The following is a 55,366-nucleotide window of genomic DNA, read 5'->3' as shown; positions in this document are numbered from 1 at the left end:
CGAACTCGGCGAAGCGGTCGGCCCGCTCCCGCGGCGTCCATGGCTCCTGCCCGAGCGCGGTGGCGTCGAAGCCGGTGCCGCCCGCGCCGATACCGAGTGTGATCCGGCCTCCTGAGATGTCGTCGAGGGAGATCAGTTCCTTGGCGAGGGTGACCGGTTGCCGGAAGTTCGGCGAGGTCACCAGAGTTCCCAGCCGCATCCGGTCCGTCACGGCCGCGGCGGCGGTCAGCGTCGGCACGGCCCCGAACCATGGGCCGTCCCGGAAGCTGCGCCAGGACAGGTGGTCGTAGGTGTAGGCGGCGTGGAAGCCGAGTTGTTCGGCACGCGTCCATGCCGAACGGCCGCCCGCGTGCCAGCGGCGGTACGGAAGGATCACGGTGCTCAGACGCAGACTCATGGCCCCGAGCCTAGACACCCGCGGGTGTTTCACGTGAAACGGTCACCGCGAGCGGCCGGCGGTCATGGGCTGAAGTGGATCAGCGGGTCTCGGAAAACCGCAGGTACTCGAGTGGCACGGACTTCGTCAGCCACACACCGTTGGCGCTGACATGGAAGACATGGCCGTCACGGTGCATGGCGGCCGCGTCCACCGCGAGGACGACCGGGCGACTGCGGCGGGCGCCGACACGGGTCGCGGTCTCGCGGTCGGGCGAGAGATGCACGTCATGCCGGTCCATGGGCCGCAGCCCCTCGCTGCGGATCGCCTCCAGGCTGCGGGCCACGGTCCCGTGGTAGAGGTACGGCGGCGGCGTCGCGGCCGGCAGCCCGAGGTCGACGTCGATGGTGTGGCCCTGACTGGCGCGGATACGGCTGCCCTCGATCGCGAAGCGTCGCTTGTCGTTGGTGGCCACCACGTGGTCCAGTTCCTCGCGGGTGAACCGGAAGCCATGCGCGGCCGCCGCCGTGATCAGTGCGTCGATCTCGACCCAGCCGCTCTCGTCGAGCGTGAGCCCGAGCCTCTCGGGCTGGTGGCGAAGGTGCTTGGCGAGGTACTTCGACACCTTCACGGCGTGCTTTTCGTCCATGCCACCAGCGTGCCGGGAGAGACGTGGATCACGCAGGCCAATTCCGCCCGGGAGGTTTGATCCACAGCAAAGTGATGTTGTCCACAGGCAAGGGGCGCGAAGCTGTGGACAACTGGCCGCCGATTCAGGCGCGTTGGCCCGGATCCGCGGCACCCAGCGGCGGCTTCGCCCGCGCGAGCCGGCGCCGCGCCCGCGGGGTGAACCGGGACATCGCGCGCAGGAGACGGGCCTCTGGCGTCACCGGCACCACCGCCTCGTTGCGCACGACCGCGCGCAGGATCGCGTCGGCCACCTTCTCCGGCGGGTAGCCGCGCAGTCCGTACAGACGGGCCGCGCGCTGCCGGCGGCGCTTCTCCTCCTCCGCGTCGACGCCCGCGAAGTGCGCCGTGGACGTGATGGCGGTATCGACGAAGCCGGGGCAGACGGCCGTGACGCCGATCCCCTGCCCGGCCAGCTCCGCGCGCAGACACTCGCTCAGCATCAGCACCGCCGCCTTGGAGGTGCTGTACGCGGGCAGGTCCTTCGAGGGCTGGTACGCGGCCGCGGACGCGGTGTTGACGATGTGGCCGCCCTGTCCCCGTTCGGCCATCCGCTTCCCGAACAGCCGGCAGCCGTGGATCACTCCCCACAGATTGACGTCGAGGATCTTCCTCCAGTCCTCGGGGGTGTGGTCGAAGAACGAGCCGGACAGGCCGATGCCCGCGTTGTTCACCAGGACGTCCACCACGCCGTACTCGGAGTCGGCCTTTTCGGCCAGCTTCTCCATGGCCTGCTCGTCGGAGACGTCCACCGCCTCGGCCCAGGCGGCCGGCGCCCCGAGCAGCCGGGACTGCTCGGCGGTGTGGGCCGCGGCCTCGGCGTTCCGGTCGACGGCCACCACGCGGGCGCCCGCCCCGGCGAAGGCGAAAGCCGTGGCCCGTCCGATGCCGCTGCCCGCACCGGTGACCAGTACGAGCTGCCCGGCGAAGCGGTCGGTGTACCTGCCGGTGGCGGCCGGCCGCGGCTGCCCGCCCTCGGTGGCCGTGACGAACTCGGTGATCCAGGCCGCCAGCTGGTCGGGCCGGGTGCGCGGGACCCAGTGTCCGGCGGGGAGCGTGCGGCGCACCAGGTCGGGGGCCCACTGCTCCAGGTCGTCGTACAGGTACTCCGAGAGGAAGGCGTCCTCAAGGGGGGTGATGAGCTGCACCGGGGCGTGCGCGCGGGCGTCCGCCCGTGGTCTGCGCAGCCGCGCCCGCACGTTGTCCCGGTACAGCCAGGCGCCGTGCGCCGCGTCCCGGGGCAGCGACGCGGTCGGGTAGTCGTCGCCGGGGATCTTCTCGACGCGCCTCAGAATGCCGGGCCAGCGCTTGCCGAGCGGGCCGCGCCAGGCCAGCTCGGGCAGCTTGGGTGTGTGCAGCAGGTATACGTACCAGGACTTGGCGCCCTGGCCGAGGAGCTGGCCCACCCGGCGCGGGGTGGGGCGCCTGACGCGAGCGGCGATCCAGTGGCCGAAGTGGTCGAGGGACGGGCCGGACACCGACGTGAAGGAGGCGATCCGGCCCTCGGTGCGCCGAACGCTGACGAACTCCCAGGACTGCACCGAGCCCCAGTCGTGCCCCACCAGGTGCACTGGTCCACCGGGGCTGACCGCGTCCGCGACCGCCAGGAAGTCGTCGGTCAGCTTGTCGAGGGTGAAGCCCCCGCGCAGGGGCCGCGGCGCGGTGGAGCGGCCGTGGCCGCGGACGTCGTAGAGCACGACGTGGAAGCGGCCGGCGAGGCGCTCGGCGACCTCCGACCAGACCTCCTTGCTGTCCGGATAGCCGTGCACCAGGACGACCGTGGCCCGCCCGGCATCGCCCAGTTCGGCCACGCACAGCTCCACCCCGCCCGTGCGCACCCAGCGCTCCCGCGCGCCCTTCAGTGTCGTCACGTCTCCTCCGCCCGGGTCGGATCCGGCTGCCGTACGTGCCCGTGATGTGAACCCTGGCGACTCTGGCACTTGTTAGACCAGTCGTCAACAATGCGGTCCGGGAGTCGGCACTCCGCAGACCGCCCGGCCCCAGGGGCCCGACCCTTAAGGTCCCCGTACTACTCGAGGCGGACTCCAAGACGGCTCTGGGGTCTGACGACCGGCGTGGTCCGGATCACTACCGTCGAAGGCGTGACTGTGATCGCGACCGAAAGCCTGAGCAAGCGGTTCCCACGGGTGACCGCGCTTGACCGGCTCTCCGTGGACGTCGGACCAGGTGTGACTGGACTCGTCGGCGCCAACGGAGCCGGCAAGTCCACACTCATCAAGATCCTGCTGGGTCTGTCCCCCGCCACCGAGGGCCGCGCCGAGGTGCTCGGCCTCGACGTCGCCACCGAGGGCGCCGCCATCCGTGAGCGCGTCGGCTACATGCCGGAGCACGACTGCCTGCCGCCCGACGTCTCGGCCACCGAGTTCGTCGTCCACATGGCGCGCATGTCCGGCCTGCCCCCGACCGCCGCCCGCGAGCGCACCGCGGACACCCTGCGCCACGTCGGCCTGTACGAGGAGCGCTACCGCCCCATCGGCGGCTACTCCACCGGTATGAAGCAGCGCGTGAAGCTCGCCCAGGCCCTGGTGCACGATCCGCAGCTGGTCTTCCTCGACGAGCCGACCAACGGCCTCGACCCGGTCGGCCGCGACGACATGCTCGGCCTGATCCGCCGCATCCACACCGACTTCGGCATCTCCGTCCTGGTCACCTCCCACCTGCTGGGCGAACTGGAGCGCACCTGCGACCACGTCGTCGTCATCGACGGCGGCAAGCTCCTGCGCTCCAGCTCCACCACCGACTTCACCCAGACCACGACCACCCTCGCCATCGAGGTCACCGACAGCGACGAGCACCCGGACGGCACCCGCGCGGTGCGCGAGGCGCTCCACGCGCGCGGGGTGGAGACCCAGGACGGCACCGGCCTGCCGGGCGCGGGCCACGTCCTGCTGCTCACCGCCCAGGGCGAGGAAACGTACGACCTGGTGCGGGACGTGATCGTGGACCTCGGCCTCGGCCTGGTGCGCATGGAGCAGCGACGGCACCACATCTCGGAGGTCTTCCGGGACAGCGACGACCAGCACGACGTACAGCGGAAGGAGGCGGTCGGCCATGGCGGTTGAACACACCGCGGCAGCGCCCACGGGTGACCAGACCCGCATCCACAACATCGGCTACCGCAGCTACGACGGCCCCCGCCTCGGCCGCGCCTACGCCCGCCGCTCGCTGTACTCGCAGTCCCTGCGCGGCGCCTACGGCCTCGGCCGCTCGGTGAAGTCCAAGGTGCTGCCGATGCTGTTGTTCGTGGTGATGTGCGTGCCCGCGGCCATCATGGTCGCCGTCGCGGTCGCCACCAAGGCCAAGGACCTGCCCATCGAGTACACGCGCTACGCCATCGTCATGCAGGGCGTCATCAGCCTGTACGTCGCCTCGCAGGCACCTCAGTCCGTCTCGCGCGACCTGCGTTTCAAGACCGTGCCGCTGTACTTCTCACGCCCCATCGAGACCGCCGACTACGTGCGTGCCAAGTACGCGGCGCTGGCCTCCGCGCTGTTCGTCCTGACCGCCGCCCCGCTGCTCGTGCTCTACGTGGGCGCGCTGCTGGCCAAGATGGACTTCGCCGACCAGACCAAGGGATTCGCCGAGGGGGTCGTCTCCGTGGCACTGCTCTCACTGCTCTTCGCCGGCATCGGCCTCGTCATCGCCGCCGTCACCCCGCGCCGCGGCTTCGGCATCGCCGCGGTGATCGCCGTGCTGGTCATCTCCTACGGCGCCGTCTCCACCCTCCAGGCCATCGCGGAGGTCCGGAACAATTCCGGCGCCATCCCCTGGATCGGCCTGTTCTCACCGGTCACCCTCGTCGACGGCGTACAGACCGCCTTCCTGGGCGCGACCTCCTCGGCACCCGGCGGTACCGGCCCGGACAGCGGACAGGGCGTCTTCTACGTCCTCGTCGTCCTGGGCCTCATCGCCGTCGCATACGGCCTCCTGCTGCGCCGCTACAAGAAGGTGGGCCTGTGACGACCCTCAGCATCGACCACGTCTCGCGCTGGTTCGGCAACGTGGTCGCCGTCAACGACATCACCATGACGATCGGCCCCGGCGTCACCGGCCTGCTCGGCCCCAACGGTGCCGGAAAGTCCACGCTGATCAACATGATGGCCGGCTTCCTCGCCCCCTCCACCGGCACGGTCACCCTCGACGGGCAGCCGGTGTGGCGCAACGAGAAGATCTACCGGCACATCGGCATCGTCCCCGAGCGGGAGGCGATGTACGACTTCCTCACCGGCCGCGAGTTCGTCGTCGCCAACGCCGAACTGCACGGCCTGGGCGCCGAGGCCGCCCAGAAGGCGCTCGCCACCGTCGAGATGGAGTACGCCCAGGACCGGAAGATCTCCACCTACTCCAAGGGCATGCGCCAGCGGGTCAAGATGGCCTCCGCGCTGGTCCACGACCCCTCGCTGCTCCTGCTGGACGAGCCGTTCAACGGCATGGACCCGCGCCAGCGCATGCAACTGATGGATCTGCTGCGGCGCATGGGCGACGAGGGCCGCACCGTGCTGTTCTCCTCCCACATCCTGGAGGAGGTCGAACAGCTCGCCTGGCACATCGAGGTCGTCGTCGCCGGACGGCACGCGGCCAGCGGCGACTTCCGCAGGATCCGCCGCCTGATGACCGACCGGCCGCACCGCTACCTGGTGCGCTCCAGCGACGACCGGGCACTGGCGGCCGCGCTGATCGCCGACCCCTCGACGTCGGGCATCGAGGTCGACCTCGCCGAGGGCGCGCTGCGCATCCAGGCCGTCGACTTCGGCCGGTTCACGACCCTGCTGCCGCGGGTGGCCCGGGACCACGGTATCCGGCTGCACACGGTCTCGCCCTCCGACGAGTCCCTCGAGTCCGTCTTCTCGTACCTGGTCGCGGCGTAGGAGGCCGAAGATGTACGACCCCACAGTCGCCCGGCTCACCTACCGGGCCCTGCTCGGCCGCCGCCGGGCCCTCATCCTCGGCGCGCTGCCGCTGCTGCTGATCGTGATCGCCGCGGCCGTCCGCGCCCTCGCCGGAGCCGACGACCAGACGGCGGTGAACGTCCTGGGCGGGTTCGCGCTCGCCACCATGGTGCCGATCATCGGCGTCATCGCCGGGACCGGAGCGATCGGGCCGGAGATCGACGACGGCTCGGTGGTGTACCTGCTGTCGAAGCCGCTCAAGCGGCCGACGATCATCTTCACCAAGCTGATCGTGGCGATCGCGGTGACCATGGTCTTCTCCGCGGTGCCGACACTGGTCGCCGGGCTGATCCTCAACGGCAACGGGCAGCAGATCGCCGTCGCCTACACCGTGGCCGCGCTGGTCGCCTCCATCGCCTACGCGGCCCTTTTCCTCCTGCTGGGCACGGTCTCCCGGCACGCGGTGGTCTTCGGGCTCGTCTACGCGCTGGTCTGGGAGGCGTTGTTCGGCTCCCTGGTGCCCGGGGCGCGCACGCTGAGCGTCCAGCAGTGGGCGCTGGCCGTGGCGCACAAGGTCGCCGGCGGGGACATGGTCACCTCCGACGTCGGGCTGCCGACGGCGACCGTGCTGCTGGTGGTGGTGACCGTCCTGGCCACCTGGTACGCCGGGCAGAAACTGCGGTCGCTGACCCTCGCCGGCGAGGAGTGAGGCACCCGCTCGAGGCCGGGCGGTCCTGCCCGGCCTTGACGGAGGCTTCATCTCCACCCGGGCACACTGGGCAAAGTGGACGAAGCAGCAGGAGGGCGCGATGGCGGGCGAAGTGCCGGAGAGCGACGGCCGGGGGAGGACCGGGGACACGTGGGACGACGTCGTCCTGGACGCCGACTTCATACGGGCCGCCGGGACCGCCGAGCCGTCCGCCCGGGCGCGGATGCTTGCCGCGCGCTGGCGGCGCGAGGAGCCCGAGCCCCGGCCGTGGCGCTCCGACGAGCCGCCCGCCGGATGGTTCTTCAGCAAGGCGCGCCGACGTCGGTGGCGGCGGCGCTGACGAGGCGTGAGACGCCCGGTAATGGCGTGAGGGGCCCGGTAATTCGGTGGCGCCGAAGCCGTCGTAGCGGCACAGTGGTGGTGTCCACCGCGCCGGACCGAGTCGGCGCCACGTTCTGGGAGAGGAGCTGGGCGATGTCGATGCACGGCAGTACGCCGAGCTCCCGACAGGGCAGCCCGCGGCGGGCTCCGGAGTAACTACCGGCTCCGTCGAGCCCGCCCCGCACGGGGAGCTGCCCGGGGCGGCCGCTTCGAGCACGCGAATCCCTTCGCGTGGGCCGCCCACCCGGAGGATTGGCCGAGTGGCAAGGCACCGGCTTGGTTCAAGCCGCGGTCGGGGTCACCCCCGTGCACGTTCGATCCGTGCATCCTCCGCAGAGACCGAAGACTCAGCCCGCCAGCTTCTCCAGCAGCGCCGCGATGCCGTCCTCGTCGTTCGAGGCCGTCACCTCGTCGGCGACCGCCTTCAGTTCCTCGTGGGCGTTGGCCATCGCCACGCCCCGGGACGCCCAGGCGAACATCGGGACGTCGTTGGGCATGTCGCCGAAGGCGATGGCGTCCGCCGCCTTCAGACCCAGCCGCCGTGCGGCCAGTGAAAGCCCCGTCGCCTTCGACAGGCCCAGCGGCAGCAGCTCGACGATGCCCTCTCCGGCCATGGTGACCGAGACGAAACCGCCGGCGGTCCGGCGGGCCACGTCGGCCAGCTCGTCGTCCGTGAGGTCCGGGTGCTGGACGTAGATCTTGTTGAGGGGCGCGCTCCAGAGATACGCGACGTCCGTGAACGGCGTCGCCGGAAGCGGCCCCGCGACCGCGTAGCCGGGACCGACCAGCACCTCGCCGTCCAGCCCGTCGCGGCTGGCCGCCAGGTACAGCGGACCGACCTCCGCCTCGATCTTGGCCAGGGCCACCGCCGCCAGTTGCCGGTCCAGGGTCACCGAGGTCAGCAGGCGGTGCTCACCGGCGTCGTACACCTGGGCGCCCTGGCCGCAGACCGCGAGGCCCCGGTAGCCGAGGTCGTCGAGGACGTGCCGGGTCCAGGGCACCGCGCGGCCGGTGACGACGAGGTGCGCGGCACCCGCCGCGGTGGCCGCGGCGAGCGCCTGACGGGTGCGCCGCGAGACCGACCCGTCGGAGCGCAGGAGCGTCCCGTCGAGGTCGGTCGCGATCAGCTTGTAGGGGAACGGCCCGGCGGCGGGTCTCACTCGGCCACCGGTTCCAGGACCTCCCGGCCGCCGAGGTAGGGACGCAGCACTTCAGGCACCCGCACGGAGCCGTCGGCCTGCTGGTGGTTCTCCAGGATCGCGACGATGGTGCGCGGAACGGCGCACAGCGTGCCGTTGAGCGTCGCCAGCGGGCGGACCGTCTTGCCGTCACGGAAGCGGATCTGGAGCCGGCGGGACTGGAACTCGGTGCAGTCCGAGGTCGAGGTCAGCTCGCGGTACTTGCCCTGGGTCGGGACCCACGCCTCGCAGTCGAACTTGCGCGAGGCCGAGGCGCCCAGGTCGCCCGAGGCGACGTCGATCACGCGGAACGGCAGCTCCAGCGAGGTCAGCCACTGCTTCTCCCACTCCAGCAGCCGCCGGTGCTCCTCCTGCGACTCCTCGGGGGTGACGTAGGAGAACATCTCGACCTTGTCGAACTGGTGGACGCGGAAGATGCCCTTGGTGTCCTTGCCGTGCGAGCCGGCCTCGCGGCGGTAGCACGGCGAGAATCCGGCGTACCGCAGCGGGAGGCGCTCGGCGTCGATGATCTCGTCCATGTGGTACGCCGCCAGCGGCACCTCGGAGGTGCCCACCAGGTACAGGTCGTCCTTGTCGAGGTGGTAGACGTCCTGGGCCGCCTGGCCGAGGAAGCCCGTGCCCGCCATCGACTGGGGGCGGACCAGCGCGGGGGTCAGCATCGGCGTGAAGCCGGCCGCGGTGGCCTGGGCGATCGCCGCGTTCACCAGCGCCAGCTCCAGCAGGGCGCCGACACCCGTGAGGAAGTAGAAGCGCGAGCCGGAGACCTTCGCGCCGCGCTCCACGTCGATCGCGCCGAGGAGCCGGCCGAGCTCGAGGTGGTCCTTGGGCTCGAAGCCCTCGGCGGCGAAGTCGCGGATCGTGCCGTGCGTCTCCAGCGTGACGAAGTCCTCCTCGCCGCCGACGGGAACGTCGGGGTGGATGAGGTTGCCGAGCTGGAGCAGGAGCTCCTGGGTCTCGGCGTCGGCCGCGTCGCGCTCGGCGTCGGCGGTCTTGACGTCGGCGGCGAGCCCGCTCGCCCGCTTCAGGAGCTCGGCCTTCTCGTCACCGGAGGCCTTGGGGATGAGCTTGCCCAGCGCCTTCTGCTCGGCGCGCAGCTCGTCGAAGCGGACGCCGGACGACCTGCGCCGCTCGTCGGCAGACAGGAGGGCGTCGACGAGCGCGACGTCCTCTCCACGGGCACGCTGCGAGGCGCGCACACGGTCGGGGTCTTCACGGAGCAGACGAAGGTCAATCACGCGGTCAAGGCTACCGGTGCGACGTTCCACCCCACGACCCAGTATTCCGAACCGTTCCTTACGCACTGTTATGAGGGACTTGCCTCCCGTGTCAATAATGGGGCCCCGCCTCCCTGGAACGAGGCAGGTGGCGGGCGCCGCGTTGACCTGATTCCCTTGTGCGGAAGGGGACTTGGGGTCGAGTTGTCCACAGGAATCCACACCCTCCGGAGAGTTATCCACAGGCTGTGTGGAAGATCTGTGGATTTCGGAATTGATCACTCCGGAAGCGTTGCGCGGACGGAGGAATTCCCGTCTCGAAGCGCCCGGACGCCACTTTCGGGTGGAAAGGGGTCACCCCAAAAGACGAACCAAAGGAGACGAGTGGACGAAGGGTGACCTGTGGGGCCTCGACCGCTCTTGAGGGTCAAGGGGTGATTTGTCGACCGAGTCCCCGTTGGGTGTCGACTTGTCCCCAGGTCGAGGGGGCGGGGTGTGGATAACTTCTGTGGACAACCAACATCCGCAGGCAGCACCGGCCGGAAGCTGCAGAACCGGCTAGAAACGGCCGTCCTGGCAGCGTGCGACCCAGTCCGCCGCCGCCACGAACTCCTGGTCCGAGGTCCCGGCCAACAGAGGCCGTACGTCCGCCGTGTCGCCGTCCGCACGCGGGTACGACCCCAGGAAACGCACCTGGAGGCAGATCCGCTTGAGGCCCATCAGGGCCTCCGCCATCCGGCGGTCGTTGATGTGGCCCTCGGCGTCGATGCAGAAGCAGTAGTTGCCGATGCCGGCGCCCGTCGGGCGGGACTGCAGCAGCATCAGGTTGATGCCGCGGGTGCTGAACTCGCCCAGCAGGTCGCGCAGCCCGCCGGGGTGGTCGTCGCGCTGCCACAGCACCACGGACGTCTTGTCCGCGCCGCTCGGCGCGGCGGGCCGCGCGGGCCGGCCGACCAGCACGAACCGTGTCTGCGCGTTCTCCGCGTCGTGGATGCCCGTCTCCAGGGGCACGAGCCCGTACCGCGCGGCCGCGAACTCGCCGGCGAACGCGGCGTCGTAGCGGCCCTCCTGGACCAGGCGGGCGCCGTCCGCGTTCGAGGCGGCCGACTCCCAGACGGCGTCGGGGAGGTTCGCCGAGAGCCAGTTGCGCACCTGCGGCTGGGCGGCCGGGTGGGCGGTGACCGTCTTGATGTCGGACAGCGTCGTCCCGGGCCTGACCAGCAGCGCGAAGGTGATCGACAGCAGCACCTCGCGGTAGATCATCAGCGGCCGGCCCGCGACCAACTCGTCGAGCGTGGTGGTGATGCCGCCCTCGACGGAGTTCTCGATCGGCACGAAGGCGGCCTCGGCCTGGCCGGCCCGGACGGCGTCCAGCGCCGACTGCACGGACACGTACGGGACCAGTTCCCGGGTGGCCGTCTCGGGAAGAGTGCGCAGGGCGACTTCGGTGAAGGTGCCCTCGGGGCCGAGATACGCATAGCTCGCTGGCATGACCTCACCCTAATGGCCGCAGCCGCACCCGGCTCGCGTGTCTCACGGAAGCCCCTCCCGCGGGTGAACGGGTGTGACCCATGTGACCTCACCGGCTCCCGCCGTACTCACCCCTCCAGCAGCCGCTGCCCCACATACTCGCCCTTCGCCGCCCCGCCCGGGACCGCGAACAGACCGCTCGCCTCGTGCCGGATGTACGGCGACAGTGCGTCGCCGCGGTCCAGCTTGCGCTGCACCGGCACGAAGCCGCGCAGCGGGTCCGCCTGCCAGCAGATGAACAGCAGGCCCGCGTCCGGGGTGCCGTCGGCGTCGAAGCCGTCGTGGTAGGAGAAGGGACGCCGGAGCATGGCCGCGCCCCCGTTCTGGTCGGGCCGGGTGATCCGGGCGTGTGCGTTGACCGGGACGACGTAGGTGCCGTCCTTGCCGGTCTTCTCCAGGTCCATCTCGGTCGTCTCGGTGCCCCCGCTGAGCGGCGCCCCGTCGGACTTGCGGCGCCCGATGACGTCCTCCTGATGGGTGAGCGACAGCTTCTCCCAGTCGTCCAGGAGCATCCGGATGCGGCGTACGACGGCGTAGGAGCCGTTCGCCATCCAGGCCGGCTCGCTGTTCGCGGGCACGAAGAGGCGCTGGTCGAAGTCCGGGTCGGCCGGCTTCGGGTTGCGGGTGCCGTCGATCTGCCCCATCAAGTTGCGGGCCGTCATGGGATGCGCGGTGGCTCCGGGGGAGCGGTTGAAGCCGTTCATCTGCCAGCGGACGCGGGCGGCGCCGCCCGCGTCCTTCTGCAGGGCGCGCAGGGCGTGGAAGGCGACCAGCGCGTCGTTCGCGCCGATCTGCACCCACAGATCGCCGTTGCTGCGGGCTTTGTCGAGCCGGTCGGAGGAGAAGTCGGGCAGCGGGTCGAGAGCGCCGGGTCGCCGTCGGCTCAGATCCGTCCGGTCGAAGAAGGAGTGGCCGAAGCCGAAGGTGACCGTCAGCGCCGAGGGGCCCGCGTCCCGTGCCACGTCGGTGTCGTCGTGTGCGGCCGGTTCACCCGCCATCAGCCGCTCGGCCGTCGCCGACCAACGGCGCAGCAGCGCGGCGGCCTCCTTGCGGCCCGCTCCGGGCGCGAGGTCGAAGGCGACGAGATGGCCGCGGGCCTGGAGGGCGTCGGTGATGCCGGGTTGATGTTTCCCGTGAAACATCGCCCGGTCGGCGCCGAGCGAGGTGAGCGGGGTGGCACCGGCGGGCGCCGCCGTGTAGCCGAGGCCCGCGCCGGCCGCGCCGAGGACGAGTCCGGTGGCACCGGCCGTGCCGAGCAGCCGCCGGCGTGACACGCCAGCTGCTGCGCCGGTGCCGGCCTGCGCGGTCGCCGCGGGCGCGGAGTTCGGGGAGGTGGCCTCCGGGGTGGACTGGTCGGTCATGGTGCGGTTCAGCCGATCTGCGCGTTCTTGGTGACGGTCACCTGGTCGATGTCGGAGGTCCGCACGGTCACGGCGACCTTCCAGTCGCCCGCCATGGGGATCTGCACTCCGCTCGCCACCCAGTGTCCGGTGGTGACGTGTTCGGGGGTCACGGGGAGCGGTCCGAGATCCTTCGCGGCCAGCGTGAAAGCGATCTTGAGCTCGGCGATGTCGCGGAGGCGCCCGTTCGGCCCGAGGGCGAAGATGTGCAACTCGTTGCCGCCCACGCGCGCCGGGTCGATGTCGATCCGTACGACGCCTTTGCCGTCCTTGCCGCCGGTGTCGAACGGCATGTCGAGGGTGACCGCGCCCGCCCCGGAGGAGGAGGACGAGGGGGACGACGTGGCGGTCTTGGCCTCCGTCTCCGTGCGCCCCGGTTCGGTCTGCGTCAGCACGGTGGTGACGGCGAGCAGCACGACGGCGACACCGGCTTCCATCAGGACGGACCGGCGCAGCCCGAAGCGGTGGGGGTCGGCGTCCCGCAGTCGCTTCTGCCGTGCGGTGTCCACGGCGGCCTGCTGCCGGGCGAGCTGGGCGGCCCGCCGGGCGGCCTCGCCCTTCGCCGCCCTCCCACCGGGCCGTGCCTTGCCGCCGGCTTTCCCGGCCTCGGTCTTCGTGTCCGGGCCGGGCTTCTTGCCGGCGGTCGCCGCGATCTTCACGCGTGCCCTGGCCGGTGCCTTCGTGGTGGCCGTCTGTGCCAGTCGGCCCGTCCAGCGGCGGGAGGTCCAGGCGACGCCGACCGTCAGCACCACCAGCGCGATCTTGACGAGGAGAAGCTGTCCGTAGCGCGTGTCGGTGAGCGCCGACCAGGAGCCGACCTGGCGCCAGGACTGATAGGTGCCGGTCGCGACCAGTGCGAGGACGGAGCCGAAGGCGACGCGGGAGAACCGGCGTACGGCCGCGGTCTCGATCGGGGTCTCGGCGGGTGCCCGGTACAGCGCGACCAGGAGGGCGGCGATCCCGCCGAGCCAGGCGGCCACGGCGAGCAGGTGGACGACGTCGACCGGCATCGCGATGCCCGGCTGGAGCCCGGTCGAGGCGTGCTCGGACATGGCCCAACTGGCCGCGAGCCCGACGGCGACCACGGTCCCGCCGATCGCGAGTCCGAAGGTGAGATCCCGCTTCTCGTCGTCCGCGCGTTTTTGGTACTCCCCGAAGAGCACCGCGACGAACAGGGCCGCCGCGGCGAGCAGCAGCAGCCGGGAGACCAGGGCCGCCCCGGTCTTGGTCTGGAGCACCTGCCCGAGGAGCGTCAGGTCGAAGACCTCTCCGATCTCTCCGGTGGTGGTGTAGGAGCCGCGCAGGAGCAGCAGCGCGAGCGTGGCCGCGGTGAGCGCGACCCAGCCGGAGACGACGAGCCGCTGCACCGCCCGCACTCCCGAGCCGCGCTGCCAGCAGGCCAGTACGAAGGCGGCACCGCCGGCCAGGACGACGAAGCCGGCGTACGACACGTACCGCCCGAACCCGTAGAGCCCACCGACGATCCCGCCGCCCACCGTCTGGTCGCCGACCGTGGCGGACGTCTTGGAGGGGGCGCCGATGGAGAAGGTGTAGGCACCGCCGACGGGGTGGCTGTCGGCGGAGACCACCTGGTAGGCGACGGTGTAGGTGCCGTCCGGCAGCCCGCTGCGCAGTCGCACGACGTACGTCGTCCCGCTGACGTTGGCGGGCTTCCCGGTGTCGACGCGGTTGCCCTTGGGATCAAGGACGCGCAGCGAGTCGTCGCTCACGGCGACCTGCTCGGAGAAGGTCAGCGACACCTGGGAGGGAGCCTTGTCGACCACCGCCCCCTGCTGCGGATCGCCGCCGGTCGGCGCGGCGTGCGCGGAGGCCGGGGCGGCTCCCGCGAGGAGCACGCCGGCGGCGGCCAGGAGCAGCAGCGTCAGGGCCCGGAAGCGTGGGGCGATGGTCTGCGACAAGGTGGTCCCTCCCTCAGTGTCCGGTCGCGGGGTTGTACGTGGCCGATTTCACCGGCATCTCGACCTTGACGGTGCCGGATTCGGCGAAGTGCAGTTCGACGAGGACCGTCTGGCCCTGCCGGGGCGCGCGCTTCAGCTTGTCGAACATCAGGTGGTTGCCGCCGCTCTTGAACACGAGCCTGCCGTGGGCGGGGACGGTGAGGGGGCCGGCTTCCTTCATGACCCCGCCGGTCGTCCGGTGCACGGTGACGTCCTCGGCTTCGGCGCTGGTGACCGAGGTGAGTTCGTCCTTGGCGCCGCCCTTGTTCTCGATCGTCAGGAAACCGGCCGCCATCGAGGCCGAGACCGGCTGGGGCATGTAGGCGGAGTGGACGGACAGTTCGGCCTTCGCGTCGCCGGGGCCGGAGGACGCGCCGCAGCCGGTCAGCAGGGCGGTACCGGTCAGGGCGGCGGCCACGAGTACGGCCGCCGGTGCCGGCCGCCTCACGGGTTCTCCCCCTTGACGATCCTGGGGAGGTCCTTGGTGTAGTCGTCGACGGTGGCGTCCTCGCCGTAGAGGACGTATCCGGCGTCGGTCTTCGGTGAGAACGCGATCACCTGGGTGCCGTGCATCGAGACGAGCTTGCCGTTCTTGTCCTTCGTGGTCGGCTCGATGGAGATGCCCAGGGTGCGCGCGCCGGCCTGGATGGTGGCGAAGTCGCCGGTCAGGCCTATGAACTGCGGGTCGATCATCTTGAGCCACTTGCCGAGTTCGGCCGGGGTGTCGCGGTCCGGGTCGGTCGTGACGAACACCACGCGCAGGTCGTCCTGCTCGGCCTTGGGCAGCGCCTTCTTGGCGACCGCGATGTTGTTCATGGTCAGCGGGCAGGCGTCGGGGCAGTGGGTGTAGCCGAAGTAGACCAGCGTCGGGTGGCCGGCGGTCTCCTTGCGGAGGTCGTACTTCTTCCCCTGGGTGTCGGTGAGGACCAGGTCCGGCTTCTCGAACGGCTTGTCGAGGACGGTCGCGGCCTTCTGCGAGGTGTCCTCGGAGACGACGGCGACGGGCTTCCCACCGCCGTCGCCGCTGCCGCAGGCGGAGAGGGTCATGGTGGCCGCGGCGAGCAGGGCGGCCGCGACGAAGGTCTTGTTGCGCATAGAGAAATGTCCCAGATATGAGAATTCCGGCGCGCACCGGGGGTCCTACGCGAGAGTCGCACGACCCCCGGAGCGCGTGACGGACGAGCCGGATCAGGCGGTGGTCCGCCTGCGGCCGGCGAGTACGCCGTAGGCCACGCCGGCCGCGCCGACGAGGATGCCGACGATGCCGAGGACGCGGGCGGTGGTGTCGCTGCCGCTCCTGGAGGTGTCGGCGGCGGTGGTCCGGGCGGCGGGCTTGGTGTCCGCGGCGGCGTCCTTGGCCGACGCGTCGTGTCCGTCACCCTCCGAGGCCGCGGTCAGTTGAAGCACCGGCGCCGGGTTGTCCGGCTCCGTCTGGCCCTTCTGCGGCACCTCGATCCAGCGCACGACCTCCTTGTTGGAGTACGTCTGGATCGCCTTGAAGACCAGTTGGTCGGTGTCCTCGGGCAGCGTGCCGATGGAGACGGGGAACTTCTGGAAGAAGCCGGGCTTGATGCCGTCGCCGTCGGCGGTCCAGGTGACCTTGGTGACGGCTTCGGAGATCTTCTTGCCGTGCATCTCCAGCGGCTTGTCCAGCTGGGACTTGGTGACGTCGATCTTCCAGCCGGTCACCGGCTGCGGCATCACGGAGGCCAGCGGGTGGTCGGTCGGGAAGTTGACCTCGATCTTGGTGGTGGAGGCGTCGTCGCGCTCGTTGGGGACCTTGAAGCCGACGACGGCGTAGCCGCCCTTGGCGGCGGGGCCCTCCGGCTGGACGCTGACGTGCGCGAACGCGGGGGCGGACAGGGCTAGGACGGCCGAGCCGGCGACGGCGGCGGTGGCGACGAGTCGAGAAGCCTTCATAGGGGTGCACTCCACTTCGAGTGAGTCCGGTGTGTGAGGGGTGCGCGTGCGGGGCGGGACCGATGGTTGCGGTGTTCCCGCCCGAGGGGCACGCGCGCGCGTGCCGCACGACGGCGGCCGCTCCCCCGGCGAAGCCCGCTCGGTGGGGTGGTGGTCGCGTCGCGTCAGGCAGCGAGGGCGAGTGCGGCGGCGGCCGGCGGGCCGCGGCGGATCACCGTGTGCTGGAGTGCGGTGGTGTGGGGGGTAAGCGGCACGGAGTCGGCAGCACGCCGGAAGCGGGGGCCGGTGCCGGCCGCCGTGGGCAGCCCGGCGCACAGGGCGCGCACCAGGGCGAGGGCCCCGCGCAGGGACCGTACGAGCGCGGCCTCGGCGACTCCGTGCGCCGACAGCTCGATCAGCCGCAGCAGGGCCAGGTCGCCGCGCCGCAGCACCCAGCCCGTGGCGACGGCGGCCAGGACGTGGACGAGCAGCATCGGCAGGGACGGCAGGAGCGCGGCCGCGCCGACGCCGAACAGGGAGTCCGCCGGGTGGTGCACGGCGTTCAGGCCCGTGCCGGCGCCGTCGTAGGCGCGTGCGTCGACGAGTATCCGGTGGGCCTGGGCCGGGCTGATCGCGGCGGCGGTGGCCCCGCACACATACCGGGCGGCCCGCTGGACGAGCTCGGCGTCGGACAGCACGGGCAGGGAACCCGCGGGTCCCGTCGACCCCGTGGAGCCCATGGTCACGGCACCGGAGGCCATGGCGCCCATGCCGCTCTGTCCCATTCCGAACAGGGCGTGCAGCACGGTCTGGCCGACCACGAGCAGCGTCGCGATCCCCGGCAGGGAACGCGCGCGCCCGGCGAGCGGTGCCACCACGACCAGTCCCCCCAGGAACCCGGCGCCGAGCGTCCACAGCGGCACCGTGGCGCAGGAGGCCAGCGTGTGCCCGGCCGCGGCCAGCACGACGCAGACCGCGGCGAACACCGCGGCCCGCAGGATCCGGAGACCGCGTCCGGTGGGTGCGGTGCGCGGGTGGAGGGCAGACATGGCGGCCATCATCATCCCACTGGACCCGGGCCCGCCGTACGGCAGGTCTGAAAGATGCGGTAGATCCGGAAGGTCATGTTCTGATGCCGTCGGACCGCACATACACCGATTCCCTGCCCCGCCGCATCCGCCGATCGTGCGGTGTGGCGTCAACGCCGTGCTTATGGCCGGGCACTCGGGGCAATACGTAACGGTATGTCGAGCCGCGGCCGGGAGGCTGGAGCATGAGCATCTGGTGGTCACTCCATCTGCGGCGTGACGCCGCGAGCGTGCCGCTCGCCAGGCGACTGCTGCTCGGCACGATGGAGACCGCGGGCGTCGACCCCGACATCTCCTACGACCTGTCCGTGGCCCTGAGCGAGGCGTGCGCGAACGCGGTGGAGCACGGCGGGGACACCGAATCCTCCGACGCGTTCCGGGTCACCGCCTTTCTCGACGGGGAGAAGTGCCGCATCGAGGTGGCCGACGCGGGCCCCGGCTTCCCGCCGGCGGGCCGCCGCCGCCCGGTCCGTGCCGCGCGCGCCGAGGCCGAGCACGGCCGCGGCCTGTTTCTCATCCAGGAACTCGCCGACCATGTCCACATCCGCAACAGGCCGGGCCGGGGCGGCGCGGTGGTGAGCTTCGACAAGATACTCAAATGGCGTGAGGACGCCCCGCTGATGGCGGTGTAGCGCCGCGCGAGACGCCGGCCGGGCCGCCGCCGGAACATGCCGACGTGCGTGCCGCCCGGCCGCAGGTCGAAACGGGGAGCACGCGCGCGCCGCCGCTCCCGGCTCCTGCGCGCCGACGGCCGGCAGGGCGGCGACCCGGGTGCCCGATCCCTGCCGCGCCGTCAGACAGCCCTCGGCGCCAGCTGGTCGTACGCCGCCTTCGCGGTGCCCCGCGAGACGCCGAGTTCGGCGGCCACCCGGCGGGTCGCCGGCAGTCGTGTCCCGGGTGCCGGCCGCCCGTCCCGCACGGCGTCGCGGAGCGCCTTCTCCAGCCCCGCCCGGCGGCCCGCCGCCGCGTCCGGTTCCAGATGCAGACCCACCCCGGCACCGGACCAGAAGCCGTCCACGAGAACCCTCCCCCCAGGTACGTGAATTCACCGGGCGTGTCCCGGCACAGGAAGGCCGGGCACCCCGCAGGTACCCGGCCGTCACATCCGTGTCAGCTCTTCAGCGACGCCATCCAGGTCTCGACCTCGTCGGAGCGGCGCGGCAGGCCCGCGGAGAGATTGCGGTTGCCGTCCTCGGTGACCAGGATGTCGTCCTCGATGCGGACGCCGATGCCGCGGTACTCCTCCGGGACGGTCAGGTCGTCGGCCTGGAAGTAGAGGCCCGGCTCGACGGTGAGGACCATGCCCGGCTCCAGCGTGCCGTCGACGTAGGTCTCGGTCCGCGCGGCGGCGCAGTCGTGGACGTCCATACCGAGCATGTGGCCGGTGCCGTGCAGCGTCCAGCGGCGCTGCAGACCCAGCTCCAGGACCCGCTCGACCGGGCCCTCGACCAGGCCCCACTCGACGAGCTTCTCCGCGAGCACGCGCTGGGCGGCGTCGTGGAAGTCGCGGTACTTGGCGCCCGGCCTCACCGCCGCGATGCCGGCCTCCTGGGACTCGTACACCGCGTCGTAGATCTTCTTCTGGATCTCGCTGTACGTGCCGTTGACGGGCAGCGTGCGCGTGACGTCGGCGGTGTAGAGGGTGTGCGTCTCCACGCCCGCGTCCAGCAGGAGCAGGTCGCCGGAGCGTACCGGGCCGTCGTTGCGTACCCAGTGCAGCGTGCAGGCGTGCGGGCCGGCCGCGCAGATGGAGCCGTAGCCGACGTCGTTGCCCTCGACGCGCGCGCGGAGGAAGAACGTTCCCTCGATGTAGCGCTCGCTGGTCGCCTCGGCCTTGTCGAGGACCTTCACCACGTCCTCGAAGCCGCGCACGGTGGAGTCGACGGCCTTCTGCAGCTCGCCGATCTCGAAGGCGTCCTTGACCAGGCGGGCCTCGGAGAGGAAGACCCGCAGTTCCTCGTCGCGCTCGGCGGTGACCTTGTCGGTCAGGGCGGACTCGACACCGGCGTCGTAGCCGCGCACGACGCGGACCGGGCCGGTGGCCTCGCGCAGCTTGTCCGCCAGTTCGCGCACGTCGGAGGTCGGGATGCCGTACAGGGTCTCGGCCTCGGCCAGGGAGTGGCGGCGGCCGACCCACAACTCGCCCTGGCCGGAGAGCCAGAACTCGCCGTTCTCACGGTTGGAACGGGGCAGGAGGTAGAGCGTTCCCTGGTGCCCGTCCGCGGTGGGCTCCAGGACCAGGACGCCGTCCTCGGTCTGGTTGCCGGAGAGGTAGGCGTACTCGACCGAGGAACGGAAGGGGTACTCGGTGTCGTTCGAGCGGGTCTTCAGGTTGCCCGCGGGGATGACCAGGCGCTCGCCGGGGAAGCGTGCGGACAGTGCGGCGCGGCGGCGCGCGGTGTGCTCCGCCTGCGCGACCGGCTCGAGGCCGTGCAGTTCGGTGTCGGCCCAGCCGGACTTCATGTTCTCGGCGAGCTCGTCGGACACGCCCGGGTACAGGCCGTTCTTCCGCTGCTTGATCGGTTCTTCTTCGGCGGTCTCCGGGGTCTCCGGCAGCTCCTGCGCCACGGTCTTCCTCCTCGATACAGCCACTGGGCCATCCCTCATCGTACGGTCGTGCGGAAGGGGGCCAGAGGCGGAAGCGCCTGTTACCGGGCGGCCTACTCGAAGCGCGCCGCCAGCAGCGCCACGTCCTCCGTGCCGTCGGTCACGTCCAGGCCGTTCGGCAGGACCGTGTGCAGGACGTGGTCGGCGACGGCCCCCGGGTCGTGGCGGAGCGCGCGCGGGACGCTCGCCGCGGCCGCGTGCAGCCGGGCGAAGGCGCGGTCGACGGGATCGCCGGTGCGGTGCAGCAGCCCGTCGGTGTAGAGCAGCACCGTCTCGCCCGCGGACACCTGGAACTCCACGCTCGGCGCCTCCCAGCAGGCGAGCATGCCCAGCGGCGCGGACACGGACGTCTCCACGAACTCCGTGCGCCGTTCGCCGAGCACCAGCGGCGGGCAGTGCCCGGCGCCCGCCAGGGTGATCCGGCGCAGTGCGGGTTCGCAGTAGGCGAACAGGGCCGTGGCGGACCGGGCGGGCTCGGTCAGCCGCAGAAGCAGTTCGAGGTCGGACAGGACGGCGACGGGATCCTCGCCCTCCATCACCGCGTACGCCCGCAGGGACGCCCGCAGTCGGCCCATGGCGGCGATCGCGCCCGGCCCGGCGCCGGTGACCGAGCCCACCGCGAGGCCGAGCGCGGCGTCGGGCAGCGGCAGCGCGTCGTACCAGTCGCCGCCGCCGCGCGGCCCGGTGCGGTGCCGGGAGGCGAGCTGGACACCGGGGACACGGGGCAGCCGGGAGGGCAGCAGCTCCTCGTAGACCGTTGCCATGCACGCGCGCGTGCGCTCGGTGTCGAGCAGGCACGCCAGGTGCTCGGTGGCGAAGCGGAGGTAGAGGCCGGCGAGGTGGCGCTGGCGCTCGGCCGGTTCTGCGGGTTCGTCGTAGAGCCAGACGGCGGCGCCGAGACGGCCGGCGGTCTCGGTGGACAGGGGTAGCGCGTAACTGGCGGCGTAGCCGAGGCGGCCGGCCACCTCGCGGTGGCGCGGATCGAGGCCGTCCTCCGCGAACAGGTCGGGGCGCACGACCTCGCCGTCGCCGCCCGGCAGCCCGGCCGCGGTGTCGAGGAGCGCCCCGTAGGGCATGGCGCTGCGCGGCACGGTCTCGATGTGGCCGAGATCGGCCCGTGCGAGGCCGAGGCCGATGGTGGTGTCGGGGCCGAGTCCGTCGTCCGGTTCGAGGACGGCGAGGCCGCGCCGGGCGCCGACGAGGGCGGCGCTGGCGCGCAGCAGTTCCTTCAGCGCGGCGTCGAGTCCGTTCGTCCGGGCCAGCCGTTCGGTGAGCTCGTTCAGGGTGGTGAGGTCGGAGACCCAGCCGGCGAGCCGGTCCTGGAGGAGGGCGCCCGGCGGGCGGGGGGCGTGCGGGCCGGACGGACTGCTGGGGGAGTTGTCCGGGGCGGCGGACGAGGGCGCGGCAGTGTGTGCGGGTGCCGGAACCGTTGAATCGATTCCAGCCACTTTCGGAGGGTGGGGGGCGTTCATGGCGTCCGGCTTTCCGACCGGTGCGTATTGCTCAAAAGCATCGCAAACCCCCATGTCATTCTGCGCCGCCAGCAGTGTCTCCACATGTACACGCACTCGTGAGGGGATGTCCAGCATTGTCCTGCCGGGTTTCCTGGTGTCAGAGGGCTTCTCGGGGTCTTCTTCCCAACCTCTTGCGAAAAGGGGAAGTTGGCTTGAAACTGCCTCGGGTGACGGCCTGTTGCGGTCGACTGGGCTTGCTCGACAGAGCGTCACAGCGGTCGTGATGGGTACGTACTCGGAGAAGGCCAGGGATGGTTGGGGGTCACCCGGAACCTGGCGACGGACCCGGGCGTCTTAGCCACCGACGACCGTGCCCCATCCTTGCGCGATGGAGGCGGAGAGCAGAACACAAGACGGCACAACGCCAGGCTCCGCCACCCCGCGCCACGCCCATGCTTCTGGTAGACGCAGTATGGACGGAGCTGCCGTGGAAGCAGCCGATGCTCGGCCCATAGGGGTTCCCCGTGCCTGAAGGCAGGGGTGTGATGCGCCAACAGGTACGCACAGTGCAGTGATCGACACATGGTGTGAGTGGTCCACGGTGTTGCCAGCGGTGCAACGGAAAGGAACGAGCGCTCATGCGCGAGATCCCCGGAAGGCGACGCGGGCTCCTGTCCCAGCGCAGTGACGAGAGGCCTGGGCCGATCGGCGCGGCCCTGACCTTCGCGACCCGGTGGCAGTGGCCCGTGCTGCCGGGTGTGGCACCGGAACCGCGGCGGCACGGCCGCTGCGGCTGCCCCGACCCGGAGTGCACGGTGCCCGGCGCGCACCCCTTCGAACCCGGCCTCCTCGCGGCCACCACCGACGCCCGCATGGTGCGCTGGTGGTGGACCAACCGGCCCACCGCGCCGATCGTCCTGGCCACCGGAGGCAAGGCCCCCTGCGCGGTGAGCCTGCCGGCCCTGCCGGCCGCCCGGGCCCTCACCGCGCTCGACCGCGTCGGCATGCGGCTCGGACCGGTCGTCGCCTCGTCCACGCGCTGGGCGATCCTCGTCAAGCCCTACTCCATGGAGCAGTTGGGCGAATTGCTCTACGCCAAGGACTTCGTCCCCGGCTCGCTCCGCTTCCACGGCGAGGGCGGCTACCTCGCCCTGCCCCCCTCCGAGACCGGAGCCGGCCCGATCCGCTGGGAGCGCGCCCCGCTGCCCGGCTCCGCCTCGCCCTGGGTGCCCGACGTGGAGGCCGTGGTCGATGCCGTGGTGGAGGCCCTCACTCGTACGGGTGTGAGCGCCCCCGAGTTCTAGGGGTGTGGCGGCCGCGGCGGGCGAAGCGCCCGCCCCGCGTCGTTGTCGTCCCCTCATGCTGCGTCGTTCCGCCGGACACGGAAGCCGAGTGCCGCGCGGCGGCCCCGATCCCCGACGTGTCCGCCTGCTCGCCCTCCTGGGCGTCGTCGCCTGCGCCGTCGTACTGCCACTGGCCGTGGCGTCCGCGGGCCAGGTGGGCGACCTGAGCGGTACGGACGACGCCCTGCCGCGCGGCGACGACAAGATGCCCTCCGCCGCGCCCGCCCGTTCCCCGCTGGTGCTCGGTCCGGGGCTCGCGACCGCCGCGCACCGCGGCCCTGAGATCACCTCGCCCGGTGGGGTCGAGGCACCGACCTGTGTGGTGACCCGGTGCGAGGACACCTGGGCGCGCACCTATTACCGCAACGCGACCGGAAGGTCTGGACGCCGACCTGACCCTCATGGGCCCGGGCGAGCGCACCGTACGGACGCACTGCGCGCCGACCGGAGGTGGGGAACCGGAGACCTGTGAGACACCGCGGGAGCACAGCCGGGGGACGACGGTGGCGTACAGCACCGTCGCGGAGTTCGCCGAGCGCGGCGGGCGTGCCGCGCCGCTGCTGCGGTCCGGGAGCAACTCGCCCATGACGACGGACGGAGGGTTGACGTACGGCTGCGCTGGGTGAGCGACGGCGGACACGCAAGCGCCCGGTTGCTGGCGACGGGGGATGCACCAGCAACCGGGCTACTGGAACGGTAACAAGAGATCGGCAGTTCGCAAATTCGATCCCGGCTTTCCAGTCACCGGGTGGACGGCCTTTCCAGTCATCGACTCGCCTGCGCCGCCCGCCGGTTGTGACGGCGGTCACCCGCTCCGCCCGAGCGGGGCGGCTGACCGGCGGCCGACCGGAGGCCGGCCGCCCGGCCGTCGCTCAGCTCAGTGTGACCTGACGGTTGGTCAGGCCGCCGCGGGCCCGGCGCTCGTCCCCGGTCAGCGGCGCTTCGGTGGCCAGCGCGGCGGCCAGCTGCTCGGCGAACTCGGCGGCCGGCTTCTCCAGGTCCTGGGCGCCCATCTCGCTCAGCAGGTCCCACACGGGCACGGTGAGGCCGTGCGCCCGGAACGAGCCCACGAGCCGGGTGCCCTCACCGAGGTTCGAGCGGCCCGCCGCGTGCAGCCGCGCGAGAGCGTCCAGAAGCTGCTCCTCCGGGTGCGGCATGACCCAGCGCAGGTGGTTCTTCTCCGGCGTCCGGCACCAGTACGCCGCCTCGACGCTCTCCAGGCGCACGGTCGGAATGGCCGCCGCGTTGGCGCGCTCCAGGGAGGCGGTGACCTCCGGCGTCGCGTTCTCCGCGTCCGGCACCCAGAACTCGAAGCCCTCGTGCACCACCGGCTCGAAGGGGGCCTCGAGGTCGAGCAGGTCCTGGAGCCGCGGGCCGTCGGCCGGGGCGCGGCGGCCCTGCACCGGGGTGCCGGGCTTGGCCTCCAGCGCGCGCAGCAGGGTGTCGGCGAGGTCCCGGCTGATGTCGCCGGACGCCGTGTCGTTCTGCAGGCCGAGCAGCACCGAGCCGTCGTCGCGGCGCAGCGCGGGCCAGGCCATCGGCAGGACCGTGGCGAGCGTGACCGCCGGGACGCCGTCGGGCAGGCCGTCGCGGAGCGCCAGCCCGGCCGTGGCGGCGGGGACCAGCTCGCGCAGCGCCACCCAGTCGCACTCGCCGGGCAGTCCCTCGAAGGGCCGCTGCACCAGCTCGGTCACCGCGTGCGCGGCGGCCCGGCCGTGGCAGGCCTTGTACCGCCGGCCGCTGCCGCACGGGCAGGGCTCGCGCGCACCGACGACCGGGATCTCTCCATCCGTGAGCTGCGGGCGCTTGGCCTTCGTCTGGGGTCGCTTCTTGGCCATCTGGGTGTCTCCCGGTTACGGCTCGTCTCGTACGGGCGCGAGCCTAGCCGTTCACGCCGTCAACGACGGGACCCTGTGGACGCGGCGGGGCAGCGGTGGGCAATGCCGGGGAGTGGGGACAGCCGGCCGGCCCGCGCCCCCGCCCGGGGTCCGGCCCGGGCGCGGCGCACGCGTGCGTGTTCAGTCCAGGTCGCCGAAGGCGTCCGTGAAGCCGAGGTCGGGCAGGGCCGACACCGGCGGTGCGGTGATCCGGGAGGCGAAGTCGTCGCGACGGTGACCGGCATCCGGGTCGTGCACGTCGTCGTGGACCACCACCCATACGGTGACCTCGCCGCCGGCGCCGTCCCGTACCCCCCAGTCGTCGCAGAGGGCGGTGATGATGTTCAGCCCGCGGCCGCCGTGCGCGGTGACCGAGGGGGTGGCCGGGGACGGGCGGGTCGGGCCGCCGCCGTCGGTCACCTCGACGATCAGCCTGCCGCCCGCGTCCACCCGCCACGCGGCCCGGACGTCGCCGTCGCCGGCCAGGGCACCGCGCAGCGGCCGGCCGTGCTTGCAGGCATTGCTCAAGAGTTCGGAAAGGATCAGTACGGCGTCGTCGACGACCGATTCCGCCACGCCACCGCTGCGCAACTGATCACGCATCAGGTGTCTTGCTTCCCTCACGCCCGCAGGGCCATGGGGTACGGCCATGCTCGACGACGTGGGCACCTCCTGTGCCACCACCAACGCCACCCCCGAGACCTCCTTCGCCCCACGCCACGGTGTGGATGCCCCACCGGCCTGCGCCGGAAACCGGCCGATCCGCGTCCGGCGACGCATTCGGGACGGCCGATCACGCACCGAACGCGCCGGAGCACTCCCTGTCATCGCCGCTGGACCGGCGGCCGGTCAGCGGCCGAGCCGGTGCAGGACCGCGCGCGGACGGTTGGTGATGATGGCGTCCACCCCCAGGTCCACGCAGAGGCCGACGTCCTCGGGTTCGTTCACCGTCCACACGTGCACCTGGTATCCCGCCTGCTTGAGCCGCTCCACGTACGTCGGCTGGTTGCGCACGATCCGGATCGAGGGCCCCGCGATCCCGACCCCGGCCGGCAGCCGCCCGTCCCGCAGCCGCGGTGAGACGAACTGCATCAGATAGACCGTCGGCAGCGCAGGCGAGGCCGCCCGCACCCGGTGCAGCGAGCGCGCCGAGAAACTCATCACACGCACCGGCGACGTCGCGGCCGAGGCCGGGGCGTCCAGTCCGAACCGCTTCAGGAGCGTCAGCAACCGCTCCTCCACCTGCCCGGCCCACCGCGTGGGGTGCTTGGTCTCGATGGCCAGCTCCACCGGCCGTCCGGCATCGGCGACGAGTTCGAGCAGCCGCTCCAGGGTGAGGACGGAGGTGGCCTCGGGGTCCTCGGGCCGCACCTCCCAGTCCGGCTCCTCGACCCGGCCGCGCCAGGACGCGCGCGTGCGCCAGGAGCCGAAGTCCAGCGCGGCGAGGTCGGAGAGCTCCAGGGCGGACACCGCTCCCCGGCCGTTGGACGTACGGTTGACGCGGCGGTCGTGCACGCAGACGAGATGACCGTCCGCGGTCAGGCGCACATCGCACTCAAGGGCGTCCGCGCCGTCCTCGATGGCCTTCCGGTAGGCGGCCAGCGTGTGCTCCGGGGCGGCCTCGGAGGCTCCGCGGTGGGCGACGACTTGGATGTGGTGCTGCCGTGCGTGGGTCACCGCGTCATGGTGCCACCGCGGCGGAGTGGGCGGGACGGCGGAGAGCCGTCGATAATGTGTCTGTTTCATGTGAGATGACCCATATAAAGAATGCACTCGAACCCACAGCAACGGCTTATGGTGCTCTGACGGCCCGTGGGAAAAGCTGACTACGTACACCTGCACATGCACAGCTGGAGCGCGCCGGGTCGCCGGCGGCCTGACGAGCGTGACCGAGTGCGACCGACAACAACAGCCGTGGACCAAGGAGAAGAGCTGTGAGCACCGAGAACGAGGGCAACACGGTACCCCCGGCGCCGTCCGCACCTCCCGTGCCGGTGGAGACTCCCGCTGCTTCCCCGCATCCGGCCGCCCTCCAGGGCGGCCCTGCCGCACCCCCGCCCCCGGACGCGCCTCCGCACGTCCCGGGAGCCCACGGCGGGGTCGGCGGGTCCGCACCGCAGGGCCCCGGCTCGCCGGTCGACGGCTCCTGGCCGCCTCCGTCCCCCACCGCGCCCGCCTACGCGGACGGCGGCGCGGGAGGCTCCGGCTGGGGCGACGCGTACCAGCAGCACCAGCCCGCGCCCAAGCCCGGCGGCCGGCGCGGCGGCCTGGTCGCCGCGGTTCTGGTGGCCGCGCTGGTCGCCGGCGGCCTGGGCGGCGGCCTCGGCTACACACTGGCCAGGAACGACGACAGCAGCTCCACCACGGTCTCCGCCTCCGACACCGGCGCCTCGCAGATCAAGCGCGACCCGAGCTCGATCGCGGGGGTGGCCGCCAAGGCCCTGCCGAGCACGGTCACCATCGAGGCCGAGGGAACCGGCGGCCGGGGCGGCACCGGCACCGGCTTCGTCTTCGACACCCAGGGCCACATCCTCACCAACAACCACGTGGTGGCCGAAGCCGTCGACGGCGGCAAGCTCAGCGCCACCTTCCCGGACGGCAGGAAGTACGACGCCGAGGTCGTCGGCCACGCCCAGGGCTACGACGTCGCGGTCATCCGGCTCAAGAACGCCCCCTCGGACCTCAAGCCGCTCGCCCTCGGCGACTCCGACAAGGTGGCCGTCGGCGACGAGACGATCGCCATCGGCGCGCCCTTCGGCCTGTCGAACACGGTGACGACCGGCATCATCAGTGCGAAGAACCGTCCCGTCGCCTCCAGCGACGGCGGCTCCGACAGCAAGGCCTCCTACATGAGCGCCCTGCAGACGGACGCCTCCATCAACCCGGGCAACTCCGGCGGCCCGCTCCTCGACGCGCGCGGCGCGGTCATCGGCATCAACTCCGCCATCCAGTCCGCGGGCAGCGGCGGCCTCGGCGGCGCCGGCCAGTCCGGCTCGATCGGCCTGGGCTTCGCCATCCCGATCAACCAGGCCAAGTACGTCGCCCAGCAGCTCATCAAGACCGGTAAGCCCGTCTACGCCAAGATCGGCGCGTCGGTCTCCCTGGAGGGCACGACCAACGGCGCCAAGATCACCGCCCAGGGCGTCAGCGGCTCCGACCCGGTCGAACCGGGCGGCCCCGCCGCCGAGGCCGGCCTCAAGCCCGGCGACGTCATCACCAAGCTCGACGACCGGGTCATCGACTCCGGCCCCACCCTCATCGGCGAGATCTGGACCCACAAGCCCGGCGACAAGGTCACCATCACCTACAAGCGCGGCGGCAAGGAGCACACCGCGGACGTCACCCTCGGCTCCCGCATCGGCGACAGCTGATCCCACGCGCGCCTGCCAACCCGTTAGTCTTGTCCCCGCGCCGTCGCGCACGAGCGGCGCGGGGTGGGTTGCCCGAGCGGCCTAAGGGAACGGTCTTGAAAACCGTCGTGGCGCGAGTCACCGTGGGTTCAAATCCCACACCCACCGCGCACGTGAACGGCCCCTGACTAGTGCTTATGGTCGGGGGCCGTTGCCATGTCCGGTGCCCGCCCGGCACCGCTGTTCCCCCCTGGTTTCCCGCTCGATCGGGCACGGGTGGGCACGCGGGGGGCATGGCTCACGGCCAGGTGCTCGCCACGAATCGGGGCTCCGCAAGAGCTGTTGTGGCCTTGGTCGTCTTCGTCAACGTGAGCGCTGGGTCATCTGAAGAACCGCGGCTCGGGGCAGATCTCCAGGGCATCGTCCGGCCGGTCCGCCCATTTCCACCAGGCGTGCCCATCGGCACACCTCCACAGCGACCGGCATGCCCGCCCATCGCCGTCCCGCCCGACTTCAGCGGCTGAGTGCACCCGGGACAGGACATGGTGTCGGTCATGTGACGGCGCACTCCGAATCGGGATTATCGACTGATGGGGATCTCATAGACGATCTCGCAGTGCGCGGCAGGCACCACGATGTGATGAACGGCCGCACCCTCTGGGCGGTCGTACGCAGAACGGTCCCCACGACGGGCGATGTCGGGGGACCGGGCCATCAGCGATAGGAGCTGACCAGCGTGCTCAACCGTATCCGCCGTGCCCTCTCCCTCACCAGCGGCCCCGGATCTCTCCAGGGCCTCCGGTCTGTGCGCACTCGGCAGGATTCGGACCTGCAATCTTCTGATCCGTAGCTCTATCCGATGCCACGTCAGGCGTACGGGGACAGGAGTTGGGGAAGTTGCCGTGGCCGGTGCTCGAAGCGGCGGTGTCAAAGGATCTCCGTGACGAGCCACGTGCCGTCGACCTTCGCCAACGCGCTTCTGCCTTCGGCAGATTGGCGCGCTCCTGAGCGGTCAGTGGCCTCAAAAGTCTTCCAGTGCCTGGGAACACGTGTCGCTCTCCCCGGGGCCCGAACCGCACGTCTCCGCGCGAAACCGCCTTCTGGAACCCCGCAGGTTGCGTTGGACTTTGGTTACGGTTGACGCGTAGTTACCTGGCGAATCGCGCTCAGCGCTTCCGAGTGCACCGTCACCGAATGGTGTCGGTATGGAACTGGCTGCCGCCGTGAGTGCGCGTGCGGTGTGTCGCTGGCGGCTATTCAGGCGAGGATCTCTCGGTTGAATTGCGATCGTAGCTGGGCGTGTTGCCTTCCCGTCGATTGATCCGACATGAATCATTTCTGTCGGTGTTCCGGTACCACCTACGGGAACGACACTCGCGATCCGCCCGAAGGAGCCCCGATGCGTCTGAGCATCTCTCGTATCGCCCCCATTCTCATGGGACTCATCCTCGCCGCTCTGGGCGTCGTTACGCCACCCGCTACCGCACAAGCTGCCACACCGGGTCCGGACCTACTCGGGGTGTCGCAGTCGGCTACGGCGCCTACCAGCCCAGTGCTCGGCACTCCCTCCGCCAAGGCAAGCAGAACCACTCGTGCCACCAGCCGGGCGCTGATTGTGAACGTGACCAGCTGCAAAGAGAGCGACCTGCAAGCCGCGATCGGCGCTGTCGCCACAGTGGGCGGCACGGTCAACCTCAGGCGCGGCTGCACCTACACCCTCACCGACGCCGCACCGCCCAACGACGATAACGGACTACCAGTCATCAAGAATAAGGTCACGATCAACGGACGTGGCGACACCATCACCCGAGCCGCAACCGCGGCCAATTTTCGTTTCTTCGAAATCGACGGCACCAATGGAAACCTCACTCTCAACGACCTGACCCTCAGTAAAGGTCACGCGTCCACTAGCCTTGGCAACGGCCGAGGCGGTGCCATCTGGCTCAACGGCTCCGGTGCCGCACTGAAGCTGAACAACACCAGCCTCACCACCAACACCGCCGACACCTTTGGCGGGGCCATCGACAACGACAACGGCACGGTGAGCGTCAACAGGAGCACGCTCCGCAACAACAGGGCGAGTTCCGGCGGGGCCGTGTTCGTCAACCCATTCGGAGGTTCCGGCAAGGTGACCTTCGACAGAACCAGGATCACCGGCAACCACGCAACCAACCTGGCTGGCGGGATCGCCGCCGCCGTCGGCACGACGGTGACGCTGATCAGCACCCGAGTCACTGACAACGACGTCAGCGGTACCAATGCGCGGGGCGGCGGCATCGCGCAAGCCGGGAAAATGACGCTGAAGAAAAGCGAGGTCATCGGCAACGCCATCACCGGTAACAATGCGCAGGGCGGAGGCATCTATAACCTTTCCGGCACGGTGAAGCTCACCAAAAGCCCGGTCACCGGTAATACCACCAACGGCACGAACTCCCGCGGTGGCGGCATCTTCAATACGGCCTCCGGCACGGTGGCTCTCACCCGAAGCCCGGTAACCAAGAACCGGGCGCTGGGAACAGGTGCAACCGGTGGCGGCATCTTCAACGCCAGCGGCACGGTGACGCGGATCGCCAGCCCCGTCGCCCGTAACCGGCCCAACAACTGTGGTAGCCCCAGCACCGTACCCGGCTGCTCCTAGGCCGGGCTCACAGGTGCCATGCGCTGAGCTTGCTCAACGCCTCGGCGCGCTCCTCAATGACCTTCATCCGGGCGCGCCGCTCGGCTTCATGGTGGTGGGCGTCCTGGGCTGTGCTCTGTCCGGGCCACTTGCGGTGGAGCAATCCGCATTCCTCGATGAACCATCCGGTGCTCACGGCGTTCAGGGCCATCAGGAGGCCGGTGTCCTCAGAGGCTGGGAGCTCCATCCAACCGCCCAACGCGGTGACAAGGTCGCGCCGTGCGCACAGCGTCGCCGCATGCACCTGCGCCCGGTAGTCGTGTGTTCGCCACCGTTCCAGGACGGCACCTTGAACAATCGGTCCGGCCGGGGGTCGCCCTCGAAGCCGGCGAACCGTCTGGCAGTGGGTCGAGGACGCGTGAGGTCGTCCAGGCGACCTCGCTCTGTTCGGTCAGGACGGTGATGTCTCGGAGTACGGCGCTGGGGAGCGGCGGATCACCTTCGTGAAGGTCGGCCGCCACGTGCGCATCCCCGAGAGCGCTGTGAACGCGTTCGTGGCTGCCAACGCCGTGAAGCCGATCGCCCTGCGTCCGGTGTCCCGTCCGGCCGCTTCCAAGTCCGCTGCCCGGGACCGGACGGCGTTCTGCGGCCAGCGGATCGGACGTTTGCCACGTCGATGGATGCTGACCGATGGCTCATGCGGAAACGTATCGAGATCGAGGAGGGCCGCTGGCTTGACCCTGCCGAGGGGCAGACGACCGTGCGGGACTGGGCCGCTCGTTGGCGGGCTGCCGTCGCTCCACAGCTCGAGCACACGACGCAGGCGTCGTACCGGTCGCTGATCAACTCGCGGAGCAATCCGGTGCTCGGTAACCGTGAGCTGTCGAGTCTGCGGCCGATCACGGTCACGCAGATCATGGCCTCTGCCCTGGACAACGACCTGATCTCGCAGACTCTGTGCCGTGGCGTTCGGCTTCGCATGACCTGCTGATCGTGCTACTCGCCTTCGCCGGTCTGCGCGTGGGGGAGGCGTTCGCGCTTCGGCCTGCGGCCAACTCGTGGCATCACGACTCGGCCCGTTGGGTGATGGCTGCCTCGGTGCGGTCTCCCAGGAACTCGTACCACCGGCGTTCCAGGCAGACGTAGCGCACGTCCGCTTCGACGAGGCTGAGGAAACCCGACACGGTCTCGGTGAGACGTTGCTGCAGCCCCGGGTCGGTCAGCGTTCCGTCCTCGGCGAAGGCCTGGTAGCTGTTGGCCAGGCTGAACATGTCCGGGTAGACGCGGGTGCCCAGGTGCTCCAGGGGAATCCTCAGAGCCCACAGCCCGCGGTTGCCGCCGACCAGGGACGGCGAGGCGGAGACGAGCATCGCATGCTTGTTCTTGAACGGCTGCGGCCGGACACGGGAGACCCAGTCGATCGCGTTCTTCAGCACTCCCGGTACGGAGGCGTTGTACTCCGGCGAGGAGATGACGAAGGCGTCGCTCTGCTCGAGTCGGTCGCGCAGGCCGAGGGCGCCGTGCGGCAGCCCTTCGGTGGCCTCCATGTCGCCGTCGTACAAAGGCATGTCGAACTCGTGCATGCCGGCGAGGTCGACGGTGGCACCAGTGTCGGAGATGAGCCGGGCCACGAGGGAGGCCAGGCGTGCGTTGGCCGAATCGGTCCGCAGTGCCGCGCCGAAGACCAGGAATCGCAGCGGGCCGGGAGGCGTGTCCGTGGGCATGGATCCGTCCTTCCGTCGTGGGTACGCGCCTCCAGCGGGGGCGCCCCACTGACCAGTGTGGTTCCCGGAGCGCCGCCGTGCGACCGACAGCCGGAGCCGGGCAGGCCGATGACGCGGCGCCGCCCGGAGTCGTTCTCGTCGGGGGCCTCAGGGCCGGTGGCCCGTCAGGCGGGCTGCGGAGGCTATGGTCGCGCGGGCCTCGTGTTCGGGCAGGCCGGTGTGGAGGGCCGCGTCGACCAGGGGCTCGACGAGAGAGGGGCCGATGCCGTCCTCGTAGGCGCGGCAGGCGGCCCAGAACAGGCGCGTGTTGCGCTGGCCCTCGTGGGCGCCCAGGACGAACTGCACCAGCCCATCGCCGTGCCGTCCAGCCGAGGCCGGTGCGGGGTGGCGGGCGGTGCGGGGCGGGGGGAGCAGGAGGCGCAGGAGCGCGCGCGGGCAGGGTGCCGGGGCGAGGTGCGCGGTGCCGGGGGCGGTGGCGTAGACGCCGTGTCCGGTGCGGGAGCCGGGGCCGACCAGGTAGCCGCCCGCGCCGCGGATGTCGATGCCGGGGGCCAGGCGGCCGGCCGAGTTGGGGACGACGACGTCGGGCGGCCCGCTCAGCCACAGATGGCGCCCGCCGCTGGGGGTCAGGATGACCACCGTGGCGGGGATGGTGAACAGGTGGCGCAGGGCGAGCTCACGCAGGGCCGCCGAGGCGTCCATGCCGGTCTTGGTGTCCAGATCGACGCCGATCAGATGGTGCGGGGGCAGTCCGCAGGCGATGCCGTAGCCGGTGGCCCAGGGCGCGGCGGCGAACAGTTCCCGGATCCGGGCCGGGTCGGTGGAGGCGTCGTACACCCCGTGGCCGAAGCGGCCGCACTCGCCGTGGCAGGGCGGACCGGGTGGGCCCACCGCGGTGGGGCCGTCACGGTGCGGGGAGCGCAGGGCCGGGAGTTTCGTCCGGGACAGGGGGATGACGGCCAGTCCGCGTTCGGCGGCTGACAGGGCGTGCGCGAGGGCCAGCGTCGTGGCCTGCCGGTCGATGGTGGCCATGCCCTTATATTCGTACACGCGTTCGAAAAAAGGAAGGGGCGGGTGCTGCGCGCCATGGGGTGGGGTTTTCGTGCGGCTTCCGGAGGGGTGTCTCAGCCTTTGCGGCGCTTGGGGAGCGGCGGTCCGCGTCGCCCCCATGGAGGCTACTGAGGCAGGAAAGGTGGTGAAAGGGGTTTATCGACTTGTTCTCACGCTTGAGTGCGAATCAGTCGCTCCGGGGTGTTCGCCGGGCTCCGGTGGGCAACTCTGATCTCGCGACGTCGTGAGAAAGCCCGGGCGGTCGGCCAACTGCCCAGGTGAAAACCGTACTTCACGTACTCCCGGCAAGGCAGCCGGTGCGTACCTCGTACTGGAGGAGCAACATGGCAAGCATCCGTACCGCCCGTGTTCTCGCCGCCGCCGCGGCCATCCCCCTCGCCGCGGCGCTCTTCACCGGTGTCGCGGCCGCGGACGCGGGAGCCATCGCGGGCGACGGATCGAACGCGGGCGTCGCGGGCCTCGTCGGCAGCGGGGTCGGCCACGACAACAGCGGCAACTCGTCCACCACGCAGCAGCAGGCGGTCGGTTCGGGCGCCTCGAACCAGAGCAACACCGCACAGGTCAACCGCTCCGCGTTCACGGCCATCCAGCAGGGCAACGCGAACGTCGCCATCCACTTCACCCGTCTGTGGTGAGCCGGGGTGGGCCGGCGCGCACTCTGGGGACCCGCCGGCCCTGACCCCCATGGTGGGTGTGCTCGTGGGGACGTAACACACCTCTGCGCGGCGGTGCTTCGGCGCCGCCGCGCAGACGTGTTCCGTGCGACCGTGGCAGGGGGCCCGGTCGCCCGGGACGCCGTCCAGGAGTCCCCCAGGGGTGAACCCGCAGTGCACACGGTCCGTTCCTCCACCTTCAGGAGGTGCGGTCAACCCCACCCCTACAACCTGAGGCGGACTCGGCTGCGGGACCTGCGGGCGATCCGCGGGAGCGAGTGCCGCTCCTAGCGTGGAGCCATGACCACACCCGTCCGCACCAGCGTGTCGAAAGCCGCCGTACCGGCGACCGGGACTCCGGCGTACCCGTCCTTCGCGTCGTACGTGCGGGACCGGCAGCCGGTGCTGCTGCGCACCGCCCGGTCGCTGACCGCGAACCCGAGCGACGCGGAGGATCTGCTGCAGACCGCGCTCATCAAGACGTACGTGGCGTGGGAGCGGATCGAGGACCACCGGGCGCTCGACGGCTATGTGCGCCGCGCGCTGCTGAACACGCGCACCTCGCAGTGGCGCAAGCGGAAGGTCGACGAGTTCGCCTGCGACGAGTTGCCCGAGCCGGAGCCGGTGCCGGGCGCGACCGACCCGGCGGAGCAGCAGGCGCTGCGTGACGCCATGTGGCGGGCGATCATGAGGCTGCCCGCCCGGCAGCGGGCGATGGTCGTCCTGAGGTATTACGAGGACCTCTCCGAGGTGCAGACGGCCGAGGTGCTCGGAGTGTCCGTGGGGACGGTGAAGTCGGCGGTGTCGCGGGCGCTCGGCAAGCTGCGGGAGCACGCGGAACTGGGGCCCGTGCGCTGACCGTTGGGGAACGTTGCGTGATCGATCATCCGGGGCTAGTGACATACCGCACGGTATGTGAGCAGAATCAGCGCAGCCCTTACCGCCGCGTAGGCGACGCTGCCCCGGGAGGACGCCGTGCTGAGCACCATGCAGGACGTACCGCTGCTGATCTCGAGGATCCTGGCCCACGGGTCGACGATCCACGGGGCGTCGCAGGTGATCAGCTGGACCGGTGACAGCGAGCCGCACCGCCGCTCCTTCGCCGGGATCGGAGAGCGCGCGGCCCAGCTGGCGCACGCCCTGCGCGAGGAGCTCGGGGTCGCGGCCGACGACCGGGTCGCCACCCTCATGTGGAACAACGCCGAGCACGTCGAGGCGTACTTCGCGATCCCCTGCATGGGCGCGGTGCTGCACACCCTCAACCTGCGCCTGCCCGCCGAGCAGCTGGCCTGGATCGTCAACCACGCCGCCGACCGCGTCATCATCGTCAACGGCTCCCTGATCCCGCTGCTCGGCCCGCTGCTGCCGCACCTGAAGACGGTCGAGCACATCGTCGTCTCGGGCCCCGGCGACCGCACCCCGCTCGACGGCTCCCACGCCCGGGTGCACGAGTACGAGGACCTGATCGCGGCCAAGCCGGTCACCTACGACTGGCCCGAGCTGGACGAACGCCAGGCCGCCGCCATGTGCTACACCTCCGGCACCACGGGCGACCCCAAGGGCGTGGTCTACAGCCACCGTTCGGTCTACCTGCACTCCATGCAGGTCAACATGAGCGAGTCCATGGGTCTGACCGACCGGGACACCACGCTCGTGGTCGTCCCGCAGTTCCACGTCAACGCCTGGGGCCTGCCGCACGCCACCTTCCTGTCCGGCGTCAACCTGCTGATGCCGGACCGCTTCCTTCAGCCGGCTCCCCTCGCCGAGATGGTCGAGCGGGAGAAGCCGACCCACGCGGCCGCCGTGCCCACCATCTGGCAGGGGCTGCTCGCCGAGCTGGCCGCCCGGCCCCGCGACGTCTCCTCCCTCACCCAGGTCACCATCGGCGGCTCGGCCTGCCCGCCCTCCCTCATGGAGGCCTTCGACCGGCTGGGCATGCGGGTCTGCCACGCCTGGGGCATGACCGAGACCTCCCCGCTCGGCACGGTGGCCCGCCCGCCGGCCCACGCGGTCGGCACGGACGAGGAGTTCGGCTACCGCCTCACCCAGGGCCGCTTCCCGGCCGGCGTCGAGGCCCGCCTGACCGGACCCGGCGGCGAACGGCTCCCCTGGGACGGCGAGTCCGCGGGCGAGCTGGAGGTCCGCGGCCCGTGGATCGCCGGCGCCTACTACAACGGTCCCGGCGCCGAACCGCTCCGCCCGGCCGACAAGTTCAGCGAGGACGGCTGGCTGAAGACCGGCGACGTCGGCACCATCAGCCCCGACGGCTTCCTCACTCTCACCGATCGGGCCAAGGACGTCATCAAGTCGGGCGGCGAGTGGATCTCCTCCGTCGAGCTGGAGAACGCCCTGATGTCCCACCCGGACGTCGCCGAGGCCGCCGTCGTCGCCGTCCCCGACGACAAGTGGGGCGAGCGCCCGCTGGCCACCGTCGTCCTCAGGGAAGGCGCCACCGCCGGATTCGAGGCACTGCGCGCCTTCCTCCAGGAGGAGCGCGGGATCGCCAAGTGGCAGCTCCCGGAACGCTGGACGATCATCGAGGCAGTTCCGAAGACCAGCGTCGGCAAGTTCGACAAGAAGGTGCTGCGCAGGCAGTACGCCGCCGGAGAGCTGGACGTCACCCGGATCTGACCGCGAACCGGACGGCACGCGCACGCGTACTCGTGTGGGGCGGGGAGCACCGAGGCTCCCCGCCTGGCGTCGTAGGGACGTGGGCCAGTCGGTCAGTTGGTGCCGATCCGGGCCAGCAGATCGACGATCCGGCTCTGCACCTCGTCGCTGGTGGACCGCTCCGCGAGGAACAGCACCGTCTCGCCCGAGGCCAGCCTCGGCAGGTCGGCCTGGTCGACGGCGGCCGTGTAGACGACCAACGGGGTGCGGTTGAGCTGCCCGCTCGCGCGCAGCCAGTCCAGGATCCCGGCCCGGCGCCGATGCACCTGCATCAGGTCCATCACGACCAGGTTCGGCCGGAACTGCCCGGCGAGCGTCACCGCGTCGTTGTCGCTCGCGGCCCGGGCCACCTGCATCCCGCGCCGCTCCAGCGTCGCCGTCAGCGCCAGCGCGATCTCCGCGTGCTCCTCGATCAGCAGCACACGCGGCGGATGCTGCTCGCTGTCGCGCGGCGCGAGGGCCTTCAGCAGTACGGCCGGATCGGCGCCGTAGGCCGCCTCACGCGTCGCCTGCCCGAGTCCGGCCGTGACCAGCACCGGCACCTCGGCGGCGACCGCCGCCTGCCGCAGCGACTGCAGCGCCGTGCGCGTGATCGGCCCGGTCAGCGGGTCGACGAACAGCGCGGCGGGGAAGGCCGCGATCTGCGCGTCCACCTCCTCGCGCGAGTTCACGATGACCGGCCGGTAGCCGCGGTCGCTCAGCGCCTGCTGGGTGGTGACGTCGGGGGCCGGCCAGACCAGCAGCCGACGCGGGTTGTCCAGCGGCTCCGGTGGCAGTTCGTCGTCCATCGGCTGCGGCCGCGGGGTGTCCGCGACCTCCACCGCACCGCCGGGACCGTCCAGTGGCTCGGGACCCTCGGCGGCGTTCTCGTCGGGAGCCCCGATGGCGTACGACCGTCCGCCGCCCTCGGTGCCGGCGGCCACGGCGGGTCCGCCGAGGGAGGGCTGCGCGGTGGGCTGCTCGGACGGCGGGTGTGGGCGGGCCGCCTGCTCCGGCCGCTGCGACTGAGCCTGCGCCGGCGTCTGCGGGCGCGCGGTGGCCGGGTCGGGCGGAGTGCCCAGCTTGCGGCGGCGGCCGGAACCGCCGGTCGTCTGCGGGGGCGGCGTGGCCGACGGCGGCTGCGGTGCCTGCGCCTGTGCCGCCTGCCGGCTGAACGGCACGCCCTGCCCCAGCGTGCGCACGCTGATCGCCCGACCCTGCGTCGAGTGGAAATCGACGGGCGCGGCGGCCTCGGCGGGCAACGGCTGGGCCGCGCGCGGGGCCGCGGTGCCGTGGGGCGGTGTACCGGGGGTGCCGGGTGCTGCCGGCTGGGGAAGCGCCTGGGCCGGGGACATGGGGGCGCCGGTGGCGTTCGGCGGTACGGGGCTGCCACCCGCGCCGGGGGTCGGCTGCGCGGCGGGGACCGCCTGAGCCGGGGCGCCCGGGGCCGGGATGCCCTGCGCGGGGAGCGGCCCGGCAGAGGGGGGTTGGTGGGCCGGGGCGGCGGTGTTCTGCGCGGAAGCGAGGGCGGCAGGCTGCGGGGGGAGCGGCTGACCGGCGATGCCGAGCGCGGGAGCGGGCGCCGTGCCCGTGGCCCCGTGCTCCGGCGACGGCACCTGTGCGGGCAGGGCCGCCTGCCCGGACGGATGCTGCGCGGGCAGCGCCTGACCCGGAACGGGCTGCTGCCCGGGAGCCTGCGGCCCTGCACCCGGCTGTCCGGGAGCCGCCTGCGGCACGGCGGGCTGCGCAGGCGGACCTTTTAGCGCGGCGGGTTGACCGGGCAGGTCCTGAGGCATGGCGGGTTGACCGGGAGTCATCTGTGGGGCGGTGGGCTGTCCCGGCACGCCCTGCGGTACGACGGGTTGACCGGGCAGGCCCGCGGGAGTGACGGGCTGACCGGGAGTCACCTGTTGCGGGGTGGGCCGTCCCGGCACCCCCTGCGGCGCGGCGGGCTGACCGGGAGTCACCTGCGGAACGGCCTGCGCGAGCGCCTGGGCGCCGCCCGGGTCAGCCTGCACCGGAACGCCCGGTCCGGCCGTACCCTGCGCGGGCGTCGCGCCCGTCGCCGCGGTGTCCTGCGGCTGGGCCACCGCCCGCCGCCGGCGTCCCGTCGGCGCGCTCGTGGGATGCGGCTGTGGCGGCGTATGGTCGTCGGCCTGGTCGTGAGGTACGGCGTCGTGCTGCCCTTCGTCCCCCAGGGGGGCGACGGCAGCGGCACCCTGCGCCGGCACCCGGGGCGCCTGTGCTGCCTCCGGGCCTTCGGCGGGCCGGTCCGCCTCCGCGGGCGGCAGGGCGAAGACCGGACGGGGAGCCGCCTCCTGCGCGGCGGCGCGCTCGGTCGCCGCGGCCAGGGCGCGCCGACGGCGCCCGGTCGGCTGCGGGGCGGGAGCCGCCGGGCTCTCGCCGCCCACTGCCTCGGTCCGCGCCGCCTCCGCATGCGCAGCCTCGGGCAGCGCGTCGGCAGCCGCGGGCAGCGCCGCCGGCAGTGCCTCGGGCCGGCCGACCTCGCGCCGGGCGCGCCGCCCGTTGGGCGCGGGCACGCCCTGCGGCGGCACCGTACCGCCGAGTCCTGTACCCGCGGCCGCCGTTCCCGCGCCGTGCTCGCCCGCCATGACCACGGCACCCTCGGACACGCCCGCCGCGTCGTCGGCGGGTCGTCCGCGCCGCCGTCCCGTACCGCCGGAGCCGTCCGCGCCCTGGGACGGGACCTGGGCCGGAACCTGCCCGGTCTCCTGGGACGGCTCGGCCGCCCGCCGCCTGCGCCGACCGGTCGGAGCCGCCGGGGCACCGGCAGCCGGCTCCCCCTCGCTGTCGCTCTCGAGGAACGCGTCCGTCGAGGGCCGCCGGGCCCGCCGCCGCCCACCGCCCGAAGGCTGCTCGGGCACGGCCGGCACGGCCGGGGCGGGCTCTTCGGAACCCGCGGCCGGCTCCAGGGCAGGGGCCGGGGCCGCGACGACACCGGCACCGCCGCCGAGCGGCACCTCCAGGACGTACGCGCTGCCGCTCATGCCCGGCACCTCGTGGGTCTGGAGCACACCGCCGTGCGCCCGGACGATCCCGCGCACGATCGGCTCGTGCACCGGGTCTCCCCCGGCGTACGGCCCCCGCACCTCGATCCGGACGACCTCACCGCGCTGCGCCGCCGCCACCACGACGGTGTTGTCCATGTAACCACCCGCCGACACGGGCGAGTTCCCGGTCGCGTCGACGCCTGCGACATCCGCGACGAGGTGTGCGAGCGCGGTGGCCAGACGCTGCGGGTCGACCTCGGCCTCGATGGGCGGCGCGTGCACGGCGAACTGCACCCGCCCGGGGCCGATCAGCTCGACGGCGCCGTCGACACCGGCTGCGACGACCGCGTCCAGCATTACCTTCGTCCGGGTGATCTCCTCGCTGCCGGCGTCGAGACGCTGGTAGCCGAGGACGTTGTCGATCAGCGCCGTGATCCGGGAGTACCCGGCCGACAGGTGGTGCAGCACCTGGTTGGCCTCGGGCCACAGCTGTCCGGCGTCGTCGGCGGCGAGAGCGGCCAGCTCGCGGCGGAGTTCGTCCAGGGGCCCACGCAGGGAGCCGCCGAGGAGGGTCAGCAGCTGCTCGTACCGGCCGGCCAGCGCCTCGTAGCGGTCCTTCTCCCGCTCGCCGAGGGCAGCGTAGCGCTCCTCGTTCGCGGCGAGTTGCTCCGCGTGCCGTTCGGTGAGTTCCTCGATCTCGGTGACGTGCTGCTGGCGCAGGGCGGTGAGCTCGGAGGCGTGCTCCTCGGTGAGCTGCTCGAGCTCCTCCTCGTGGCGCTTCTCCTCGGCGGCCTTCTCGTCGGCGAGCGTGTCGTAGGGGCGCCGGTCGGTGAAGGTCATGACGGCGCCCACAAGCTGGTCGCCGTCGCGCACCGGCGCGGTGGTCAGATCGACGGGAACCTTGTCGCCGGCCTTGGACCACAGCACCTGCCCGCGCACCCGGTGCTTGCGCCCGGAGCGCAGGGTGTCGGCGAGCGGGGACTCGCCGTACGGGAAAGGGGAGCCGTCGGCGCGCGAGTGCAGGACGAGGGTGTGCAGCTCGCGGCCGCCGAGTTCGCCCGCCCGGTAGCCCAGTATCTGGGCGGCCGCGGGGTTGACGAGCACGATCCGCCCGTCGGTGTCGGTGCCCACGACACCCTCGGCGGCGGCCCGCAGGATCATCTCGGTCTGCCGCTGCGAACGGGCCAGTTCGGCCTCGGTGTCGACCGTGCCGGACAGATCGCGGACGACCAGCATCAGCAGTTCGTCGCCGCTGTAGCCGTAGCCGTCGTAGGCCTGCTGGCTGTTCTCCAGATTCGCGCTCGTGACCTCGACCGGGAACTCGGACCCGTCGGTCCGGCGCGCCGTCATCCGGGTCGGCTTGGTCCGCCCGCGCGGGTCGATGTGGTCGGGCCTGCGCATGGAGCCGGGGATCAGCTTGGAGTCGAACTGCGGCAGCAGATCGAGCAGGCCCCGCCCGACGAGGGCGGTCCCCGGCGTCTCGAAGGCCTCCAGCGCGATGGTGTTGGCGTTGACGACGGTGCCGTTGGCGTTGACCAGCACCAGGGCGTCGGGCAGCGCGTCGAGTATGGCAGCGAGGCGAGCAGCGCCTCGGGATGGCCTGCTGCTCACGAGACGCTTCCTCCCTGTCACCGCACCTTGCCGACCGCGGGGGCCATCTTGCCAACCGGCCCGCAGCGTGTCACGCGAGGGAGTCTATGCGCAGAGGTTGCTGCCGCGACGCCGGATGAGAGGGAGGTCGCACGCGGAGTTGACGTCGAGCCTGTGACCGGACGATTTCGCTTCGCACGACCTCCGCGAGACCTTTACGGACTCCCGGCCCCCACACCCGCCGTTACACGCCTACGCGCCGGTACGCGCGCTTACGCGCCTGCCCCCGCCCACGCGCCGGTACGGGGCCCGCTCCCGTCCCGCCTACGCGCGGGCGGGGGACACCGCGCTCGGCCTGGGAGCGCTGAGGTCGGGCAACAGCGGCACGAGCCGGTTCCAGCGGTCGATCCGGCAGCCGTCGCCGCGGTCGTAGGTCGCGTCGACGCGGCGCCCGGCCCAGGTTCCGCTGATGTGGGCGGTGGCCGGCCCGCCGTACTGCATGGTGCACACGCTGCCTTCGGGCACGGGCGCGAAGGGCTCCCGCCCCCAGCGCGTGTTCCGGTCGAGCACGTCGCAGGCACGGCGGGCGTCCGGGTGGCTTCCTCTGGCCGGGTGGCAGTGCAGCCTGTACGTCCCGTCCCTGCCCGCGCCCGCGTGCCGCACGGTGACGGTGAGGTGGTCACTGGCCCGGTCCTCGACCCGGACGGGCGGTGGCGCCGCGGCCGAGGCGGCGGGCACGGCCGAGACCGAGGCGAGCACGGCGAGCACGGCGGAGGCGCCGAGAGCCAGTGCCCGCGAGACCGCGGAACGTCGGGCTGGGAAAGATCCGATCTGCGTCATGCCCGGACTAACGCCTTCCGCCCCGGGACGTTGCGCCCGTCCGACGGCCCGGCCGCCATCCGCCCGACGCCACCACAAGGGCTTTGCCCTGGGCCCCACCGGCCTAGTACCGTAGGGGGCGATTGGTGACACCCCACTCGGCTGTGTCATCATCTGCACGCACCACTCGCGCGCTCGCGTGAGCGGTTGTGCTGGAGGCGTCGCCTAGTCCGGTCTATGGCGCCGCACTGCTAATGCGGTTTGGGCCTTAAAGCCCATCGAGGGTTCAAATCCCTCCGCCTCCGCGCATGATCACCGAAGCCCCGGTCCGTCCCGACCGGGGCTTCGGCGTTGCCGCCCCGGTCCCGTTCCATACCTTGTTTCCCCAGGTCACAAGGGGTGCGGGGAATGGATTTCACATGACGGCGGCAGTCATGTAATGTTCTTCCTGTCGCCGCGAGCGGCCCGGAAGGGCCCGAAGCGAAGACAAAAAACAGAACAAGCACTCGTAGCTTAACGGATAGAGCATCTGACTACGGATCAGAAGGTTGCAGGTTCGAATCCTGCCGAGTGCACAGCAGGCCAGAGGCCCCGTGAAGAGATCCACGGGGCCTCTGGCTTTCATCTTGACGGCAGTGGTTGACGGCAACCGGCCCTGACGCCGCCGTACGTCCCGCCCGCCGGTTCAGTTCGTCGGGTGGAGGAGTCGACGTCGGCGCCGGTTCGCTGACGGTGCTCGCGCTTGGGTGTGCGATTGCTCCGGGTGTCGGGCTCTACCGGTTCCGGCGGTCGTCCGGTTGTCGGTGGGGGCCAGTAGCCTGGTGTTGTGCTCCGTCACGGAACACTAGATGTTGTGGTGCAGAAATTCTGCACGGGCACATCTTGGGGTGCTCTGCTTGCTGATGGAGCGTCGGGAGTGCTTCACTTGATCCGCCAAATCAAGCAGGCCCCAGCCGGGGCCCAACTTGAGGTTGGACTCGATGGCATGGGGCCTGATGCGTTGGTAGCGCCTTCGGACCCTATCGCCCTCTCTTGGTTCTACCAAGATGGCGAGCTTGCGCGTCCGACCTCGGAAACGGATCTGTGATGACAGGCCAGCCCAACACTAGGGACGTCTCCCCGCGGGGGGACGGCTGGGCGGTGACGAAGCCCGGTGCTCAGCGGGCCAGTGCTGTTCTTCCGACGCAGGCGGAGGCAGCCACGCGGGCGAGGGAGATCCTGGCCAATGACGGCGGCGGGGAACTCCGCGTCAGAGGGAAGAACGGTCAGGTGCGGGAGCAGAACACCGTTCCGCCGGGAAACGACCCGAGGCGGTCGAAGGGATGAGTTCCTCGTACCGGTACGTGATCAACAAGGGTCACGACAGCGAGCGTCAGGTCGAAGCGATCGGGTTCGCCACGGTGGGGGACTTCATCGACTTCTTCAACTTCGGCGGTCGAGGTGAAAACGTCGTGACGCTCCGGATCCGGGCCGCGTACGTGGACACCGTCGAGCGGATCAGTACCTGATGCGCTGAAGATCAGCAGTCCGGGCCCGGTGATTCACCGGGCCCGGACTGTCTTGAGCACGTCTGAAGGTCTCGCTGGCCGGCCAGACGCTGCTCCTCTCCTAACTTTCGTGGTCTGTCTCGTCGCCCCGGGCTCGCAGCGCGTCCCCGACACGGTCGAAGGCGGAACGCTGGGAGTCGAGCCGTACGAAGGTGTAGATGTCCATGGTCACCCGGATCGAGCTGTGGCCCAGGACTTCCATGATCATGCGAGCGTCTGCGCCCTGTTCGTGGAGCAGGGACGCGCACGTGTGGCGCAGATCATGGAAGCGGACCTTACGGACTCCCGCGCGGGCACACAGAGCTTCGAAGGATCGGTTCAGGTTGCGCGGCTCGATGGGGGTCCCGTTCTTCGTGGTGAAGACGAGGCCCTGACCCGTCCCCTTCCAGTTCGCGCCAGCGGCTTTTCGGTCGGCGAGCTGCTGGGCGCGCTGAGCACGGAGCGCGGTCACGCACTCGGCCGGCAGCGCCACGCGACGGGCTGAGCGCTGCGTCTTCGGCGCGACGATCAGCAGTTCGCCGCCGACCCGCTGTAAGGCCTGCCGGACGGTGAGGACGCCTTCGTGGAGATCCACGTCCGACCAGCGCAGGCCCAGCAGCTCACCCCGCCGCAGACCGATGCGGACCGCCAGTTCGTATGCGGCCCACAGCCTGTTGTCACGGGCCGCCGCCAGGAGCTGACGCCCTTCCTTGACCGTGAGCGGTTCGATCTCGCGCTTCGTTCCCATGCTCAGCTCCACGTTCCGTGCCACGTTGCGGGGCAGCTCGTCCTCACGTACGGCGTGCTGGAGGGCGGCCCGCAGGATCACCAGCAGGAAGCGCACGGTCCGATCAGAGGGGAGCTTCTTGCAGCACTTGCCGAGGGCGCAGCAGCGTTGCTTGTGCTCCGGCCGCTTCTTGTCCTTGCCCTGAGCGCAGCACTGGCAGGTGGCCGCCGTCTTGGTCAGGAAGGCCCGGATGTCGCGGGCCGTGAGCCGGGCCAGCTTCTTCCTGCCGAACTCGGGCGTGACGTAGTTGCGGACGAGTGATTCGTAGTTGACGTACGTCGTCCTGCGGACCTTGCCCTTGGCGACGTTCGTGAGCCAATACGACAGATACTCGGCGATCGTCATCTTGCTGGTGGCCACTGGCAGGCCGTTGAGGGAGTTGGCCTTGAGCTTCGTCAGCTTCTCGTGTGCCTCCTCCCAGGTCTGACCGTAGACGCTGCGCCGCTTGTACGTGCCGTCCGTCGTCAGAACGTACGCACTGCCCTCCCAGCGACCGTCCTTGCGCTGGTAGATGGTGCCCTCGTTGTTGGCGTTCTTCTTCGGCTTGGCCATCAGGCGGCTTCCTGTTCGGTCCGGAGGGATATGTAGTCGTGCACGGCGGCTTCGCTGATGCGGCGGCAGCGGCCGATCTTGAAGGAGGCGAGTTCGCGGGAGCGGATCAGGTCGTGGACCTTCCAGCGGCTGATGCCGAGACGCTGGGCGACCTGGTCCACGGTGAGCACAGCCGTCGTCATGCAGGCACCAGCCCTTCGTGCTTGACGCGTTGGGAGTGGGCGATGTCGTGGCGTACCTGGGCGGCGAGGAGTTCTTCACCAGGGCGGTAGCCGCTGCTGAGGTAGGTCCAGGAGGAGGCGGTGACGAGGGTGGTGTTCTCGTCGTTCACGGGGAGGCCGGCGCGGATGCGGGCGGCTTCGGCTTGGGCCAAGCGCCACGCGCGGCGTACGTCGCGCAGCGCGCCGAGGGTGGTGGAGTAGGCGCGGGATTTGCTGGAGAAGTGCCCGCGGAAGCCGAGCATGTGGGCCCACTTCCAGAGCTTGAGGTGGGCGAACTCCGGGAGGTGGCCGAGGGCCCAAGCGGTGCGGATCATCTGTCGGGCGTGCTGCTGTACGGGGAGTGCGGCGAGGGATTCGGCCTGCCCGGTGCCGTCGCAGTCGGCGCAGAGGTCGCGGAAGCCGTCGGGGCCGCGTACGTAGCCGCGTCCGGTGCAGGGGCGGCACATGAGGGTCCGGTCTACGGTGCCCGCGCCTTCGGCGTTCTTGGTGGCGTACTTGGCGACGTATCCGGCGACCTTGGCGTCTGTGAGTTCGCCGTCGCCGAGGGCAGAGATCTGATCCACCTTGAATCGGTCGCCCCACCTGATGACGCGCTCGCCGACCGCGTCCGACTCGATGGTGAGCCGGGCACGCTCGACCGCCAGGCCCACGGCGACGCAGAGGGCGTCGAAGGTTGCCCAGGCCGGGGGCGAGGTGATGTGGCCGTCCGGACCATCGAAGCGGATGACCGCGTGGAAGTGGACCAGGCCCCGTTGTTGGTATTCGGCGACCTTGGCGAAGGAGACGCGGAGAGCTGCGTTCAGTGCCTTCTGTGTCATGTCCAGGTGTTCGGCGAGGGCGCGGCGCAGGTAGGTCGTGAACCGTGCCCAGAGGGCTCCGGCGTGCGCGTTCCAGAGCACGGCGCCGGTGTAGTCGTAGCTGGCCGGGTGCAGCGGGGTGCCGAGTTCGGGAGCGTCCTCGGCGTGGCTGTTGCCACACGCGCAGGGGCGGGGCTTGCCCGTATCCGTCGTGGGGCGGTTGTGGACGGGGCCGAAGGACGGAGCGGTGAGGGTGACGAAGGCGCGCGGGTGGTCGCGGACGGCTTCGGCGACGTTCTTGCCGCCGGACAGTCCGGCCTTGATCAGGTGGTAGGTGTCGGCCGCGTAGAGGCGGGAGCAGGCGGGGCAGCGAGAGGCCCGGCGGTTGCCGCAGGTCGTGAGGAGACGTCCGGAGGGTTCGTCCTCGGAGCGGTAGGAGCGGATCACCTGCTTGGTGGTTTGGTCCGTGGTGACCGTCCAGCCGTGGAGGTTGATCGGGCTGGTGCAACCCCGCAGGTTGCGGACCTGTTCGTTGACGCGGTCGAAGTCGTGGGTGTTGGCCAGCTCGACCAGGTCCCGCAGGCCGGGGCTGATCACGTGGCGCAGGTCGACGGGGCGGCGCATGGGTGGCGGGACGTCCTTTCTGACGCGAGGGTGGGCCTGCGGGCAGCAGCCTGTTTCGTGCGCTCGGGCTGCTGTCCGCAGGCATGGCAGGCCCAGCCCAGGGACGGGCGAGGGTGGGAGATGCCGGGATGGCCGGCGGAGGGGACGGTCCTACAAGGCGGAGTGGAGTGCCGTTGCCATGGGCAGGCCGATGCCGAGTCGAGTCTTGAGCTGGGCCGCCGTGATGGGCTCGCCGTGCTCAGCGTGGTGGGACGTGGCGATGGAGCGCGCTTCGATCAACAGAGGTTCAGGCAGCTTGACCGCAGGTGAGGCAGGAGCCGAGGTGGTGAGCGGAGCGACCGAGGCCAGGGCTGGTTCCGGTGCCGCAGCGGGGGCCGGGGTGGGAGCAGTCTCGGGGGCCGACTCGATGTCGCTCGGCAGGGAGACAGGGGCGGCGGGGTGCGCAACGGTGTGGAAGGCGCGCAGGAGCTGAGGGCCGACGGCACCCCAGCCGAGGAGGAGCAGCGGGGCCACGGCGTCCACTGCGGCGCGGCCGTAGTGTCCGGCGACGATCGGTTCGGCGACGTTGAGGGCCAGGGTCAGCAGTCCGGAGAAGTGCATCAGCCGGGTGGCCGCCTTCATCTGTTCGGCGGGCAGGCCACGCAGGGAGAGGTAGCGCAGGGCGACCAGCAGGCCGACCACGGACAGGTCCACCATCGGCGCGATGAGCGGTGCGATCGGGGCGGGCACGCCCAGGCGCAGGGCGAGGGACCAGACGTTGCCGAAGGAGAAGACGAATGCCAGCGAGGCAATGACGATCATCACTGCGGTGATGGTGCGTTGAGTGATCCGGTCCTCTGTCATGGGTTTTCACCTCCCTTCCGGGGTGTCGTGGACGGGCGGGGCAGCAGTTCAGGCCGCGTCAGCCTCGGGCTTGCTCAGATCCACCTCCCCCATGCGCGGGCCGAGTACGGCTTCCAGCAGGGCGTAGGGGTTGGCAGTGAGCGTTGCGGTCTGTTCGGCGAGACGGGCCGCCTCCGCGTCCGGCACGTAGGGGGTGCGGATGCGGGTGAAGCCGGGCTGTGACTGGTGGTTCATGGACGCGACGCCGACATAGGTGGGGTCTTGGAGGTTGATCGGGTTGGCGTCCGGCCACTCCCGGATCTCCTCGCCGAGTGCGGCCACAGCGGCTTCGGCGGTCTTCTGCGCGAAGCTCAGGCCCACGGGGCACACGTCGCGGATGAAGGTGGGGATCGCATCGCCGGTGGACTTCTGCGTGGCGAGGATGACGAGCACCCCCACCGAGCGGCCCTTCTTCACCAGGTCTTCCACGAGTCGGGCGTTCTCGGCGGCGAGCGCGGCGAGCTTCTTCGTCTTGGGGTCGCTGCCCTTGTGGTCGCGGAAGTACGTGTGGGCTTCGTCGATCACCAACACGACCAAGGGCCAGCCCTCGGACGGGCCGATGTCCCACATGGACTTCACCCCGAGCACCGTGCGTATCGAGGCTGAGCGGACGCGACGCAGCTCCACCAGCTGCCGGAAGAGCTTGTTTGCCTCTTCCAGGTCATCACCGACGAAGGCGAACATGCGCTGTACCCAGTCGGCGTAGTCGCCTTCGTACGCAGCCGACACCTTGCCGTCCGCACAGGCGAACTGCACAGCAGGCGAGGGCGCCCAGTCCGACAGAAGCCGATTGATCAGGCTGGTCTTGCCGAAGCCAGGCAGGCCGGCCACGGTCACGCCAGGCACCTGCGTCAGGTCCACGGCCACCGGCTGTGCGTACTCGTCCACGCCGAGGTCCCAACGGGCCGTCTCGTCCGGTACCTCACCCGTCGGGTGGTGCTCGGTGGGGAACTTCAGCGGATCCAGCCGGACGCCCCGGATGACGACCTGCCCCGGCTTGTCCTGGGTGACCGCGACCCGCGTACACCTCCAGGCGTCCGCCAGATGAGGGGCCGCCTTCTGGAACTGTTCCAGACCCACGCGGGGCAGGCAGCTCGCCCGTGCGATCACTCCGTACGCGTCATGTGTGACCTTCAAGGCAGGGATGAGTACCCGGGGCTTGATGGGCTTGCCATTCGTGTTCGCCAGCGAGGCCAGCGCGGTCGGGGTCTTGTCCGTGACAGACAGCTTGAGCATCGGCGCGAGCCGCTTCCAGCCCCACCGCACACGTACGGCCTGCCGGATCGACTGCCGGGTCATGGCGTCGGCGCGCAGGTAGCGGACTACCCACCACACGGTCCATCCCACGAGCACCGCCAGCGCCAGGTCGACCACGAGAGGGCCGTAGTCGAAGGTTCCTTCTGCCGGGTCGTTCGGACCCTTCATATGTCGTTCTCCATCGGGGTGTATAGGAAGGCCGCAAGGGTCGATTCGAGGGCTGTCCGATCCGCCGGGGCGTCGAGGCGGGGGTAGCCGTAGCCGACGAGCACGGCCGCTACCGAGTTCACGAGCGATTCGGTGAACCGGGCATCCGGTCCGGCGTGAGGCAGCGGATAGCTGCGCTCAGCGCCGAACCGGAGAGATGTGCTGCTCACGCCTCAGTGGCCGGGGCCACCAGGTCCAAGCGGTCCACGCGGTAGGCGATGCCGTCCGAGAGCGATCCGTTGAAGATCCGCGCCCACGGGGTGGCGAACAGCTCCACCGGCATGACGGGGATACCGGGCCGGAGGCCGTTGGGGAGACCCGTCTCCGGAACGGTGATCTTCAGTGCCTCAGCGCGGTCCTCCTCCATGAAGAAGAGGGTGACCGTGTAGAGCTTCGCGCCGGTCTCACGGTCAGTGGCGAACTGCGTCTTCTCCTGGTCCGCGTACTTCGGCACCGGCAGGGTTCCGACCATGAACGACGAGGTGGGGAGCAGGCCAACACGGATGCGTGCCATGGGAGTTGCTTCCTTTCGGTTGCGCTCCGCCAGACGGCGGGGCGTGATCTCCATTGAACATAGCTGACCTAGCAGTGTCAAGTGTGCGTGGTGAGCTAGGTGTCAACTTAGATAGGCCACCTATGTCAGTGGGGTGTGCTAGGGCTGCTAAGGATCGATACTCTTGGGCCATGAGCCCCGCGCCAGAGAGCAAGCAGGACCGCCGGCCGCCGTACCAGCATGCTGCCGACGAGCTTCGGCGCGACATCTTGCAGGGGCGGATCAAACCGGGCGAGCAAATGCCGTCCATTCGCGAGCTACAGGAGCGCTTCGGCGTGGCCAACATGACCGCGAGAGGCGCGCTCAACGTGTTGCGAGACGAGGGCCTGATCTACACGATCCACGGCCGGGGCAGTTTCGTCGCAGACCACGACGCCGCCGGTGAGTTCTCGGTGGGCTATACCCCGCCGGCTTGGTACCTGGCTAAGGAGGGCAAGACGCCCAGCCAGGCAGAACAAGGAGAGGGAAGGCCCGACGACGCCGAAGCCGCCAGGGCCACCCTCGCTGAAATGCTCACTGCACTACGTGATGAGATCCGTGTCCTCAGCGCTGAGCATCAGGAGCTGCGGCGCGAGGTCGAGGAGCTGAAGTCTCGGCAGTCGAAGTCCCGGTCTTGAGTCGGGACACGTCCTCTCGCAACGCTCTGGTCTCCCTGGTGAGGCGGCCGACCATGGCCTTCATTTCCTCGATCAGCGCAGCCACCTGATCCGCATCCCCGACGTGAATGCTGGTCAACCCCTTTTCGTTGTCCGGTATGTGCTCGGTCATGTCTCCCCGCCTGCCGCCGTGCCGTCGTTGCGTACCGCGCTTGCTCCAACCGCCGGGGCCTGCCCACGGCATTGGGATGTCTCTCTCGCTGCTCGACCACCGCCCTGCCCTGCGGCGCTGTTCAGAGTTTCTTTACTGGATCAAGGCGGCCCGCCTACGGCGGTCCGCGCGCGCTGGCGGCCACGGGCCGCCGCCGCTCCCTGTCTCCGCCACCGCTCCGGCGGCCCCCGGCCACTCAGCGCGCGACACCGCCAAGACGGACAGCCAGAGGAGGAAGTGACCCGACCAGCCCGAGCACCAGGACCAGGTTGAGACGCGTTGAGAGCGACTGCACTGTCCCACCGGCCGCCGTTCTGCAAGCGGAGACCCGAGGCAGGGCTAAGCGCCAGGCATGCGTCGACAACGCGCAGGCCAGAAGCGGTTCGGTCCGTGACGTAGCCAGGAAGCGTGGCTGAGGCCGGTACGGGGTTGCTGGAGACACACGTGACGGGTGCTCGTTTGGCGCACCGCCGCCGTGGCTGGCTTTCGGCGGCTGAGGTCAGAACTGTGGTTTCTTCGGCCGCAGTCCAAGGGTCTTCCTCTCCAACTCGACGACAGAGAGCCAGGGTTGTAGCCGCACCCGCGTCTGGGCACGCCGACCGCCCCGGTACCATCGGCACCGGGGTCCTGATCAGGGCTTCCGCGACCGGACCACCCGGAATGCTGTCCAGGCTGAGGGGTGGTCCGGTCTCTTGTTGTCGGCCTCCGCCGCCCGGGGAACGTTTGGCGAGAGGAGCTTCGGGATCAGATCAGGGCTTTGCCCACCTCGTAGATCGTCGGTCGGTTCTCCGGGGCGTGGCTGAGCATCGCGTCGATCAGCTCGCCCAGCTCACCGGGCACCCTCACAGGCCGCCGCCGACCATTCGCCACTGCCTCTCTCTGCACGCGGCGCGGAGCGTCGTCGGGGTACTCGACCGCCCGCCAACCTGTGGCGGAGATGAGCAGGGAGGCGCCGAGTGCGTAGATGTCGGCTGCCTGCGTCGGCTCGGCTTCTCCGGTTGTCAGCACGCTACGCGCGATCTCCGGTGCCTCGTAGTGGACGAGGCAGCCGCGGAACGGGAAGTTGTACCCCTCGGGTACGCGCCCGCCTTGGGCAAGGGCGAGGTCGATGAGATGGGTCCGCTCCGGCCCGATGATGAAGTGGGCGGGCTGCACATCACCGTGCGCCCAGCCCTTGGCATGAAGTTCTGCCAGCGCTTCGACGCATCCCACCGCCACGCTGGTGTGCGGCTTGATGGACGAGTCTCGCTTACGGCAGGGCTCCCAGAGCCTGTACAGGTCCGGCCCCTCGTGCCACGGCTGGAAATTCCAGGTTCCGCGCTCCCACTCGCCATAGGCGATGTCGTCGAGGCCGAGGCGATAGAGAACGGCACCCTCGCGTGCGGGGGCGAGCGCAGTCCAGGGCTGCGCAGGCCAATCGACCGTGGCTTCGATCGGGTAACCGAGCTTCACGGCGTATCGGCCCCGATGGCTCTCCACCTCCCAGACCGCGGAGCCCCGGCGGTTGATGACCAGGTGCTGCGCCGTCGGCATAAGCGCGTCGAGCACCACGATCGGCAGTTCAGGGGTTGGGCCGGACAAGGTCGCTTCTCCCTCCTGGCGAGCGCGGCCGACCATGAGCAGAGGCCGGCCGCGTCGCTGTTGTCGTGTGCTACGCCTGGCCGTACGGTCGGCCGCAGTCCGAGTCGCACTGCGCGAGGTTCTCACCGTTCACGGTCCAGAGGTCGTCGAAGACCATGAACCCGGCGGCCTTCATAGCGCGGGCCGAAGCGGCGACCTTCTCCGGGGAGCGGCCACCGCCACCCGGCTTCGGGTTGTGGTGCAGGAAGCGGCCCGCGTACTGCTCGCAGAGTTCGGCGTACTCCTTCGTGTGCAGGATGAGCGCGTGCAGGCCGAGGTCCACGTCGTCCGAGGGGACCATGGGGACGGTGGCGGTGGCCGCCGTCACCAGGAAGGCGACCGCCTGGTCCGCGATCCGCTCGGCACGCTCGGCCGACTGCCCGTTGTGGACGACCACGAAGTGGGCGAGGCTGTCGAACAGCTCCTCACCAGCTACTGCGCGACCGGTCCTCTGGTCGTTCGCTGTTGCTGTCATGCGAGTACTCCTCGTGTGTGGCGGTGCGTGGCACTTACCGCCCGCATTGGTCGCCGAGCCTGGCTCATGGACGACTAGGAGGCGGGCTTGGATGGCCGGCCCCGAACGGGGACGGGGGAGCCGGGAATCTGGCATCCGTTCGGGGCGGCCGGTCTACTGACCGATGGCGAGAGCCATGCCGATCACCAGGCCGCACGACCCGCTGATCATGATGATGAACAGGACTCCCGCGTACCGGCCGATGGCGCGCATCACAGCCCGCCCCGACTGTTGCCGTTCTTGACGGCCAGGCGTGCGCTTAGTTCCTCCCGCGCACTCAGCGCCACCACGTTGTCCGGCATGGCATCCCACTCCGTGCCGCCACCGATCGGCCTTATCTGCACACGGCCGCCGACCTCACCCATCACGACGCCGATACGTCCCCTGGCGCTGTCCTTCGCCAGTTCACCGATGCCTGGTCTGGTCTGCTGTTTGCTCGCCATGCAAGGAGCATCGCGATCCGGAGACCGCCACCGAAAGGTCAGGCTGATTACCCAACTTGGGTAACATCGCGGCAAGTAGAGAATCATCGACGTTGCGTAGCCCTCGCAGTGTGGGAGCTTGCCCAATGCCCGACGCCGACCGGCCGCAGGAACTGCCTGCCAGGCTGCTCACAGATCCCGAGATGATCAACGCGTGCCGGGTACGGGACTTCGCCCGAGTCTTCCGGCTGGTGAAGAGCAGGGCGGGCATCTACCCGTCGATGATCGCCAGGCGGTGCGAGTTGACGCCCAGCCGAGTCGGTGAAGTCATCGCAGACCGACGCCAGTTACTCCACATGGATGTCATCGAGCGCATCGCAGACGGCTTGCGCATCCCAGGGGACATGCTTGGCCTTGCCCGGCGGCCTTGGGAGACTCCCCAGGCTCTCGTAGTCACCGAGGGCGCGGCGCCTCAGCAGCCGCAGCCAGAGAAACAGACCCCCGACTCTTTGCCGGGCCCGGACGTGGACAGCATCCTGGAGCTGGCCACCCGAACGAGCCTGAGCGCAGCCACACTCGAAGCCTTCCGGTCGTCTATCGAGGACTACTGGCGACGCGACAACCAGCACGGCGGCGAGGCTCTGAGACCGGCCATCGTCGGCCAGCTCCGATATGTGGTCGGGCTCCTGAAGGAGAGCCGACCGCCGTCCATCCAGAACGGGTTGTACGGAATCGCGGCCGAGCTGGCGCGCCTGACCGGTTGGACCTACTTCGACGCCCGTCAGTACAACCAGGCCCGCGCGTACTTCACCGAGGCCCTGCAACTGGCCAAGGAAATCGACGACCGCCAGTTCATGGCCAACGTCCTTGCCTGCATGAGCTTGCAGGCCACGTACCAGGACAAGCCCGCGGACTCACTCGCACTCGTGACCGCCGCCCAGGACCAGGCCCGCTCAGCCCTCGGCACCACCCCACGCGTCCTGTCCATGCTGTCCATGCGCGAAGCCTTCGCTCATGCCACCCTAGGCAACCGGGATTCCACGCACCGGGCTATCGGGGAAGCACACCGCCATTTCGAGCAGATCCACGCGAGCGACCCGGACCCGTCGTGGGTGGCCTACTTCGACGAGCCGAAGCTCATCGTGGACACGGGCATCGCCCATGGCCGACTGGGCGAAGCAGCGACTGCCGAACCATTGATCGCGGATGCTCTGCGGCGGGAGGACCGCACCAATCAGCGCGGCCGCGCGTTTCACGCGTTCTGGCTTGCTCGTACGCAGTTGGACCAGGGCAAGCTCGATCAGGCGTGCCACACCGCCACGCAAGCGCTGGAGCCTGCGTCGTCGGTGGCCTCCGAGCGGGTGTCGGGCCATCTCAGGGAGTTCTACGACGAGTTGGCCCCACACAGGCAAGAGCCCGTAGCCCTGGCCTTCGAGGCGAGGCTACGGGAACTCCTTCCACCCGTCAGCGGATCGATTCATCGGGATTCCTCCGTGGATACCCCGGACTTCAGGCCGGGGAGGAAACGGACTCCTGCGGAGCAGGGCAGGGAAAGCCGAATCGCCGTCAGGGCGATTCGGTGTCTACCGGCCACCGGCCGAAGCCTGTAGCTCACATGCGAGCTGATAGAATGTGAGGCATGGCGCGGCTGGTCAAGCGGGCATTCAAGTACCGCTTCTACCCCACGGATGAGCAGGCAGCGGAGCTGTCCCGCACGTTCGGTTGTGTCCGCCTCGTCTACAACAAGGCGCTTCAGGAGCGCACCCGCGCCTGGTACGGCGAGCAGCGCCGTATCTCCTATGTGCAGTCGTCCGCCGCGCTGACGCAGTGGAAGAAAACCGAGGAACTCGACTTCCTGGCCGAGGTGTCCTCCGTTCCGCTCCAGCAGGCGCTGCGTCACCTTCAGACGGCGTTCGCCAACTTCTTTGCCAAGCGGGCCAAGTACCCGCGCTACAAGAGTCGGAAGAAGTCCCGCGCATCGGCCGAGTACACGCGCAGCGCCTTCAAGTGGCGCGACGGGCAGCTCACGCTGGCCAGGATGACGGAGCCCCTGGATATCCGCTGGTCGCGCCCTCTCCCGGAGTGTGCGGAGCCCACGACGGTGACCGTGTCCCGCGACAGCGCGGGCCGCTGGTTCGTCTCGATGCTCGTCGAGGACACCGTTGTCCCGGCCTCTGCCACGGACGCGGCGGTCGGCCTGGACGCCGGGATTACCTCGTTGGTGACCCTGTCCACCGGGGAGAAAATCACCAACCCCCGGCACGAGCGCCGTGACCGGGCGCGCCTGGCGAAGGCGCAACGGGAGCTGTCGCGGAAGGCGAAAGGCTCCGCTAACCGGGAGAAGGCCCGTCGCCGCGTAGCCCGCGTGCATGCTCGGATCGCCGATCGGCGCCGGGACTTCCTGCACAAACTGTCGTCTCGTCTCGTCCGTGAGAACCAAACGGTCGTGATCGAGGATCTGACCGTCCGCAACCTGCTGAA

General features: G+C 70.7%; 52 protein-coding genes, 4 tRNA genes and 2 pseudogenes (1 of these 58 cut by a window edge). 25 read left to right on the top strand and 33 right to left on the bottom strand.

Going from position 1 to position 55,366, the window contains the following annotated elements; genetic code table 11:
• The 3 genes from ACFY4A_RS09395 to ACFY4A_RS09385 form a co-directional block, all read right to left on the bottom strand.
• On the bottom strand, positions 1-397 hold the 5' end (the start) of the coding sequence (locus ACFY4A_RS09395; RefSeq protein WP_390828820.1) for an LLM class flavin-dependent oxidoreductase. Its footprint begins 506 nt before the window's first position; only the first 397 of its 903 coding nucleotides appear in the window; the start codon lies at positions 395-397; its stop codon lies off the left edge, out of view.
• Between the two features lie 79 nt (positions 398-476).
• Complete coding sequence (locus tag ACFY4A_RS09390; RefSeq protein WP_390828819.1) at positions 477-1,025, bottom strand: RNA 2'-phosphotransferase; 549 nt, start codon at positions 1,023-1,025, stop codon at positions 477-479.
• A 124-nt stretch (positions 1,026-1,149) separates the two neighbouring features.
• The gene (locus ACFY4A_RS09385) at positions 1,150-2,934 is read right to left on the bottom strand and encodes an SDR family oxidoreductase (RefSeq protein WP_390828818.1); all 1,785 of its coding nucleotides are present in this window, start codon (positions 2,932-2,934) and stop codon (positions 1,150-1,152) included.
• Positions 2,935-3,171: 237 nt separating this feature from the next.
• On the opposite strand from ACFY4A_RS09385, the gene ACFY4A_RS09380 reads away from it, so the two are divergent.
• From ACFY4A_RS09380 to ACFY4A_RS09355, 6 genes are all read left to right on the top strand, one after another.
• Positions 3,172-4,146 (top strand): ABC transporter ATP-binding protein, encoded by a 975-nt coding sequence (locus ACFY4A_RS09380; RefSeq protein ID WP_390828992.1) that lies wholly within the window; start codon positions 3,172-3,174, stop codon positions 4,144-4,146.
• A complete protein-coding gene (locus ACFY4A_RS09375; RefSeq protein WP_390828817.1) occupies positions 4,136-5,044 on the top strand; it encodes an ABC transporter permease in 909 nt (302 codons plus the stop codon). The genes ACFY4A_RS09380 and ACFY4A_RS09375 overlap by 11 nt, the downstream gene beginning before the upstream one ends.
• On the top strand, positions 5,041-5,952 hold the full coding sequence (locus ACFY4A_RS09370) for an ABC transporter ATP-binding protein (RefSeq protein ID WP_390828816.1): 912 nt from the start codon (positions 5,041-5,043) through the stop codon (positions 5,950-5,952). The genes ACFY4A_RS09375 and ACFY4A_RS09370 overlap by 4 nt, the downstream gene beginning before the upstream one ends.
• Positions 5,953-5,962: 10 nt before the next feature.
• On the top strand, positions 5,963-6,682 hold the full coding sequence (locus tag ACFY4A_RS09365) for an ABC transporter permease subunit (RefSeq protein WP_390828815.1): 720 nt from the start codon (positions 5,963-5,965) through the stop codon (positions 6,680-6,682).
• Positions 6,683-6,782: 100 nt separating this feature from the next.
• Positions 6,783-7,022, top strand: coding sequence for a hypothetical protein (locus ACFY4A_RS09360; RefSeq protein WP_390828814.1), 240 nt, complete (start codon positions 6,783-6,785; stop codon positions 7,020-7,022).
• Between the two features lie 287 nt (positions 7,023-7,309).
• A tRNA-OTHER gene (locus ACFY4A_RS09355) sits at positions 7,310-7,396 on the top strand.
• Between the two features lie 14 nt (positions 7,397-7,410).
• Here ACFY4A_RS09355 and ACFY4A_RS09350 read toward each other — a convergent pair.
• From ACFY4A_RS09350 to ACFY4A_RS09310, 9 genes are all read right to left on the bottom strand, one after another.
• On the bottom strand, positions 7,411-8,223 hold the full coding sequence (locus ACFY4A_RS09350) for an HAD family hydrolase (RefSeq protein WP_390828813.1): 813 nt from the start codon (positions 8,221-8,223) through the stop codon (positions 7,411-7,413).
• Positions 8,220-9,497: a serine--tRNA ligase gene (gene serS / locus ACFY4A_RS09345; protein ID WP_390828812.1), complete on the bottom strand. Its 1,278-nt coding sequence runs from the start codon at positions 9,495-9,497 to the stop codon at positions 8,220-8,222. Before serS ends, ACFY4A_RS09350 begins: the two co-directional genes overlap by 4 nt.
• A 537-nt stretch (positions 9,498-10,034) precedes the next feature.
• Positions 10,035-10,967, bottom strand: coding sequence for a prephenate dehydratase (gene pheA / locus ACFY4A_RS09340; RefSeq protein ID WP_390828811.1), 933 nt, complete (start codon positions 10,965-10,967; stop codon positions 10,035-10,037).
• Positions 10,968-11,074: 107 nt separating this feature from the next.
• Positions 11,075-12,367, bottom strand: a complete 1,293-nt coding sequence (gene efeB, locus ACFY4A_RS09335; protein WP_390828810.1) for an iron uptake transporter deferrochelatase/peroxidase subunit — start codon at positions 12,365-12,367, stop codon at positions 11,075-11,077.
• Positions 12,368-12,375: 8 nt separating this feature from the next.
• Positions 12,376-14,325 (bottom strand): copper resistance CopC/CopD family protein, encoded by a 1,950-nt coding sequence (locus ACFY4A_RS09330; RefSeq protein WP_390828809.1) that lies wholly within the window; start codon positions 14,323-14,325, stop codon positions 12,376-12,378.
• 13 nt (positions 14,326-14,338) lie between these two features.
• Positions 14,339-14,812, bottom strand: coding sequence for a copper chaperone PCu(A)C (locus ACFY4A_RS09325; protein WP_390828807.1), 474 nt, complete (start codon positions 14,810-14,812; stop codon positions 14,339-14,341).
• Positions 14,809-15,459 (bottom strand): SCO family protein, encoded by a 651-nt coding sequence (locus ACFY4A_RS09320; protein ID WP_390828806.1) that lies wholly within the window; start codon positions 15,457-15,459, stop codon positions 14,809-14,811. Before ACFY4A_RS09320 ends, ACFY4A_RS09325 begins: the two co-directional genes overlap by 4 nt.
• 93 nt (positions 15,460-15,552) lie before the next feature.
• On the bottom strand, positions 15,553-16,284 hold the full coding sequence (locus tag ACFY4A_RS09315; protein WP_390828804.1) for a YcnI family protein: 732 nt from the start codon (positions 16,282-16,284) through the stop codon (positions 15,553-15,555).
• A gap of 164 nt (positions 16,285-16,448) precedes the next feature.
• On the bottom strand, positions 16,449-17,312 hold the full coding sequence (locus tag ACFY4A_RS09310; protein ID WP_390828803.1) for a hypothetical protein: 864 nt from the start codon (positions 17,310-17,312) through the stop codon (positions 16,449-16,451).
• A 224-nt stretch (positions 17,313-17,536) separates the two neighbouring features.
• On the opposite strand from ACFY4A_RS09310, the gene ACFY4A_RS09305 reads away from it, so the two are divergent.
• Complete coding sequence (locus tag ACFY4A_RS09305) at positions 17,537-17,983, top strand: ATP-binding protein (protein ID WP_390828802.1); 447 nt, start codon at positions 17,537-17,539, stop codon at positions 17,981-17,983.
• Here the strand turns inward: ACFY4A_RS09305 and ACFY4A_RS09300 are convergent.
• The 3 genes and pseudogenes from ACFY4A_RS09300 to ACFY4A_RS09290 form a co-directional block, all read right to left on the bottom strand.
• Positions 17,974-18,369 (bottom strand): annotated as a pseudogene (locus tag ACFY4A_RS09300) (GntR family transcriptional regulator); the annotation flags it as partial. The gene ACFY4A_RS09305 and the pseudogene ACFY4A_RS09300 overlap by 10 nt on opposite strands.
• Positions 18,370-18,461: 92 nt before the next feature.
• Positions 18,462-19,958, bottom strand: a complete 1,497-nt coding sequence (locus tag ACFY4A_RS09295; RefSeq protein WP_390828801.1) for an aminopeptidase P family protein — start codon at positions 19,956-19,958, stop codon at positions 18,462-18,464.
• Positions 19,959-20,011: 53 nt separating this feature from the next.
• The gene (locus tag ACFY4A_RS09290) at positions 20,012-21,547 is read right to left on the bottom strand and encodes a SpoIIE family protein phosphatase (protein ID WP_390828799.1); all 1,536 of its coding nucleotides are present in this window, start codon (positions 21,545-21,547) and stop codon (positions 20,012-20,014) included.
• Positions 21,548-22,050: 503 nt separating this feature from the next.
• Between ACFY4A_RS09290 and ACFY4A_RS09285 the strand changes: the two genes are divergently transcribed.
• Together ACFY4A_RS09285 and ACFY4A_RS09280 are read left to right on the top strand one after the other, a co-directional pair.
• Positions 22,051-22,716, top strand: coding sequence for a bifunctional DNA primase/polymerase (locus ACFY4A_RS09285; protein ID WP_390828798.1), 666 nt, complete (start codon positions 22,051-22,053; stop codon positions 22,714-22,716).
• Positions 22,717-22,771: 55 nt separating this feature from the next.
• On the top strand, positions 22,772-23,227 hold the full coding sequence (locus ACFY4A_RS09280; protein WP_390828797.1) for a hypothetical protein: 456 nt from the start codon (positions 22,772-22,774) through the stop codon (positions 23,225-23,227).
• A gap of 400 nt (positions 23,228-23,627) precedes the next feature.
• Here the strand turns inward: ACFY4A_RS09280 and ACFY4A_RS09275 are convergent, their stop codons facing one another.
• From ACFY4A_RS09275 to ACFY4A_RS09265, 3 genes are all read right to left on the bottom strand, one after another.
• On the bottom strand, positions 23,628-24,593 hold the full coding sequence (locus tag ACFY4A_RS09275; RefSeq protein WP_390828796.1) for a DUF5926 family protein: 966 nt from the start codon (positions 24,591-24,593) through the stop codon (positions 23,628-23,630).
• Positions 24,594-24,773: 180 nt separating this feature from the next.
• Positions 24,774-25,412 (bottom strand): ATP-binding protein, encoded by a 639-nt coding sequence (locus ACFY4A_RS09270; RefSeq protein WP_390828795.1) that lies wholly within the window; start codon positions 25,410-25,412, stop codon positions 24,774-24,776.
• Positions 25,413-25,481: 69 nt separating this feature from the next.
• Positions 25,482-26,309, bottom strand: a complete 828-nt coding sequence (locus tag ACFY4A_RS09265) for a glycerophosphodiester phosphodiesterase (protein WP_390828794.1) — start codon at positions 26,307-26,309, stop codon at positions 25,482-25,484.
• Between the two features lie 257 nt (positions 26,310-26,566).
• Here ACFY4A_RS09265 and ACFY4A_RS09260 point away from each other — a divergent pair, with 257 nt between their 5' ends.
• From ACFY4A_RS09260 to ACFY4A_RS09245, 4 genes are all read left to right on the top strand, one after another.
• Positions 26,567-28,003, top strand: coding sequence for a S1C family serine protease (locus ACFY4A_RS09260; RefSeq protein ID WP_390828792.1), 1,437 nt, complete (start codon positions 26,567-26,569; stop codon positions 28,001-28,003).
• 62 nt (positions 28,004-28,065) lie between these two features.
• Positions 28,066-28,150 (top strand) — tRNA-Ser (locus ACFY4A_RS09255).
• Positions 28,151-28,466: 316 nt separating this feature from the next.
• Positions 28,467-28,706 (top strand): hypothetical protein, encoded by a 240-nt coding sequence (locus tag ACFY4A_RS09250; protein WP_390828791.1) that lies wholly within the window; start codon positions 28,467-28,469, stop codon positions 28,704-28,706.
• A gap of 675 nt (positions 28,707-29,381) precedes the next feature.
• Positions 29,382-30,620 (top strand): hypothetical protein, encoded by a 1,239-nt coding sequence (locus tag ACFY4A_RS09245; RefSeq protein ID WP_390828790.1) that lies wholly within the window; start codon positions 29,382-29,384, stop codon positions 30,618-30,620.
• Between the two features lie 7 nt (positions 30,621-30,627).
• On the opposite strand, the gene ACFY4A_RS09240 is transcribed toward ACFY4A_RS09245, so the two are convergent.
• Positions 30,628-30,810, bottom strand: a complete 183-nt coding sequence (locus ACFY4A_RS09240; protein ID WP_390828789.1) for a hypothetical protein — start codon at positions 30,808-30,810, stop codon at positions 30,628-30,630.
• Positions 30,811-31,084: 274 nt separating this feature from the next.
• Here ACFY4A_RS09240 and ACFY4A_RS09235 point away from each other — a divergent pair.
• Positions 31,085-31,192 (top strand): annotated as a pseudogene (locus ACFY4A_RS09235) (excisionase family DNA-binding protein); the annotation flags it as partial.
• A gap of 104 nt (positions 31,193-31,296) precedes the next feature.
• A complete protein-coding gene (locus ACFY4A_RS09230; RefSeq protein ID WP_390828788.1) occupies positions 31,297-31,590 on the top strand; it encodes a hypothetical protein in 294 nt (97 codons plus the stop codon).
• 73 nt (positions 31,591-31,663) lie between these two features.
• Here the strand turns inward: ACFY4A_RS09230 and ACFY4A_RS09225 are convergent, their stop codons facing one another.
• Positions 31,664-32,323 (bottom strand): NADPH-dependent FMN reductase, encoded by a 660-nt coding sequence (locus ACFY4A_RS09225; protein WP_390828787.1) that lies wholly within the window; start codon positions 32,321-32,323, stop codon positions 31,664-31,666.
• Between the two features lie 147 nt (positions 32,324-32,470).
• On the bottom strand, positions 32,471-33,355 hold the full coding sequence (locus ACFY4A_RS09220) for a bifunctional DNA primase/polymerase (RefSeq protein ID WP_390828786.1): 885 nt from the start codon (positions 33,353-33,355) through the stop codon (positions 32,471-32,473).
• Between the two features lie 362 nt (positions 33,356-33,717).
• On the opposite strand from ACFY4A_RS09220, the gene ACFY4A_RS09215 reads away from it, so the two are divergent.
• The 3 genes from ACFY4A_RS09215 to ACFY4A_RS09205 all read left to right on the top strand — a co-directional run bounded on the left by ACFY4A_RS09215 (position 33,718) and on the right by ACFY4A_RS09205 (position 36,678).
• Positions 33,718-34,029: a hypothetical protein gene (locus ACFY4A_RS09215; RefSeq protein ID WP_390828785.1), complete on the top strand. Its 312-nt coding sequence runs from the start codon at positions 33,718-33,720 to the stop codon at positions 34,027-34,029.
• 318 nt (positions 34,030-34,347) lie between these two features.
• Positions 34,348-34,905, top strand: coding sequence for a SigE family RNA polymerase sigma factor (locus ACFY4A_RS09210; RefSeq protein ID WP_390828784.1), 558 nt, complete (start codon positions 34,348-34,350; stop codon positions 34,903-34,905).
• A gap of 117 nt (positions 34,906-35,022) precedes the next feature.
• A complete protein-coding gene (locus ACFY4A_RS09205) occupies positions 35,023-36,678 on the top strand; it encodes a long-chain fatty acid--CoA ligase (RefSeq protein WP_390828783.1) in 1,656 nt (551 codons plus the stop codon).
• Positions 36,679-36,770: 92 nt separating this feature from the next.
• Here the strand turns inward: ACFY4A_RS09205 and ACFY4A_RS09200 are convergent, their stop codons facing one another.
• Together ACFY4A_RS09200 and ACFY4A_RS09195 are read right to left on the bottom strand one after the other, a co-directional pair.
• On the bottom strand, positions 36,771-41,318 hold the full coding sequence (locus tag ACFY4A_RS09200) for a PAS domain-containing protein (protein ID WP_390828782.1): 4,548 nt from the start codon (positions 41,316-41,318) through the stop codon (positions 36,771-36,773).
• A 303-nt stretch (positions 41,319-41,621) separates the two neighbouring features.
• Positions 41,622-42,137, bottom strand: coding sequence for an SSI family serine proteinase inhibitor (locus tag ACFY4A_RS09195; protein ID WP_390828781.1), 516 nt, complete (start codon positions 42,135-42,137; stop codon positions 41,622-41,624).
• Between the two features lie 193 nt (positions 42,138-42,330).
• Between ACFY4A_RS09195 and ACFY4A_RS09190 the strand changes: the two genes are divergently transcribed.
• The 4 genes from ACFY4A_RS09190 to ACFY4A_RS09175 all read left to right on the top strand — a co-directional run bounded on the left by ACFY4A_RS09190 (position 42,331) and on the right by ACFY4A_RS09175 (position 43,624).
• Positions 42,331-42,421: transfer RNA gene (locus ACFY4A_RS09190), tRNA-Ser, on the top strand.
• Positions 42,422-42,618: 197 nt separating this feature from the next.
• Positions 42,619-42,691: transfer RNA gene (locus ACFY4A_RS09185), tRNA-Arg, on the top strand.
• Between the two features lie 511 nt (positions 42,692-43,202).
• A complete protein-coding gene (locus tag ACFY4A_RS09180) occupies positions 43,203-43,442 on the top strand; it encodes a DUF2188 domain-containing protein (protein ID WP_390828780.1) in 240 nt (79 codons plus the stop codon).
• Positions 43,439-43,624 (top strand): hypothetical protein, encoded by a 186-nt coding sequence (locus ACFY4A_RS09175; RefSeq protein WP_390828779.1) that lies wholly within the window; start codon positions 43,439-43,441, stop codon positions 43,622-43,624. Before ACFY4A_RS09180 ends, ACFY4A_RS09175 begins: the two co-directional genes overlap by 4 nt.
• A 100-nt stretch (positions 43,625-43,724) precedes the next feature.
• Here the strand turns inward: ACFY4A_RS09175 and xerC are convergent, their stop codons facing one another.
• The 7 genes from xerC to ACFY4A_RS09140 form a co-directional block, all read right to left on the bottom strand.
• A complete protein-coding gene (gene xerC / locus ACFY4A_RS09170) occupies positions 43,725-44,981 on the bottom strand; it encodes a tyrosine recombinase XerC (RefSeq protein ID WP_390828778.1) in 1,257 nt (418 codons plus the stop codon).
• Positions 44,981-45,163: a helix-turn-helix domain-containing protein gene (locus ACFY4A_RS09165; RefSeq protein WP_388480853.1), complete on the bottom strand. Its 183-nt coding sequence runs from the start codon at positions 45,161-45,163 to the stop codon at positions 44,981-44,983. Before ACFY4A_RS09165 ends, xerC begins: the two co-directional genes overlap by 1 nt.
• Positions 45,160-46,623, bottom strand: a complete 1,464-nt coding sequence (locus tag ACFY4A_RS09160) for a replication initiator (RefSeq protein WP_390828777.1) — start codon at positions 46,621-46,623, stop codon at positions 45,160-45,162. The genes ACFY4A_RS09165 and ACFY4A_RS09160 overlap by 4 nt, the downstream gene beginning before the upstream one ends.
• Before the next feature lie 150 nt (positions 46,624-46,773).
• Entirely contained in the window at positions 46,774-47,466 is a 693-nt protein-coding gene (locus ACFY4A_RS09155; RefSeq protein ID WP_390828776.1) for a DUF2637 domain-containing protein, read from the bottom strand.
• A gap of 48 nt (positions 47,467-47,514) precedes the next feature.
• On the bottom strand, positions 47,515-48,930 hold the full coding sequence (locus ACFY4A_RS09150; protein ID WP_390828775.1) for a cell division protein FtsK: 1,416 nt from the start codon (positions 48,928-48,930) through the stop codon (positions 47,515-47,517).
• Entirely contained in the window at positions 48,927-49,139 is a 213-nt protein-coding gene (locus ACFY4A_RS09145) for a hypothetical protein (RefSeq protein WP_390828774.1), read from the bottom strand. Before ACFY4A_RS09145 ends, ACFY4A_RS09150 begins: the two co-directional genes overlap by 4 nt.
• Entirely contained in the window at positions 49,136-49,483 is a 348-nt protein-coding gene (locus ACFY4A_RS09140) for a hypothetical protein (RefSeq protein ID WP_361412668.1), read from the bottom strand. Before ACFY4A_RS09140 ends, ACFY4A_RS09145 begins: the two co-directional genes overlap by 4 nt.
• Positions 49,484-49,653: 170 nt before the next feature.
• Here ACFY4A_RS09140 and ACFY4A_RS09135 point away from each other — a divergent pair, with 170 nt between their 5' ends.
• On the top strand, positions 49,654-50,139 hold the full coding sequence (locus tag ACFY4A_RS09135) for a GntR family transcriptional regulator (RefSeq protein ID WP_390828772.1): 486 nt from the start codon (positions 49,654-49,656) through the stop codon (positions 50,137-50,139).
• Between the two features lie 934 nt (positions 50,140-51,073).
• Here the strand turns inward: ACFY4A_RS09135 and ACFY4A_RS09130 are convergent.
• The 3 genes from ACFY4A_RS09130 to ACFY4A_RS09120 all read right to left on the bottom strand — a co-directional run bounded on the left by ACFY4A_RS09130 (position 51,074) and on the right by ACFY4A_RS09120 (position 52,906).
• Positions 51,074-51,910, bottom strand: coding sequence for a protein kinase (locus ACFY4A_RS09130; protein WP_390828771.1), 837 nt, complete (start codon positions 51,908-51,910; stop codon positions 51,074-51,076).
• A 70-nt stretch (positions 51,911-51,980) separates the two neighbouring features.
• Positions 51,981-52,424: a glycine-rich domain-containing protein gene (locus ACFY4A_RS09125; protein ID WP_390828770.1), complete on the bottom strand. Its 444-nt coding sequence runs from the start codon at positions 52,422-52,424 to the stop codon at positions 51,981-51,983.
• Between the two features lie 251 nt (positions 52,425-52,675).
• A complete protein-coding gene (locus tag ACFY4A_RS09120) occupies positions 52,676-52,906 on the bottom strand; it encodes a hypothetical protein (RefSeq protein WP_365421429.1) in 231 nt (76 codons plus the stop codon).
• Positions 52,907-53,031: 125 nt separating this feature from the next.
• Here ACFY4A_RS09120 and ACFY4A_RS09115 point away from each other — a divergent pair, with 125 nt between their 5' ends.
• Together ACFY4A_RS09115 and ACFY4A_RS09110 are read left to right on the top strand one after the other, a co-directional pair.
• Positions 53,032-54,495 carry a hypothetical protein gene (locus tag ACFY4A_RS09115; protein ID WP_390828769.1) on the top strand — a complete coding sequence of 488 codons (1,464 nt, stop codon included), beginning with the start codon at positions 53,032-53,034 and terminating at the stop codon, positions 54,493-54,495.
• 29 nt (positions 54,496-54,524) lie between these two features.
• A partial coding sequence (locus ACFY4A_RS09110) for an RNA-guided endonuclease InsQ/TnpB family protein (RefSeq protein WP_390828768.1) occupies positions 54,525-55,366 on the top strand: 842 nt, incomplete at its 3' end.

It is taken from the genome of Streptomyces sp. NPDC001292 (genome assembly GCF_042896465.1).
Taxonomy (GTDB): Bacteria; Actinomycetota; Actinomycetes; order Streptomycetales; family Streptomycetaceae; genus Streptomyces.
Note: the sequence above shows the minus strand (reverse complement) of the source record. Positions and strands in the feature narration are given on the sequence as shown.

What these genes read in the sequence shown, in the direction of transcription:
- xerC (WP_390828778.1), bottom strand. Translation starts at nt 44,981, where the DNA reads ATGGCCAAGCCGAAGAAGAACGCCAACAACGAGGGCACCATCTACCAG.
- ACFY4A_RS09360 (WP_390828814.1), top strand. Translation starts at nt 6,783, where the DNA reads ATGGCGGGCGAAGTGCCGGAGAGCGACGGCCGGGGGAGGACCGGGGAC.
- pheA (WP_390828811.1), bottom strand. Translation starts at nt 10,967, where the DNA reads ATGCCAGCGAGCTATGCGTATCTCGGCCCCGAGGGCACCTTCACCGAA.
- ACFY4A_RS09225 (WP_390828787.1), bottom strand. Translation starts at nt 32,323, where the DNA reads ATGCCCACGGACACGCCTCCCGGCCCGCTGCGATTCCTGGTCTTCGGC.
- ACFY4A_RS09150 (WP_390828775.1), bottom strand. Translation starts at nt 48,930, where the DNA reads ATGAAGGGTCCGAACGACCCGGCAGAAGGAACCTTCGACTACGGCCCT.
- ACFY4A_RS09230 (WP_390828788.1), top strand. Translation starts at nt 31,297, where the DNA reads ATGCGGAAACGTATCGAGATCGAGGAGGGCCGCTGGCTTGACCCTGCC.
- ACFY4A_RS09315 (WP_390828804.1), bottom strand. Translation starts at nt 16,284, where the DNA reads ATGAAGGCTTCTCGACTCGTCGCCACCGCCGCCGTCGCCGGCTCGGCC.
- ACFY4A_RS09305 (WP_390828802.1), top strand. Translation starts at nt 17,537, where the DNA reads ATGAGCATCTGGTGGTCACTCCATCTGCGGCGTGACGCCGCGAGCGTG.
- ACFY4A_RS09195 (WP_390828781.1), bottom strand. Translation starts at nt 42,137, where the DNA reads ATGACGCAGATCGGATCTTTCCCAGCCCGACGTTCCGCGGTCTCGCGG.
- ACFY4A_RS09375 (WP_390828817.1), top strand. Translation starts at nt 4,136, where the DNA reads ATGGCGGTTGAACACACCGCGGCAGCGCCCACGGGTGACCAGACCCGC.
- ACFY4A_RS09270 (WP_390828795.1), bottom strand. Translation starts at nt 25,412, where the DNA reads ATGCGTCGCCGGACGCGGATCGGCCGGTTTCCGGCGCAGGCCGGTGGG.
- ACFY4A_RS09165 (WP_388480853.1), bottom strand. Translation starts at nt 45,163, where the DNA reads ATGACGACGGCTGTGCTCACCGTGGACCAGGTCGCCCAGCGTCTCGGC.
- ACFY4A_RS09310 (WP_390828803.1), bottom strand. Translation starts at nt 17,312, where the DNA reads ATGTCTGCCCTCCACCCGCGCACCGCACCCACCGGACGCGGTCTCCGG.
- ACFY4A_RS09290 (WP_390828799.1), bottom strand. Translation starts at nt 21,547, where the DNA reads ATGCTGGACATCCCCTCACGAGTGCGTGTACATGTGGAGACACTGCTG.
- ACFY4A_RS09390 (WP_390828819.1), bottom strand. Translation starts at nt 1,025, where the DNA reads ATGGACGAAAAGCACGCCGTGAAGGTGTCGAAGTACCTCGCCAAGCAC.
- efeB (WP_390828810.1), bottom strand. Translation starts at nt 12,367, where the DNA reads ATGACCGACCAGTCCACCCCGGAGGCCACCTCCCCGAACTCCGCGCCC.
- ACFY4A_RS09120 (WP_365421429.1), bottom strand. Translation starts at nt 52,906, where the DNA reads ATGGCGAGCAAACAGCAGACCAGACCAGGCATCGGTGAACTGGCGAAG.
- ACFY4A_RS09280 (WP_390828797.1), top strand. Translation starts at nt 22,772, where the DNA reads ATGCTGCGTCGTTCCGCCGGACACGGAAGCCGAGTGCCGCGCGGCGGC.
- ACFY4A_RS09175 (WP_390828779.1), top strand. Translation starts at nt 43,439, where the DNA reads ATGAGTTCCTCGTACCGGTACGTGATCAACAAGGGTCACGACAGCGAG.
- ACFY4A_RS09220 (WP_390828786.1), bottom strand. Translation starts at nt 33,355, where the DNA reads ATGGCCACCATCGACCGGCAGGCCACGACGCTGGCCCTCGCGCACGCC.
- ACFY4A_RS09155 (WP_390828776.1), bottom strand. Translation starts at nt 47,466, where the DNA reads ATGACAGAGGACCGGATCACTCAACGCACCATCACCGCAGTGATGATC.
- ACFY4A_RS09320 (WP_390828806.1), bottom strand. Translation starts at nt 15,459, where the DNA reads ATGCGCAACAAGACCTTCGTCGCGGCCGCCCTGCTCGCCGCGGCCACC.
- ACFY4A_RS09125 (WP_390828770.1), bottom strand. Translation starts at nt 52,424, where the DNA reads ATGACAGCAACAGCGAACGACCAGAGGACCGGTCGCGCAGTAGCTGGT.
- ACFY4A_RS09245 (WP_390828790.1), top strand. Translation starts at nt 29,382, where the DNA reads ATGCGTCTGAGCATCTCTCGTATCGCCCCCATTCTCATGGGACTCATC.
- ACFY4A_RS09250 (WP_390828791.1), top strand. Translation starts at nt 28,467, where the DNA reads ATGCCCGCCCATCGCCGTCCCGCCCGACTTCAGCGGCTGAGTGCACCC.
- ACFY4A_RS09365 (WP_390828815.1), top strand. Translation starts at nt 5,963, where the DNA reads ATGTACGACCCCACAGTCGCCCGGCTCACCTACCGGGCCCTGCTCGGC.
- ACFY4A_RS09295 (WP_390828801.1), bottom strand. Translation starts at nt 19,958, where the DNA reads ATGAGGGATGGCCCAGTGGCTGTATCGAGGAGGAAGACCGTGGCGCAG.
- ACFY4A_RS09140 (WP_361412668.1), bottom strand. Translation starts at nt 49,483, where the DNA reads ATGGCACGCATCCGTGTTGGCCTGCTCCCCACCTCGTCGTTCATGGTC.
- ACFY4A_RS09215 (WP_390828785.1), top strand. Translation starts at nt 33,718, where the DNA reads ATGGCAAGCATCCGTACCGCCCGTGTTCTCGCCGCCGCCGCGGCCATC.
- ACFY4A_RS09240 (WP_390828789.1), bottom strand. Translation starts at nt 30,810, where the DNA reads ATGGCCCTGAACGCCGTGAGCACCGGATGGTTCATCGAGGAATGCGGA.
- ACFY4A_RS09135 (WP_390828772.1), top strand. Translation starts at nt 49,654, where the DNA reads ATGAGCCCCGCGCCAGAGAGCAAGCAGGACCGCCGGCCGCCGTACCAG.
- ACFY4A_RS09275 (WP_390828796.1), bottom strand. Translation starts at nt 24,593, where the DNA reads ATGGCCAAGAAGCGACCCCAGACGAAGGCCAAGCGCCCGCAGCTCACG.
- ACFY4A_RS09285 (WP_390828798.1), top strand. Translation starts at nt 22,051, where the DNA reads ATGCGCGAGATCCCCGGAAGGCGACGCGGGCTCCTGTCCCAGCGCAGT.
- ACFY4A_RS09160 (WP_390828777.1), bottom strand. Translation starts at nt 46,623, where the DNA reads ATGCGCCGCCCCGTCGACCTGCGCCACGTGATCAGCCCCGGCCTGCGG.
- ACFY4A_RS09115 (WP_390828769.1), top strand. Translation starts at nt 53,032, where the DNA reads ATGCCCGACGCCGACCGGCCGCAGGAACTGCCTGCCAGGCTGCTCACA.
- ACFY4A_RS09180 (WP_390828780.1), top strand. Translation starts at nt 43,203, where the DNA reads ATGACAGGCCAGCCCAACACTAGGGACGTCTCCCCGCGGGGGGACGGC.
- ACFY4A_RS09210 (WP_390828784.1), top strand. Translation starts at nt 34,348, where the DNA reads ATGACCACACCCGTCCGCACCAGCGTGTCGAAAGCCGCCGTACCGGCG.